The following is a 54,130-nucleotide window of genomic DNA, read 5'->3' as shown; positions in this document are numbered from 1 at the left end:
GTGGTGCTGGTCGGTGGCGACCCCGGCATCGGCAAGTCGACCCTGCTGCTGCAGGCGGTGGCGAAGATGGCGGCCGAGCTGCCGGTGCTGTACGTCACCGGCGAGGAGTCGCTGGCGCAGGTGGCTGGCCGCGCGCATCGCCTGGAGCTGCCGCTGGATGGCGTCAATGCGCTGGCCGAGACCGGCGTCGAGTCGATCCTGCAGCATGCGTCCAAGGCCGGCCCGCGGCTGATTGTGGCCGACTCCGTGCAGACCCTGTGGACCGAGAGCCTGACCGCCGCGCCGGGCTCGGTCAGCCAGGTACGCGAGAGTGCTGCGCGGCTGGTGCGCTTCGCCAAGGAAACCGGCACCGCCGTGTTCCTGGTCGGTCACGTGACCAAGGAGGGCGGCATCGCCGGCCCGCGCGTGCTCGAACACATGGTCGATGCGGTGCTGTATTTCGAAGGCGAGAGCGGCAGCCGCTTCCGCCTGCTGCGCGCTTTCAAGAACCGCTTCGGTGCAGTCAACGAGCTGGGCGTGTTCGCGATGGGCGACAAGGGCCTGAAGGAGGTCTCCAACCCATCGGCGATCTTCCTGTCCGGTGGCAGCACCCATCAACCGGGCAGTTGCGTGATGGTCACCCGCGAGGGCACCCGGCCGCTGCTGGTGGAGGTGCAGGCGCTGGTTGATGCGTCGCCGCTGTCGAACCCGCGCCGTGTCGCGGTTGGCCTGGAGCAGAACCGGCTGGCCATGCTGCTGGCGGTGCTGCATCGCCACGGCGGTGTGCTGGTCGGCGATCAGGATGTGTTCGTCAATGTGGTCGGTGGCATTCGCGTGCAGGAGACCGCGGCCGACCTGCCGGTGCTGCTGGCGGTGCTGTCCTCGCTGCAGGATCGGCCGCTGGCGGAGAAGACCATTGCCTTCGGCGAAGTCGGTCTGTCCGGCGAGATCCGGCCGGTGCCCAATGGCGAAGACCGCCTGCGCGAGGCGGCCACCCATGGCTTCAAGCGCGCCATCGTGCCCAAGGCCAATGCGCCGAAGGGCGGTTCGGTGAAAGGCATGGAAGTGATCGCGGTGGAGCGCCTGTCCGAGGCCATCGACGCGGCGTGATGCCAGCACTGTAGAGCCGAGCCCACGCTCGGCTGCTTTCTGTAGCGTCGAGCCATGGTCGACGGGTGGTCGAACAGCAGCCGAGCATGGCTCGACGCTACAAAGAGCGAACAGCAGCCGAGCATCGGCTCGGCTCTACACATGTCCAATGCAGCAACGGTCAGCTTCCCTGTGCTAGTTTTTCCCGCTCGACGAAGACGCCCTCTGGCGTCTTTCCGTGCCCAGGAGTAAACGATTACATGCAGGACACCGCGCTCACCGCCCCCAACGCCGAAATCCGTCGCGCCGGGGTCGATCTCAATGGACTGATGACGGTGCTGGGCAAGCACCTGTATTCCACCCCGGTGGTGGCGCTGCGTGAGCTGGTGCAGAACGCGCACGATTCGATCATCCGTCGCCGCATCGAACAGCCCGGCATCGAAGTGCCTTCGCGCATTTCGGTGCAGGTCGATGCCGCCGCTGGCGTACTGCGCATCACCGATACCGGCGCTGGCCTGACCCGCCAGGAGATCCACGATTACCTGGCTACCGTCGGCGTCGGCTACACCCGTGGCCTGCGCCAGGGCGGCGAGGACGATGAAGGCCTGATCGGCATGTTCGGCCTCGGTTTCCTCTCGGCCTTCGTGCTGGCGCGCCGGGTCAGCGTGCGTACCACCTCGTACCAGACGCCGGAACTGGGCCATCTGTATGTGTCCAGCAACGCCGAGCAATACACCGTCAGTGAGGTGCCGGCACGCGCGATCGGTACCGAGGTGGAACTGGAGTTGCATCCGGACTTCCTGCCGCTGGCCAACGAGGCGCGCCTGCACGAGGTGCTGGGCCGTTACTGCGCGCTGCTGTCCGAACCGATCTTCATCGGCGCTGCGGGCGAGGCGCTCAATCCCGAACCGCCGCCGTGGCGTGGGCAGGGGGATGTTGCTCTGCATCCGGTGCAGGCGCGCCGCCAGGCGCTGCAGTTCGCTGCGCGCTTCGAGCACGATTTCGAGCCGATCGTCACCGTGCCGTTGCGTGCCGATGGCAACAGCGATGCCACCGGCCTGCTGTGGGTGCAGGACGGCGCTACCTACGGCACCAGCGACAACCGCAACCTGTCGGTGTTCGTGCGCGGCATGCTGTTGGATGACGATGCGCGCGACCTGCTGCCGCCCTGGGCTGGGTTCATTGGCGGGGTGATCGAATCCTCGCGGCTGACGCCTACCGCCAGCCGCGAAGATCTGCAGCGCGACGACCAGTACCGCGCCGTGCAGCATGCGCTGCTGGAAGCGCTGATTGATGGCCTGGCCGACGTCGCGCGGCAGCAGCCGGAGGCTTGGCGACGCGTTCTCACGCGCCACAATGAGGCCTTGCTGGGCGCAGCGCTGTGCGATGATCGCCTGTTCGACCTGTTGCTGGAACACGTGCGCGTGCCGACCTCGCAGGGCGACCTGCCGGCCAGTGCGCTGCCCGCACGTGGCGCCGTGCACGTGATCCTCGACAACGGCGGCGGCTTCGAGGAAATGCTGTTCCGCGCGATGGGCGTGCCGGTCGCGCACGGCCATCGCTATGCGGTGGTGCCGTTCCTGCGCCGTTGGGCCCAGGCCAAGGGCCTGCGCTTGGTTGAATTGGGGACCGAACAGGGCAACCGTGCACTGTTCCGCAGCGATGACAGCCTCGACGAGGCGCAGCTGGCATGGCTGCGCGAGCAGCTCGGTGACGGCGAACAGCTGCTGCCGGCACGCTTCAGCCCCGAGTCGCTGCCGGTGGTGGTGGTGCCCGACCGCGAAGCCGAGCTGAAGCAGCGCCTGGAAGACGACGAGAACGACAAGCGCGTTTCGATGGCCGCGCTGCGCCTGGCCCGGCAGTTCACCGCGCGCATCGAATCGCGCGCACCGTCGCGGCTGTACCTCAACCTCGACAACCCGGCCGTGCAGGCGCTGTTGCGCGCCCAGCGCGAGGGGCATCCACAGGCCGAAGCCGCAGCCCGCCTGCTGCGCTCACTGAAGATCATCGTCGCCGCGCAGGGCCGCCCGCTGGCACGCGCGAACACTACGCCCGGCCCGGATCTCAACGGCGCCTTTACCGATATCGCCGGTGCCCTGCAGCAGATGCTGCGCTGAGCACCGTACCTTCTCATCCAGCCTTCGCTAGACAGGAGCACTTACCCCATGGACATCTGGAACTGGGTCGAAAAACTGCAGGGTGACCTGCGCCAGGCGGGCCAGGCGCAGAACGCGCACCTGCTGAACCGTCTCGCCGACGAGGTGAGCGAACTGCGTGTCGACCGCGTCGACGCGCTGCTGCCTGAAGCGCGTGCGCTGGGCAAGGCGCTGGACAACCCGTGGGTCGACGTCTACGTCGGCCACTGGGCGCTGCGCAATCGCGTCGGCAACCGCGTCGAAGGCGAAAGTGCGCTGGGCGAAGCCGTGGCGCTGTTCGAGCGTGCGCATCGTGAGGACACGATGGAGTGCCCGCAGTCGATCTGCGTGACCCAGGATCTGGCTGCCTGCTACGGCAACATCGATGGCCCGGGCTGGGTTCCCGAACGTGTCGAGGTGTGCGATGAAACGCTTGCACGCATCGATCCAAGCTGGGCCTGCTTCCAGTGCCTGAGCTGCGAAAAGGCCGATGCGCTGCTGGATGATGGCCGCGGCCAGGATGCGCTGGATTACCTGCAGGTGCAGTCGGATGCGATCGAGGCCTGCGGCAAGGAAGTGTTCGACAGCTTCCCGGAAATGCAGATCAAGATCCTGCTGGGCATGGGTCGCGCCGAAGAAGCGCTGTTGCTGATCGAGAAGCGAGAGGCCGAAGTGGCCGCGTCGGGCGAGTACGAGCCGGCCAACTGCACGGTGCCGCGCCGCCTGTCCAAGGCATGGGCGCTGGCCCAGCTGGGCCGCGACGAAGAGGCCGTGCAGCAGCTGGTGCCGTGGAGCGAACTGACGCCTACCTACTGGCGACTGTGGGCGAACACGGCCGCAGCGCTGTGCCGGCGCGATCCTGCACGCAATACCTGGGATCTGGGCACGCGCTTCAACACCATCATCGAACACTTTGCCGAGGTTGGCTCGCACCGCCTGCTGATCGAAGTCGCTGCGCTGAGCCTTGAACTGGCGCTGCAGCGAGGTGCACGCTGGGTGGCGCTGCGCCAGCTGGAACTGGCGCGTACCCATCTGGCGCAGCTGCGCCAGGACCGTGGTGCGGCAGCATTGGTGGCCGACCTGGCCGCGCGTATCGATGCATTGCCTGACGTTGCGCCGCTGCCGGTGCCGGCCAGCGAACTGCTGGCCTGGCTGAACGAGCAGGGGGAGCAGAACCAGTCGCGCGATCCGGAGCGCGAGGCCCAGTGGCTGCTGCAGGCACAGGCGCAGCTGCCCGATGACGAGGCGCTGGCTGAGATGGCTGCCTCGGCATTGAGCGCCTGTGGTGCGCAGGCGGAAGCGCGCGCATTGCTGTGGCGATTCGTGCGCGCACACGATCAGGATGATGGCCCGGCCGCCTACACGCTGATGCGCTGGCTGACCGAGCAGGGCGACGACGAGGGCCTGCGTCAGCTGGCCGGGATCTACCGTGGCAGCGTGCCGGTGTTCGCGCACTGGTGCGAGGTGCAGCGTGCACGTCGCGTGTCCGATTGGCCGGCGCTGGAGCAGGCCGCGCAGGCGCTGCTGGCCGCCTCGCCGGGTTCGCACGGCGCGCGGGGCACGCTGGCGCGCATGTACATGGAAACCGGCCGTTTCCGTGAAGCACAGGCCTGCTATGCGCAGCTGGTGGAGCTGCTGGAGGAACCCAACGCCGCGCACTGGGACCACATGAGTGCGGCCAGCGCGGCACGCGACTGGGATGCGGTGCGCCGCTCGGCGGCGGCGATCGGCATGGAGTTGTCCAGCCAGGATGGCGTGGTCGAGGAGCCGTGGGGCTGGGTGATCATCCGCAGTGAAGAGAATGGCGAGCCGATGGAGTACTACGCCCGTCGCAATGGCCCGGTGACCGCACGCATCGTCGAGAACGCACCGGCCAACCGTGCCCAGCAGGTCGGCGACTGGGTGGTGTTTGATGCCGCGCTGGTGCACCCGGCACCGGAGGAAGAAGAGGCCCGCGAGCACTTCATTCCGACCTATGCGCAGGTCCATGTGCTGGAACGCGGTGGTTTTGCCCGCAGCTGGCTGGTCGATGGCGCGCACCCGGGCGAAGAAGCCTGGAACGCCTTCGTCGAGGCGGCCGAAGCACAGGGTTGGAAGGTGTGGTCGCACAGCCGCGCGGACTACACCGTGACCGACCCCGACATGGAGGGAGGCACCCTGCCGGGCGTGCTGTTCACCGTTGCGCAGCCGCAGGACCACGCACCGCTGGCGCTGCACCGCTTCCTGCAGCAGGAGACCGCGAAGTGGCCGCACCCACACTGCTGGCTGCGGCTGGCCGAAGCCTGCGACCAGGACCGCCAGCCGCATCTGGATGTGATCGAGCGTTACGGGTTGTAAGTAGAGCCGAGCCTGCGCTCGGCTTATGCTGGAACGCAGCCGAGCATGGGCTCGGCTCTACAACAGATCGCCATCACGACCAAAGGGATTGGACATGCGAAAGACAGGGATGTTGATGATTGCCGGCCTGCTGCTGGCGCCAGCAGCACAGGCCGCGCCCGCCTGCCAGGAACCGGCAGCTGTGGCCCGCGCGTTCTACGAAGCGACGACGGGCGATGGCGACCTGCTGGAACCGCCGCCCGCGCTGGTCAGCCCCGGCTTCGGCAAGGCCCTGCGCGGCGAGCGCGCCTGCCAGCAGCGCGAAGAGGGCATCTGCACGATCGATTCCGATCCGTGGCTGGATGCGCAGGACGGCGACATCGAAACCCCTGTGCGTTACAGCTGGAAAGAGGCGTCGGCCACCGCCGGCGAGGTCGAGATGCGCTATTCGGTTTGGAAGAAGGCCTACGTGACCCGTCTATCGATGGTGCGCCAGGGGCAGGGCTGCTGGCAGGTCGATGACATCCTCACCAACAGCGGCCGTTCGGTGCGGAAGATCCTGGCCCAGCCTTGACGTTAGCGCCGGTGGCTGCCGACCGTTGGTCGGCACACCGCCTATCGCGAATGCCCGAACACCAGCTCGATCACGAACTGGCTGCCGAAGAACGCCAGCAGCAGCAACAGCATCGCCGCCAGCGTCCAGTGCACCGCCTTCATGCCGCGCCAGCCGTAGCGGCGGCGGCCGATCAGCAGCACGCCGAACACGATCCACGACAGCACGCTCAGCACGGTCTTGTGTACCAGCTTCTGTGCCAGCAGGTCGTCGACGAACAGCACGCCGGTGACCAGGGTCAGGGTCAGCAGCGCGAAGCCGACGGTGATCACCCGGAACAGCAGCGATTCCAGGTCGGCCAGCGGCGGCAGCGCCCGCAGCCACGGGCGGAACTCGCGGCGGCGCAGTGCGCGCTCCTGCAGCCACAGCATGATCGCCAGCAGCGCGGCGATGCTCAGCGTGGCGTAGGCCAGCAGCGCCAGCCAGGCGTGGCTGGCCAGGCGCCAGCCCAGCACCTTGCTCGGTTCGTGGCCGTAGCCGTGGTAGGCCAGCAGCAGCACTGCGGCCAACGGGAACACCACCACGCCCAGTGCCGACATCCGCCCACGCGCGCCGACCAGCGAGGTCAGCCACGCCATGCCCAGGCCGACCAGCGACAGCGCGGCGAAGAAATGCATGTCCGGCCCGCCGTTGGTACGCATCGCCACCATCACGTGGTAGCCGCCATGCAGCAGCATCGCCGGCAGGGCGGGCCACAGCCAGGTGGGGGAACCGGTGCTTTCATCGCGGCCGAGCGCGCGCACCAGCAGGGCACTGGCAGCCAGGTAGAGCAGGACGGCGATGAGAACGATTGTCATCGTTGCAGTTTCGCATACCCCTGCGATAGTGGCGACGGCCCCGTGGTCGCAGTCCGGCGAGGGGAGCGGACCCGTTATACTGTCTGCCTTATTGTCCCCCGCTTTCAGACAGGTTGCGTCGCATGTTCGAGTCCCTGACCCAGCGCCTTTCCGGCACCATCGAGCGCCTGCGTGGCCGCGGCCGCCTGACCGAGGAGAACATCCGCGAGGCGACCCGCGAAGTGCGCATCGCGCTGCTTGAAGCCGACGTTGCGCTGCCGGTGGTGCAGGCGCTGATCGAGCGCATCAAGGTGCGCGCGGTCGGCCAGGAAGTGCTGAAGTCGCTGACCCCGGGCCAGGCGCTGATCAAGGTCGTGCGCGACGAGCTGACCGCAGTGATGGGTGCTGAAGCCAGCGACCTGAACCTGAATGTCCCGGCCCCGGCCATCATTCTGATGGCAGGCCTGCAGGGTGCCGGCAAGACCACCACGGTGGGCAAGCTGGCCAAGCACCTGAAGGAAAAGCGCAAGAAGAAGGTGATGGTGGTGTCGGCCGACGTTTATCGTCCGGCCGCGATCGAGCAGCTGAAGACCCTGGCCGAGCAGGTCGGCGTGCTGTTCTTCCCGTCCAGCGCCGACCAGAAGCCGGAAGCCATCGTGCGCGCCGCCATCGACGATGCACGCAAGTCGTTCGTCGACGTACTGCTGGTCGATACCGCCGGCCGCCTGGCCATCGACGAAGCGATGATGGCCGAGATCAAGGCCCTGCACGCGGCGGTGAACCCGGCCGAAACCCTGTTCGTGGTCGACGCGATGACCGGCCAGGACGCAGCCAACACCGCGAAGGCCTTCGGCGATGCGCTGCCGCTGACCGGCGTGGTGCTGACCAAGACCGACGGCGACGCCCGCGGCGGTGCCGCGCTGAGCGTGCGCTACATCACCGGCAAGCCGATCAAGTTCGTCGGTGTCAGCGAAAAGCCGGAAGGCCTGGACGTGTTCCACCCGGACCGCATCGCCAGCCGCATCCTCGACATGGGCGATGTGCTGTCGCTGGTCGAGCAGGTCGAACAGCAGGTCGACAAGGACAAGGCCGCCAAGCTGGCCGAGAAGGTCGCCAAGGGCAAGAAGTTCGACCTGAACGACATGCGTGACCAGCTCGAGCAGATGCAGAACATGGGCGGCATCGGCGGCCTGATGGACAAGCTGCCGGGCCTGGGCAACATCCCCGACCATCTGAAGCAGCAGGTCAGCCAGGGCAAGGAAGTGCCGCGCATGATCGCCATCATCAACTCGATGACCAAGAAGGAACGGCGCAATCCGAACCTGCTCAACGGCTCGCGCCGCGCGCGCATCGCCAAGGGCTCGGGCGTGACCCCGGCCGACGTCAACAAGCTGATGAAGCAGTACATGCAGATGGAAAAGATGATGAGCAAGATGGCTGGCGGCGGCATGAAGGGCATGTTGCGCAGCATGAAGGGCATGATGGGCGCCATGGGCGGCCGCGGCATGCCGTTCCGTTGATGACGGCCCGGTCGCAGTCTGATGTAGCGCCCGAGCCTGTGCTCGGGCGGCGGCGCGCAGGCGATGCAACAAGCCGCCGGGCAGGCTCGACTCTACCCCCGCGCTGCGCGCACCATGGGGGCCTGTCCGAAACGATGGGCCGTCATGCAGAGTTCCGCTGTATCTTCCCGCGTCGAGGCGTTCTGCCGGCGCTTTGACGTTTCCGTTCCGATCCTGCTGGCACCGATGGCCGGCGCCTGTCCGGTGCCGTTGTCGGCCGCGTTGGCCAATGCCGGCAGCATGGGTGCGATGGGCGCGGTGCTGTCGTCATCTGCCGATATCGGTCGCTGGATGGAGGACTTCCGCGCGACCTCCACCGGCCCGGCACAGGTGAACCTGTGGGTGCCTGACCCCGTGCCGACCCGTGACGTTGCCGCCGAGGCCGCCAGCCGCGCCTTCCTCGCGCAGTGGGGCCCGGACGTGCCGGCCAGCGCCGCCGATGCCACGCCCGCCGACTTCGAAGAACAGTTCGCCGCGCTGCTGGCGGCGCGTCCTGCGGTGGCCTCGACCATCATGGGTGTGCTGCTGCCGCGCCACGTGCAGCAGCTGAAGGACGCCGGCGTCGCCTGGATCGCGTGCGCGACCACGTTGTCTGAAGCACGCGCTGCCCAGGATGCCGGTGCCGATGCCGTGGTGGCGCAGGGCGTGGAAGCGGGTGGGCATCGTGGTTCATTCGATCCGGCGATGGCCGAGCGCCAGCTGGTCGGCCTGTTCGCGCTGCTGCCGCGGCTGGCCGATCACCTGCACATCCCGGTGATTGCCGCCGGCGGCATCGCCGATGGCCGTGGTATCGCCGCCGCACTCACCTTGGGCGCCAGCGCCGTGCAGATCGGCACCGCGTTCCTGCGCACGCCGGAAGCGGCGATCGCCTCGGCGTGGGCCGATGGGCTGGCTGCCAGCGAACCGGAAGACACCTGGCCGACCCGTGCCTTCAGCGGTCGTCTGGGCCGTGGTCTGGCGACACCCTACGTGCGCGCCGCCGCCGCAGAAGGCGCCCCGGCGCCGCGTCCGTACCCGGTGCAGCGCGGCCTGACCGCGCCGATGCGCAAGCAGGCCGTGCAGGAAAACCGCCTGGCCGCGATGCAGGCCTGGGCCGGGCAGTCGGCATGGATGGCGCCGGCACAGCCGGCCGCAGACGTGCTGCGCGGCATGTGGAGCCAGGCGCAGGCACTGCTGCGATGACGCTGACCTGCAACGGTCAGCCGGCGCAGGTGGAGGATCTGCTGCCGGCGCTCGTCAACTACGGCCACTTCACCTCGCTGCAGGTGCGCGACCACGCGGTGCAGGGACTGGACCTGCATCTGGCGCGGCTGTCGCATGCCACGCGCGAGCTGTTCGGTAGCGAGCTGGATATGGCGCAGGTGCGGGCTTGGATGGTGCAGGCACTGCGGCAAGCGGGGCAGGGCGATGCCTCGTTGCGGGTGACGGTGTATTCGCGCCACTTCGATTTCCGCAATCCGCTGGCGGCGGTGCCCGTGGACGTGCTGGTGGCGGCGTCCGCGCCGGTGACGCTGACCGCCTCCAAGCGTGTGCGCAGCGTGGCCTGGCAGCGTGAACTGCCGCAGATCAAACATGTGGGCACCTTCGGCCTGTTCGCCGAGCGCCGCGCGGCGATGGCGGAAGGATTCGACGATGTGCTGTTCGTGACCGTCGATGGCGAAATGAGTGAAGGCAGCACCTGGAACCTGGCCGTGCACGATGGTGAACGGCTGCTCTGGCCGCAGGCGCCGGCCCTGCGCGGGACCGCCGAGGCGCTGCTGAAGCAGCATTGGCCGGGGGCGCAGGCCACGCAGCCATTGCGGCTGGCGGATATGGCCGGCGTGAAAGCCGCTTTTGCCTGCAACGCCAGCGGTCTGTGGGCGCTGGAGGCCATCGACGGGCATGTCCTGCCCGGCTCGCAGGCACTGGCTGAACAGGGCAGAGCGGTGCTTGCGGCGGTGGCTTGGGACGGTTTGGGGTGAAAAGCCCGCCGGGCATGGCCCAGCACTACCGTGAAGGCTGGTCACCCATGGGGTTGGCTCGGCCGGGCTCTGCCGCTATAATCGCCCGCTTACCTCGCCATCCTGGCGACTGGGCAATAGGAAAAACACCATGGTCAAGATTCGACTGACCCGCGGCGGCGCCAAGAAGCGTCCGTTCTACCACATCATCGTCACCGACGTGCGCAGCGCGCGCGACGGCCGCAACATCGAGCGCGTTGGCTTCTACAACCCGGTCGCCCAGGGCGCCGAGAAGCGCATCGAGCTGGACCTGGCCCGCGTTGACCATTGGGTCAAGAACGGCGCCCAGCCGACCGACAAGGTCCGCAACCTGATCAAGGAAGCGACCAAGTCCCAGGCCGCTGCGGCCTGATCCTGACGGGCCACGCTTCGGCGTGGCCCTCTTGGTTGAAGCAGATGAAAGATATCGAGCGCCGCATCCTGCTGGGCAGGGTTGTCGGCGCTTTTGGTGTGCGCGGCGAGATCAAGCTCGAGTCCTGGACCGAGCCACGTTCCGCCATTTTCCGTTACCAGCCGTGGATCGTGCGCAGCCCGTCCGGCGTGGAAACCACGATTGAAGGTGTACGCGGCCGCGACAGCGGCAAGCACCTGGTCGCCCGTTTCCCCGGCGTCGAGGACCGCGATACCGTCGAAGCGATGCACGGCACCGAGATCTACGTGGCCCGCAGTGCATTGCCGCCGCCGAAGCCGGACGAGTACTACTGGGTGGACCTGGAAGGCCTGGATGTGAAGACCACCGAGGGCGTTGCCCTGGGCCAGGTCTCGCATCTGTTCAGCACCGGCGCCAACGACGTGGTGGTGGTCCGGGGTGACCGCGAGCGGATGATTCCGTTCGTGCAGCCGGACTTCGTCAAATCGGTCGACTTCGAGGCCAACCTGGTCGTGGTCGACTGGGATCCCGAGTTCTGAGTGTGAGCATGCGTTTCGACGTCATCACCCTGTTCCCCGAGTTCCTCGCCCAGTCCGCTGGACTGGGCGTGGTCGGGCGCGCGCAGGAGAAGGGGTTGTTCAGCCTGCATGGCTGGAACCCCCGTGATTACGCCGAAGGCAACTACCGCCGGGTGGACGACCGTCCGTTCGGCGGCGGCCCGGGCATGGTGATGCTGATCGAGCCGTTGCAGGCCTGCCTGCAGGCGATCCGCGATGCTGATCCGACCCCGGCGCGGGTGATCTACCTCAGCCCGCAGGGGGCGCCGTTGACCCAGGCCAAGGTGCGGGAACTGGCGGCGCTGCCGCGCATGGTCCTGCTCTGCGGCCGCTATGAGGGCATTGATGAGCGTTTCCTGGAGGCCAATGTCGACGAGGAGATTTCCCTCGGCGACTACGTGCTGTCCGGTGGCGAGCTGGGCGCGGCGGTGATCATCGACGCCGTGGCCCGGCTGCAGGACGGGGCCCTGAACGACGCTGAATCGGCGGCCCAGGACAGCTTCGAAGGTGACCTGGGCCTGCTCGACTGCCCGCACTACAGCCAGCCGGCCCAGCACCCGCTGGGGGATGTGCCGGACGTGCTGCGTTCGGGCAACCACGCGGCCATCGCCGCCTGGCGCCGCCAGCAGTCGCTGGTCCGTACCGCCCAGCGACGCCCGGACCTGCTGGATGAACAGGCGCTGGGCAAGGCCGACCGCAAGCTGCTGGACCAGGCCCGCCAAGCCCGGAAACACAAGGCCAGCCCCTAGCGCAGGGCTGGCCTTATCGGCTATCATGGCCAATTCCCGTCGACCCTGGTCGGCGCGCGCAGTACCCAAAACAAACGTGCAGCACAGTCCGGTGACTGCATGAGCCTACGTTGTCGATACGACACGCCCACCCGAACAAGAATCGGTGTAACCCATGAGCAAGCTGAACAAGTCCATCGTCGCGGAATTCGAATCCGCCCAGATCACCCGTGAACTGCCGAAGTTCAGCCAGGGCGACACCGTTGTCGTCAACGTGAAGGTGAAGGAAGGCAGCCGCGAGCGCGTGCAGGCCTACGAAGGCGTCGTCATCGCCACCAAGAATGCTGGCCTGAACTCCTCGTTCACCGTCCGCAAGATCTCGCACGGCTACGGCGTCGAGCGCGTGTTCCAGACCCACAGCGCCATCATCGACTCGGTCGAAGTGAAGCGTCGTGGTAAGGTCCGCGCCGGCAAGCTGTACTACCTGCGTGGCCTGGAAGGCAAGGCTGCCCGCATCAAGGAAGACCTGGCTGCCGCTGCTGCCGCCAAGGCTGCCCGTCTGGCCGACAAGGCCTGATAAACAACTTCGGTTGTTGCCGCAACGGCCACCTTCGGGTGGCCGTTTGCGTTTCCGGCATCGCATCGGTCACGATCGGGTGATGAATGACATCAGCCGGCACTATCCGCCCGTGATCCAGTCGGCGTTGCGCTTCCTCGACGGCAAGGGGCTGGCACGCGTGCAATCGGCGCCGTTGCTGCATCGCCTGCTGTGGCGCGTGGGCATCGCACTGCCACCGCCGATTCTGGCCGGCTTCGGCACCAACGCGCTGGTGCAGGGCCTGTTGTTTGGGCTGTTCTGGACCGCGCTGATGTGGCTGATGCTGTGGCAGGGCAGCGAGCGCCCGCTGGCGCTGTTGCTGGTGGCCGGGCTGTTGGCCGGTGCGCTGTTCGGCGTGGTGATGGCGGCCCTGATGCGCTCGCTGCGCCGCCACCGCAAGCTGCCGGACTGGCGGCAGTTCCGCGCGCGGCAGGCGGACTGAGCCGATGGCGCACTGCGCCGTGACCGCCAGGTAAGGGTCGCGCTAGGCTGCGGTTCCATCCCGATGGACGTGCCGTGCGATGCCTGCCAAGCGAACCGCACCTTCCGCCGCGCCCACGCTGTTGTCCGGCGGCAATCCGCAGATCGCCAAGGGCGAGGGCAATGCCCCGGTGCAGGCGTATATCGCGGCGATGCCGGACTGGAAGCGTCTGATCGGCGAACAGCTGGATGCGCTGATTGAACAAGCCGTACCCGGGGTGCACAAGGCGGTGAAGTGGAACTCGCCGATGTATGCGGTGGCCGCGGGCGAAGGCTGGTTTCTCAGCTTCCATTGCTTCACCCGCTACATCAAGGTGGCGTTCTTCCGCGGCGCTGCACTGACGCCCGTGCCGCCGGAGCCGTCCAAGAGTGCCGATACGCGCTACCTGCACATCCCGCAGGATGGCGCGCCGGATGAAGCGCAGTTCCTCGACTGGGTGCGCCAGGCCGCCGCGCTGCCCGGTGAGCGCATGTAACCCCGACGTTCTGGTTTCCTCCCCGACGAGAGCTGCTGATGGCCACGCATGCACCGAACCCTGCCGATGCCGGAACCCCGGCAACTGAACTGATCGATGCGCGCATCGCCGAACTGGGCGACTGGCGTGGCAAAGTGCTGGCACGCGTGCGTGCGTTGATCCATGAAGCGCTGCCGGACGTGCAGGAAACCTGGAAGTGGCGCGGTACACCGGTGTGGGAGCACAACGGCATCCTGTGCACCGGCGAGACCTACAAGCAGGCGGTGAAGCTGACCTTCGCCAACGGGGCGGCGCTGGCCGATCCGAAAGGCCTGTTCAACGCCAGCCTGGAGGGCAACACGCGGCGCGCGATCGACATCCATGAAGGTGCGATGCCGAATGCCGCTGCGTTGAAGGCGTTGCTGCGCGCGGCGGCGGCGTTCAACGCGGCGAAGAAGAAACGCTGACCGCCTCCTGTAGCGCCGAGCCCATGCCCGGCTTGGAGGGCCGCGCCTGTGCGGACCAACGGTCCGCACCCACCTCAGCGCGGCGGAGTGGCATCCAGCGCGGCATCCGGGTCGGCCACCGGCGACGGTGGGCAGGCCGGAATTTCCGACGGCGTGGCCAGTTCTTCGGCGTGCGAAGGCTTGCCCATCATCTTCGCCTTGCGCCAGCCACCCCAGCGGTAATACGCCAGCGACAGCAGCATCGACACCAGCGAACTGACCGGGAAGCTCCACCAGATCGCATCGGCGCCCCAGTACGGCTGCAGCAGCTCGGCGAACGGCACGCGCACGCCCCACAGCGAACCGGCCAGGATCAGCAGCGGCGGAATCACCGCGCCGGTGGAGCGCACCACGCCGGAGATCACGAAGCTGACGCCGAAGAACAGGAACGAGCCGATCACCACGTGGTTGAGGTGGCGGGCGATGTCCAGCGCCTGGCTGGCCGGCGGCAGGAACAGGGCCAGCAGCTGGCGATCGAACACCACCAGCGGCAGGATCAGCGCGCCGGTCAGCAGGAAATTGAACAGCACGCCCTGGCGCGCGGTGCCGCGCACGCGGTCCCAGCGCTGCGCACCGACGTTCTGCGCGGCCATCGACGAGCACGCGGCGCCGATCGCCATCGCCGGCATCTGCAGGTAGTTCCACAGCTGCAGCGCGGCGCCGTAGCCCGCGCCGGTGTCGGTACCGTACTGGTTGACCATGGTCATCAGCAGGATCACCGACAGCGAGATCAGCACCATCTGCAGGCCCATCGGTACGCCCTTGACCACCAGCGCCTTGAGGATGGCCAGGTCGAGCTTGAACAGGCGCATGTCGGCACGGCCCAGCCACAGCGTGTGGCGCTTGTGCCGCATGTACAGCAGCAGGCCGGCCAGCGACAGCGTCTGCGCGACCAGCGTGGCCCAGGCCGAGCCGGCAATGCCCAGCGCCGGGAACGGGCCCATGCCGAAGATCAGTACCGGGTTCAGCACGATGTCCAGTGCCACCGAGACCATCAGGAAACGGAACGGCGTGCGCGAGTCACCGGCACCGCGCAGCGCGGCGGTGAGGAAGGCGAACGCATACAGCGTCGGCATCGCCAGGAAGATGATCTGCAGGTAGACCTCGGCCAGCGGCAGCGAGGCGGCCGGCGTGCCCATCGCCGCCAGCAGCGGATGGGCCATGAACCAGCCGGCGATGGCGATGATCACCGACAGGCCGATGAAGAAGGTGGCGCTGGTGCCAACCACGCGCCGCGCCTGCGCGATGTCGCGCGCGCCGATGGCCTGGCCGATCAGGATGGTCGAGGCCATGCCGAAGCCGAACACCGAGCCGATCAGGAAGAACATGATGTTGTTGGCGTTCGCGGTGGCGGTCAGTGCCGCCTCGCCGAGGAAGCGCCCGACCCAGACCGCATTCACCGAACCGTTCAGCGACTGCGCGATGTTGCCTGCCAGGATCGGCAGGGAAAACAGCAGGAGATTGCGGCCGATCGGGCCGGAGGTCAGGTCAATCGGCGCTTTGGCCATGGAGTGGTGATCGAATCCCGGGAGGCGCACACTAGCACCAAGCCGGTTTGCAGGATGTGGCAATGCATCAACGACTGCAGATGAAGCGGAGCGTGGCGCTGGCCTTGATCGGCGCCGCACTGGCCGCATGTTCGACAGGTGACCGGCTGGGCGATACCCAGGTGCGGCCAACCGACCGCCCTGAGTGCCTGGTCGGCAGCCAGCGCCAGGATCTTTCCGCCGGCGTACCTACCCTGATCGGGGGCAGCGGCTGCCGCACCGATCCCGACAACCCGCGTCCCCTGAACAAGCGAACGGAGTAGTCCCTGCCGATGACCGAGCTTTCCCCGCTGTCGCCCAGTGTCCGCCTGGACATCTGGTTGTGGGCGGCCCGCTTCTTCAAGACCCGCAGCCTGGCCAAGCAGGCCATCGAAACCGGCAAGGTCAGCGTCGCGGGCCAGCGTCCGAAATCCTCGCGCGCGGTGCGTGTGGGTGAGCAGCTGCAGGTGGATCGCGGCGAAGAGCATTTCGAGATCCGGGTGCTCGGCCTGAGCGACCAGCGCGGGCCCGCACCGGCGGCGCAGCAGCTGTATGCCGAGAGCGAGGCCTCCAAGGCCCGTCGTGCCGAACAGCGTGCGCTGCGCATCGCCGCACGCGATGGGTTCCAACCGCCAGAGCACAAACCGGACAAGCGCGCGCGGCGGTTGATCCGCGCGCTGGGCGATATCGACGCGCTCTGACCGAACGGCGATTCCGGTGCATGGTTCCTATCGCGGCGCGAGAGGAGGCGTGAGTCACGGTGCATTCGGAAAGGGCGGGGCAGGCTGGAAGTCCACTTTCTGGAAGCCTGCCCATGCATCGCATGCTGTTATGCCTGTCCCTGCTTGCCGCCGCGCCATTGCACGCGGCCGACATCACGTTCTGGGACACTCCGCAGCGCGGGGGCAACAGCATGAACATGTCGCCTCCGGACCGGAGCTACTTCGAGGCCCTGCGCGCGACCGGTGCGACCTGGGTACGGCTGGTAACGGACAAGTGGAAGGGGCAGGGCGGGCGTGACTTCCTGATTGGCAACGCCGACGACTACCGTAGCCTGGTTCCGGCCGACCTGGCCACGCTGCGGCGGGTGCTGGATGATGCCGACGCGGCTGGGCTGAAAGTGGTGCTGACTCCTTTGTCGTTGCCGTTGCTGCGCTGGAAGCAGCACAACGGCGACAAGGTCGATCCGCGCCTGTGGCAGTCCTTCGACAATCACGCGCCGGCCCGGCGCTTCTGGAGCGACCTTGCCACGGCATTGAAGGGCCATCCCGCACTGGCCGCCTACAACCTGATCAACGAGCCGGTTCCCGAGTATGGTGCTGGCCTGGCCGAGCATGCCTCGGCCGCGGCCATGCAGCAGTGGTACGCCGGTGTGGAAGACGGTCCACGCGATCTGCGCCGCTTCTATTCGGAACTGATCGCCAGCATCCGTGCGGTCGATGCGGACATGCCGTTGATGCTGGATGCCGGCTGGTACGCCGCTGCCGACGGTTTCAACTACTGGCCGGCGCCGCTGGCAGATTCGAAACTGCTGTACAGCGTGCACATGTATGAGCCGTATGCCGCAACCAGCGCGCCTAACCAGAAGCGCACCACGCCGTATCGCTACCCAGGCATGGTGCCGTTTGGCGAACACATCGAACGCTGGGATGCCGCGCGGGTCCGCAGTTACCTGCAGCAGCCGATGGACTGGGCGAAGACGCACGGCGTGAGGGCCAACCGCATGGTGGTCGGCGAATTCGGCTGCATGCGGCGCTGGCCCGACTGCGGCCGCTACCTGCAGGACGTGCTGCAGGTGCTGGAGCAGGACAAGGTGCACTGGGCCTTCTACGCGTTCCGCGAGGATGGCTGGGATGGCATGGACTACGAGCTGGGCGACAGTCCGCTGCCGTGGTCGTACTGGCAGGCGCAGGAGAAGGGGAAGACCGTGGCGCCGCCGCGTTCGATGAAGGCACCGGTGTTTGCGCCGATCCTGGAGCGGTTGAAGGCGGGCAACCGGTAAGACGCCGGGCATTGCCCGGCGCGTCCCATGGAGATGCCGATCACGCCGGGCCACGCCCGGCGGCGGCATCGTTCAGCGCTTGCCACCCAGCAGGCTGCCGCCGATCTTGAGCAGATCGCCCACGCCGAGCTGGCCGTCACCGTCCTGGTCCAGCAGGCTGCCGAGCAGGCCACCGGCAAGACCGCCCTGTTGCTGCACCTGCTGCTTTTCCTGGCCCAGGGCCTGGCTGAGCGAGCCGGCATCGGCCTGGCCGCCACCGAGGCGCTGGGCAAGGAAGGCCATCACGATCGGCGCGAGGATCTGCAGCAGCTGGCTGGTGCGGCCGCTGTCGAGCTGGGTGGCCTGGGCCAGGCCGGTTTCCACCTTCTGCTGGCTGCCGCCGAAGATGTGGCCGAGGATGCCGGCGCCATCGCTGGCGGCACCGCCGCCGCCGCCACCCAGCACCGAGCCGAGCACGCTGCCCAGGTCCAGGCCACTGTGGTTGTTCTGCAAGGCGCCGAGCAGTGCCTGCGCGCCCTGCGGCTGCGAGGCGTTGTTGCCCAGCGCGCCCATCAGCACCGGCAGCGCGGCACTGATCGCGCCGGAAGCCTGGGTATCGCTGATGCCGAGCTGCTGCGACACCTGCTGCAGCGGGGCGCCCTGCAACTTGGCGAGAAGTTCATCGGTCAGGCTCATCTGCGGGATCCTTGATTGGGGTTGGGCGTGCAGAAGGTACGACGCGGACCGTTAAAACGGCGACGCCGCCTCGCAGGGAGGCGGCGTGCCGTTCACGGGGGAGGGCGATCAGAGCTCGATGTCTTCGGCGCCCGGGGTGGCGGTGGGGAACTCCGCTTCCGGCTGGGCCGGCTTGAACGGATCCGACGGCTGGCTGGCCAGCGCCTTCAGCGCCGCGGCCACACCGGCACCGTAGGCCGGGTCGGCCTTGCTGCAGTTGTCGATGTGGCGCTGCTTGATGAAGTCCGGCGCATCGCCCAGGGCACGGGCGGTGTTGGCGAACAGGCGGTCCTTCTGTGCCTGGTTGTAGCTGCGGAACAGCGCACCGGGCTGGCTGAAGTAGTCGGCGTCGTCCTCACGGAAGTTCCAGAAGTCGGCGTCGCCGCGGATCTTCATCGGCGGCTCGCGGTACTCCGGCTGCTCCTGCCACTGGCCGTAGCTGTTCGGCTCGTAGTGCGGCAGGCCGCCGTAGTTGCCGTCCACGCGCATCGCACCGTCGCGGTGGTTGCTGTGCACCGGGCAGCGCGCTGCGTTCACCGGAATCTGGTGGTGGTTCACGCCCAGGCGGTAGCGCTGCGCATCGGAGTAGGCGAACAGGCGCGCCTGCAGCATCTTGTCCGGCGACGGGCCGATGCCCGGCACCAGGTTGCTCGGTGCGAACGCTGACTGCTCCACGTCCTGGTACCAGTTGACCGGGTTGCGGTTCAGTTCGAACTGGCCCACTTCGATCAGCGGGTAGTCGCTCTTCGGCCACACCTTGGTCAGGTCGAACGGGTGCACGCGGTAGGTTTCCGCATCCAGTTCCGGCATGACCTGGATGAACAGCTTCCACTTCGGGAAGTCACCCTTCTCGATCGCGGCGAACAGGTCGCGGCCGTGGCTTTCGCGGTCATGGCCGACCAGGATCTGCGCCTGCGCGTCGGTCAGCGATTCGATGCCCTGCTGGCTGACGAAGTGGAACTTGACCCAGAAGCGCTCACTGTCGGCGTTGGTGAAGCTGTAGGTGTGCGAGCCGAAGCCGTGCATGTGGCGGAAGCTGCGCGGGATGCCGCGATCGCTCATCACCACGGTCACCTGCAGCAGGGCTTCGGGCAGCAGCGTCCAGAAATCCCAGTTGTTGCGCGCGCTGCGCAGGTTGGTGTGCGGGTCGCGCTTCACGGCCTTGTTGAGGTCGGCGAACTTGCGCGGGTCGCGCAGGAAGAACACCGGCGTGTTGTTGCCGACCAGGTCCCAGTTGCCTTCTTCGGTGTAGAACTTCAGCGCGAAGCCGCGGATGTCACGCTCGGCATCGGCGGCGCCACGCTCGCCGGCCACCGTGGTGAAGCGGGCGAACATCTCGGTCTGCTTGCCGACCTTCTCGAACAGCTTGGCGCGGGTGTACTTGCTGATGTCGTGGGTGACGGTGAAGGTACCGAACGCGCCCGAGCCCTTGGCGTGCATGCGACGCTCGGGAATGATCTCGCGGTTGAGGTTGGCCAGCTTTTCCAGCAGCCAGACGTCTTCCATCAGCAGCGGGCCGCGTGGGCCGGCGGTCTTGCTGTTCTGGTTGTCCACCACCGGCGCGCCGAAGGCCGTGGTCATCGGGGTCACCGGATCATCGCCCTGCTTCTGTTTCGGCGTGGTGCTCAGCTCGCGCTGCTGCTGGGCGCCTTCCGCAGGCGACGGCGCGGCGTGATACGGGCATTTGGGGCTGTTGTTATCGGACTGGCTCATGGCTGGCTCCTGCGGGTGAAGACGGGGTGGAACATCTTCACTCGACTTTAGCTAGCGCCAGATGAAATGAATAATCGAATGATTCGTTCAGGTTGATAGATTCTGTCAATTGAAACTCAGAATCAGATCTGCGAAATCTTTCGATGGGCCTCCTGCGAGGCAGGAGGCCAAGCGCTTGCGCTGCGGCTACAGCAGCGCTTTCAAGCGATACAACGCTTCCAGCGCCTGCTTCGGCGTCAGTTCGTCCGGATCGATGGCGGCCAGTGCTTCCTGTGCCTTGTTCGATGGCGCCGCGAACAGGCCGAACTGCTGCGGTGCATCCAATGCCTGTGGTGCCAGCTCGGCGGCATGGCTTTCACCACCGCGCTGTTCCAGCTCGGCCAGGCGACGGCGCGCCTGCGCTACGGTGGCGCGCGGCAGGCCTGCCAGGGCCGCCACCTGCAGGCCGAAGCTGCGGTTGGCCGGGCCGTCCTTCACCGCGTGCATGAACACCAGCGCCTCACCATGCTCGACCGCGTCCAGGTGCACATTGGCAATACCGCTGCGGCCGCCTTCGTGCTGCTCATCGGCCAGCGCGGTCAGCTCGAAGTAGTGGGTGGCGAACAGCGTGTAGCAGCGGTTCTGGTAGGCCAGGTGGCGGGCCACCGCGTCGGCCAGCGCCAGGCCATCGTAGGTGGACGTGCCGCGGCCGATCTCATCCATCAGCACCAGCGAATGCGCGGTGGCGTGGTGCAGGATGTAGCTGGTCTCGGCCATTTCGACCATGAAGGTGGACTGCCCGCGGGCCAGGTCATCGCCGGCGCCGATGCGGGTCAGGATGCGGTCGATCGGGCCGATCAATGCGCGGCTGGCCGGCACGAAGCTGCCGATGTGGGCCAGCAGCACGATCAGCGCGTTCTGCCGCATGTAGGTCGATTTACCGCCCATGTTCGGGCCGGTGATGACCAGCATGCGACGGTCCGGATGGAGGTCCAGATCATTGGGTTCGAACGGCTGCTCGCGTACCGCCTCGACCACCGGGTGGCGGCCGCGTTCGATCTTCAGGCACGGCTCGGCCTGCAGTTCCGGCCGGGCCCAGTCCAGCGCCTGCGCGCGTTCGGCGAAGGCGGCCAGCACGTCCAGTTCGCTGAGTGCGGCGGCGCACTGCTTCAGCGGCTCCAGCTGCCCGCCGAGGGTATCCAGCAGCTGCTCGTACAGGTACTTCTCGCGCGACAGCGAGCGGTCGCGCGCGGACAGCACCTTGTCCTCGAACGCCTTCAGTTCTTCGGTGATGTAGCGCTCGGCATTGGTCAGCGTCTGGCGGCGGGTGTAGTGCACCGGCGCGCGGTCGGACTGGCCCTTGCTGATTTCGATGTAGTAGCCATGCACACGGTTGTAGCCCACCTTCAGGGTGGCAATGCCGCTGCTTTCGCGCTCGCGCTGTTCCAGATCGACCAGGAACTGGTCGGCGTGGGTGGAGAGGCGGCGCAGTTCGTCCAGCTCTTCATCGAAGCCATCGGCCAGCACGCCGCCGTCGCTCAACTTCAGCGGCGGCATCTCGGCGATGGCGCTGGCCAGCAGCTGCGCGCACTCGTCGTGCTCGCCCAGCGCCGCATGCAGGGCCTGCAGGCGTGGTGAGTCCAGCGGGGCCAGCACGTCGCGCACCGCCGGCAGCAGGCCCAGGCCGTCGCGCAGGGTGGAGAAATCGCGCGGGCGCGCCGAGCGCAGCGCCACGCGGGTGAGGATGCGTTCCAGGTCGCCAAGGCGGCGGAACTGCTCGCGGATGTCAGCGTCGCTGCCGCGATCGATCAGGGTTTCCACCGCATGGTGGCGCTGTACCAGCACCTCGCGCAGGCGCAGCGGACGATGCAGCCAGCGCCGCAGCAGGCGTCCGCCCATCGGCGTCACCGTGCTGTCGAGCACGCCCAGCAGCGTATTGCGGGTGTCGCCATCAACACGCGTATCCAGTTCCAGATGGCGGCGGGTGGCGGCGTTCATCGCGATCGCCTCGCCGGCAGTCTCCATCGCGATGGAGGTCAGGTGCGGCAGGCGCTGCTTCTGGGTTTCCTCGACATAGCCGAGCAGGGCGCCGGCGGCAGCGGTCGCGCGCGGCTTGTCATCGATGCCGAAGCCGCTCAGGTCATGCAGTTTGAAGAAGTTCAGCAGCTGGCGGCGGCCACTGTCGGCATCGAACAGCCACGGCGCGCGGCGACGCACGCCGGTGCGCTGGCGCAGGAACTCCGGCCAGTTTTCTTCGTCGGGCACCAGCAGCTCGGCCGGCTCCAGCCGTGCCAGCTCGGCTTCCAAGGCGTCGTCGGTTTCCACTTCGTTGACCAGGAAGCGGCCGCCAGCCAGGTCGGCCCACGCCAGGCCGTAGCCCTGCTTGCTTCGCGACAGGGCCATCAGCAGGGTGTCGCGGCGTTCATCCAGCAGCGCCTCGTCGGTGACCGTGCCGGGAGTGACGATGCGCACTACCTTGCGCTCGACCAGGCCCTTGGCCAGCGCCGGGTCGCCGATCTGTTCGCAGATCGCCACCGACTCGCCCAGTGCCACCAGCCGCGCCAGGTAGCCTTCATAGGCATGTACCGGCACGCCGGCCATCGGGATCGGTGCGCCCCCGGAGCTGCCGCGCTGGGTCAGGGTGATGTCGAGCAGGCGCGCCGCCTTGCGGGCGTCGTCATAGAACAGTTCGTAGAAGTCACCCATGCGGAAGAACAGCAGCAGGTCCGGGTAATCGGACTTGGCCGCGAAGAACTGCTTCATGAGGGGCGTGTGCTCTGCACTGGCCTTCGATGTAGACGGTTTCGCTTTTGAATCAGTAGTTTGCAAGAGAACTTCCTACGGTTTGTAGCGGTCGATCCCGGCAGCTGACGGCAAGTAACGGGGTTCTTCGTTGCGCCGCAGTTGCGGTGATCACTCAAAGAGGATCAAATCGATGTTGCGACGGACAGACGGCGGATCGACCATGGATACGGTTGTTGCGACGCAGGCAGAGGCCCCGCGTCGCCGAGGCACCAAGTTTAAGCTGACCTACCGCCAAATCTGCGAACTGAGCGTGGCCAAAGGCCCGGTCGAAGGCAAGCAGGGAAGGGTGGTCATCGCCCCTCGACTGCCCGGAGACGCCGGAAAGCCTTACCGCGTCCTGGACGGCAATCAGGGCGCGCCAACGGGCTTTGGCTTCTACGTGGGCACGACCCGCACCACTTACGAAGTCGTGGTCCGAGGCCCGGCCGGGGTTCGTCGGTTCTCCTTGGGCAGCGTCACCGACATTGACCCCGAGCAAGCCTACGAGCTCGCTCGGCGGAAGTTGGCCGTGGTCCGAGAAACGGGCGAGCATCCTTCGAAGGAAGAGGCCCGAGCCGAGCAGCTGGTGGAGCTAAAGGGGCTCACGCTGGCGGACTGCTTTGCGGCCTACGTTGAGGACCTGCAGAAGCGCGTCCGCAACAAGAAAGCCAAGCCCGCCAGCATCCGGGCCATCCAGGACAGCTTGGCGCGGTTTGCCCGGCCGGAAGTTGGGCTGGCGGACAAGCCCATTCTTCAGCTTTTGGACAAGGACATCCACCGTGCGTTCGACGGCCTGCGGCGGTCGTCTATGGTGCGCTCCAACCGGATCCCCACCCCCATGCGCCAAGCGCTGGCTGGTCAGCCGGATTGGGCCGAGCTTTCCACGCAACAGCTCGAAGCGTTGGGCGTGACCGGGAAGTACATCCAACGAGTCAAAGCGGCTGGTCTGGCGTCGACCGAACACGCGTTCACGGACGCGAAGAGGGCGGTCGACCTGGTGCTGAAGCGGGAACGAAAAGCGGCGGCTCAGCAGCAGCGGGAGCCGGTGCTGCGTTACAACCCGTTCCAAGTCATCCACGACGACGACATGTTGCGGGACTCGCAAACGCTGCGCCGCCACTACGAGCGTGCCGAGGTGCGCAACCCGTTGGGGGACGAGACGCTTCCCACGGTCCTCAAGGTGATCTTGGCCAGGCGGGACGAGCAAGGCGGCTTGAACGCCACCGGCGCGGACTACTTGCTGCTGACCCTGCTCTGGGGCACCCGCCGCGGCGAGGCCGCTCCCCTGCGCTGGTTTGACCGGTGCTCCCCGGGCGAGCTGCGCCAGTCGGAAGTGTCCTGGGTCTGGTTGGCCGGGCCGGATGAGGTCAACCCTTACACGAGGCGGGCAGGGTCTCAGGTCTACCTGTTTGACACCAAGAATGGCGAGGAGCGCTACCTACCGGTGGCCTACTTTGCTGAAAAGATTTTGCAGCGGCGTTTCGACGAGCGCGCGGACGAAACCAGGCTCAAGCAAGACTTGGCGGACGCGGAAGAAGTGTTGGCCGCCGCCCGAGCCAGGCGTGCTCGCCGGGATCTTCTGGACCAGCTGGAGAGAGAGGCGGAGAGGGCACGCCGCGCGCTGGCCAAAACCATGTTCGTTTTCCCCGCCCGATCGGACCGAAGCACCACGGGGCACTACTCGGACAGCAAGAGCATCGTGGCAAACGTGCGCCGGGACGCGGGGTTGCTCGATCTGCGGGCAGAGGTCGACATTGGTCTGACCCTCCACGACCTGCGCCGGACGCTCGGCCGTTACGCCGCCCTCCTGTTCGGCGAAAGCCGAATCGTGTCCCAACTGCTCCACCACAGAACGTTGGGGCGAGGCGAGGATCGAATGGCCGCTGTATCGGAACGCTACACCGAGCAGGAGTGGTCCAAGCTCCGCGAGGCCATGGGCCGGGTTGAAGAGCACATGGTGGCCACGAGTCCCCGTGTTTGGAACCGCTTGAAAGGCACGGACAAGCCCCGCCTGGACGAGTCCGGCGATGCCCCAGTCTCGATTTTCTCAGCAAGAAACCGGCGCGACGCCCAGTAAGGAGCGACTCAATGGAATGCCAGCGTAAAGAAGAGGACTACCTCGAGCAGCGCTCTGCGGCACTGGATGCTGAACTGAACAAGGCCGCCGCAGGCTTGCCGCCTCCGACGATCAGCACCAAGGCAGCGGCGCGTTACCTGGGGGTCCACTTCGACACGCTGGGGGAGTGGCGCCGTCGAACGCCTCCGGCAGGGCCGCCTTTCGTCAAAGGTGCCGGCCGCGCTGCGGGAGGGGCCAACGAGCACGTCCGTTACCCTTACACCGAACTCGTTGCTTGGCAGGCCTCGCGCGTAGGGCGCAGTGTCAAAGAGCGTCGCCTGATCGACGAACTGGACGCAGCCCAGCAACGGGTCCGCGAGCTCGAAATCGAGTTGGCCCTGCGGCAGGCGCGGGACGACGCAAGCCGGCTGCAGAAGAAGTTGGGCCGCATCGCATCGCTGGCCACGCTCGATGACATTGCCGTGGTTCCCCATGAGTGGGCATTGGTGGATGGCCAGGTGGCGGGGCATGTCTTGGTGGTGGACGACCAAGTGCTCAGCGGTGCGCTAGAACGTGGCGACGTGTGGGATGCCACAGTCGAGATGGCCCTGCAGGCGCCTTGGGTCGACGGGGAGACGCGTGAGCCCTACCACGCCGCTTACGAAAGGGTATTGCAGGTGGCAATGCATGAACTCTGCGAAGCGCAAGCCGCTCAGCGAGCCAGCGATCTGGAGGCGCGTTGGGCGCTAGGGGACGCAGCGGGTCGGTCGGTGCGGCCTTTCGCCCGGGACAAAGAAAAGTCGTGACGCGGCAGACGGGCCCGGGGGGGGCGACTACGGGCATGTTTTACAGACAACGCGCAGTTGGTTCTAGCGGATGTCGCAGCGTGTAGCACCTGCTTGGATAGGTGATGGTCCTACAAACTCAGGGGGAAAAGATATGAACAAAAGCATTGCAGCGGCCATGGGCTTCGACGACCTCTACGGGGGCAGTGAGGCCTTCCGTGAGCGCTTCGATGAGATGCTGGACGCGGTGAAGGCGCTCCCAGAAGGCCTGCAGGAGCGTGGGCGGTCACTGATGTATCCCCAACTGCACAACGCCTGCGCGATGGGGGATGTCGAACTGGTGACGGCGCTCTTAGCTACCGGCCTGGACCCCGATGCGTACACCTACACAGACGACGATGAGGATCAGCCGCCCTTGGTCTGGCTGGCCCGTGACTTGGAGCTCGATTTCGAGGTTAAGTGCCAGGTCGCCGAGGCACTGATTGGTGCAGGGGCGAGCGTGGAAGAGGGGGAGCCGAAAGAAGAGGCCAAAGACTTGGGGGACGAGGCGTTTGTCGACTTCCTTAATTCCAAGGGGCAGTCTGACAGGGGGTACTGATACATGATCACCTTCGTTTCCGCTTATGTTCGGTTCTCGCGGTCTTTGAATCGAAATGGAGCGAAGATGGCGGATCCGCCCGCGTCTGAGCCCATGATCATCCCGAGGAGCGCGACCCAAAGGGGTGTCCTGTTTGTATCTAGCCACCGTCGCGGTTAGGCCTCCTTCGCAGCTAGCCTGTCGCGCGTGGCCGGTAGGGATAGCGCTCGCACACGTGACAATTGTGGAGCTTCAGGATTGACAATGCGCCCATGTTTGCTAGATCAGCTCTTTAGCCGAGAGACCAAACATGAAAATTGAGGATTTCTGGAATGCCGCTTTCCTTGCCGCGCTACACCGACTGCCCGTCGCGCAGGCAAAAAAAGAGGCGGACCTAGCGACCGACGTTTGCATCGATCATTGGCATGCAAACTGGGAGAACCGTTCAGTTGCTAACGCGCCGAAGGTTCAAGACATCGACATTGGCAGCGTCTACAAGCCTGTGGACGGCTTGGGTAACGCGATCCGAGATCTCCCACGGCTCTGGTCCGCCGATGAAAAACAGGGGAGTTAGCCCTCCCGATACCCGTGTTCTTCTAGCCAGAGGATCGCCTGTTCTTCCGAATCGTAACTGCCTATGTGTCGTCCGCCTGGGATTTCATAGGCCGCCCACTTCGAAGCAAGCTGCAGGCTGACATGCTCTGGCGGACAAGTCGTCCCTTTCGGAGGGACCAAGTAATATCTTCTTACGGGCCTCTTGCCACTTGCACGCGGGGGACTTGTGATTGTGCTGGGCTTGTCGACATCACCAGAACTTGCCAGTTGCACATCGCCGGCCACTAGCCCCTCGTCGGAGAGAGCGGGAATTGGTTCTGGAAGTTGATTCTTCGCCGGAATCGGCTCGCCTTTGTCTCCTACTTCAGGGGCGGGACTGCTGGGTACTTTTCCATACGAATTCGACTTGATTCTCATAACCCTTCCTAACTATTGGATGGCGGTCTCTGCGATTAAAACAGCTTTGAGGAATGATGGCGCTCTATCCCCGCTGAAGTGGAGCGATAACCAGTCCCCACAGCAACTCCGCTGCTCCCTCCTGGGTGAGCTTCTGCTCACGCTCGCGTCCGAACGATGACATGCCCATGCTGGTCAGGAAGAGCATTTGGTCGTCAGCCTGGACTGACAGAGACTCGTTGGACGAGTTGCTGCTGTCAGTTTCGCCTTGAAGGTAGTTGATCCCGCCCAGCATGCCACCCATATAGACGGTCGCTCGTGCAACGTCCTTGCCATCCTTGTAGATCGTGGCAAAGAAGCGGTTAGCATCCACCCGCCGGAACACGCCTTCAAATCCTGGGTTCCTTGCCTGCAGTTCAGCAAGAGAGTTCTCGAAGTAACGGGCAATGTATTCGAACGTCTCGGCCTTGAAATGGTCCTTGTCCCGTTGGGTGAAGGTCTTGGACAACCGCAAGTTGCTCGAGCGTGGGCTGGTTATTGATTGGCTGGCATCACTTTGTCTGACGGTTGCCTTCGGCGAGGGATTTTTCACGGTGGCCGGAGCTTGGCTCCCTGAAATGCGTCCGGCGGCGTCCCGAACCGATCTGGCCACCTGGAGAAACGCTTCATCTCGGTCCGGCCATTGGGTGACAGGCTTGCCGTCTTTGGGTGTGCCGAGTAGCTTTCCGAAGGGCGCGTGGTGCCAGTCGCAAGCACGCAAAATGACGGGGATGACGATGGCTTCGCCTGCTTCGTGGCGTTCCATGGCCCGTTTCATCTCGATGTCGTAGCAGTAATCGGAGGCGATGAAGTCCGGACTGACCAATAGCAAAATGATGTCATCGCTGTTGATGTGATCATCGATCACCTGACCGAGCTCTTGCCCCGCGCCAATGCGGCGATCATGCCAAGTCTCAATCACACCTTGCCGCTTGAGCATGGCCAACTGCTTCTCAAGCTGGTCCCGAAGGTCCTCGTCGGCGTGGGAGTAGGAAAAGAACACGGTGGGCACAACGTTCTCCTGAGTAGGTGAAGTTATTGCGATTGCATGGGCGAACTAGCCTGGTCAGACGCCTTTGCAGTCGATAGGTGAGTTCTTATTTCAATGCCATCGTTTTTGAGAATTCGCACCGTCTTCAGCTCGCTGTCGTAGATTGCGATCCAGCTGTCGCTCGCCTCAATAACGCGGCCTTCGGCAAGGCGCTCTGAATCCTTCCAGAGTTCTGAGCCCTTTGCCGAGGCTTCCGCAAGAAGCAGCTTCTTTGTTTCGTCGGCTTTGCTTTTGCCAAATTTCTCCCCTACAAGGCCCGGCACGATAGCCAATAGCAGGACAAAGCAACCGACGCTCGCTGCGGCAGAGAGGAACACCGCTGATCCCAGGAGCGCAACGATAGGTTGTCTGATCCAATAGGATCGCCGCTCAAGCCACCCTCGCATCGCTGTGTTCTCCTTGACGGGCGCACGGGCGATGACAATGGACAGCGTGGACATTCCGATCATGGTAAACACGATGCCCCAAGGAATGTCGCTGATCAGCCGAATGCCTTGGATGATGACCACGTAGTAGCCATGGATGATTTTTGCATCGGTGGCCTGGGGGAAGAGGCCCGCAGGAACACCCATCTCCGTCAAGTAGGTCGAATGCGCGACATCACCGGCCAAATGAAGGAAGAACCCGATCAGGGTGGCCACGGCCAAGATGCCGCCCGCCATCGTTGTTAGCGCAGAAGCGATGTGCGAAGGCGACTTCGCGCCCGGGTTGCTTGCCTCCTTCTTCGTCTGCTCCCCGTCCGCTCCAGTGTCCGCCATTCCCTTTCCTCGCTGATATACGTCCTAAAATCCTTGTGCCAGATTTAATGGACGGACGCAACGCAAAGGCCCCGCCGAAGCGGGGCCTCTTGATGGGAACATCAGGAAGCGCCTACCTGGATGAGGTCCGGCGCATCATGCTGTAGACAATTGCCACCAGACCGGGCACCACCACGTGCGCCGGCACGAGCGCTAGGACGAGCAAGCTGAAGATCGCCCGGACTTGCTCAGGATGCGGCAGCAGGTCAGCGAAGCCCAGGCCCAGAAAAGAAGTCAGATGGGCAGCCACCACGATCGTCCAGGTCACGAAGAAGCCCTTCGCCTCCGCCGTGGCTTTTGTTGATTTCGTCACCGAAACCTACCGTGCTCGGCAGCTAAAAGCGAAGCCTGACCCTAGCGGGCGGTGATCAATGCCTTTGAGCCAACGCTGGTTCGGAGACTGCCTGGAGTAGATGTGCCGGGAACACCGTCGGCTGCATGTCGTGCTCCAGCAGCTCGGGTGTGACGTTGGCGGGAAGATGCTTGAATTCAATCACCTGACTGCCCTTGGTTCTGACGAGGACTCGGGTGGGTTGTGTGGCGTCGCTCAGGAGCGCTTCTCCATGAGCAATGATAGAGCGCTCTGCCCGAATGTCTTGATCAAGTGCGGACAGGGTCGAGCGCAGCTCTTTTGTCAGCTCAGTTCGGTGGTTAGCAAGCGTTGACTTGAGAACCATCTTGGAATCAACGCGCAGGATCAGATCGGTGACGTTCTGTTCGAACACCGAGCGCAGTCCATCCGGAGAAAAGATCTGATCGAAATCGTGTTGGATGGTCCGATAGCGCTGCTTTTTCAGCAGTGGCTCTCCTTGCAAAACGGTAAGAAGGGACCACGCTTGGAATCGCACTCGTGAGCAGAGCAAAGTCTCCTGGAACAAGGTTTCGATCTTGCCAATTTCCTCTCGGATCTTGTCTGGAAATCCCGAGGCACCAAACGTTTGGGTGTCCTGAAGGTCGGATAGGGCATCGATGCGGTCTCTGAGAAGCTGATGGATCTCGTGCTTTTTATCCATCATCTTCTGATACTGATCTTCGAGCGTCTGCCGATTGTGAGTGGTGTGCTCGCCTTGAAGAATGGGCACGGAAACCTCTTTAAGCGTGTCCATTGCCCCCATTAAGGCGCCGCGACGCTGAGCGTCCAGTTTCCCCTCCACGCGATTGATCGTGGTCACGATCCCATCCAGCTTCTCGCTGATGTCAGCCAGGTGCTTTTGGGCAACCACAACTGAGGCAACCTGCCAGACCGCGGCTGCGTTCATGGCGTTGCTCAGGTTCTCGGGCTTGGTCAGCAGCCCGTGCTCCTTGATGCCACCGCTTCCGCCGTTTGTCATCGCCCGATAGGTTCCTTCGATGACATTGCCCGCTGCGTCTTTGGCGTTCAGCAGGGGACCGTTGATCGCCACTTCGAACACGTTCTCGGGCACGCCTTGGGCTGCCAATGCGGCAGTGGGGGCTGCTTGGAGCAACGCGTTCAGCCGACCCACGGCCTTGGGCGGTTTGCGGCCCTTTCCCGACACCTTTTCGAACAAGTCCGTCGGAACCTCCGTCACCGCAAGGGCGTTCTCGCCGGCGAGGTTCTGAACGATCAAGGAGGATGCCATTGGCGCTGGCAACGGCAGCCCAGTCGCTCCAGTGGGGCGGGTTGATTCGGACGTGCCTGCCTCAGGATTGACGACTGCCGATGCGGTGGTGGGCGGGCGGCGCCTGCTGCTGATTACCCATGCAACGGCGGCGCCGGCGGCGGCTGCCGCGAGCATGCTGAAAATCGTCTGTGCGTCCATCCTTCCCCCTGTTTCAATCCTAGGAAATCTACCTTATCGGCACGGCTCAACGCACCTTGATCAGCTGATCTCACCGGTCGTATAAGCCGGCGACAAGTTTTTCTGGTTCAACGCCCACACCGGCTTGGCCAGCGCCGGTCCCTTTGGTCGCCAGGCCGAGGACGCCATGCCCATGGTGCCTCGGCCGAACTTAGCGTTGGCTTGGTCCATCACCTTCATGAGCGCTTGCGATCGGGGATCTATGCCGGCGCACAGATCGCCTTGGTGGACGTCGTCGTGGGTGAGGTCGAGCAACCCCACCCCGGCTTTCTTGTAGCGGTAGCCGGTCTTCCACATGGCCTTGTCGGGATCGGCACGGGCCAGGTCTGCCGCGGTGAAGATGCCTTCAGCGCCCAGCTTGGCCGTGAGCTTGCGCCCCACGCCCCACACGTCCTCGACCGGATAGGTTTCCAGCTCGGGCGAACCGGGCAGAGCCGTGACCACCCCGTGTGGTGTCTTCTTGGCCAGCTTGTTGGCCAGCTTGGCCAAGGTCTTCGTGGGACCGATGCCCACCCAACACGGAATGCCCACCAACTGGAGGATTTGGGCACGGGCCTGGCGGGCCATCGCCTCGCATTGCTCCGCCGGCACGCCGTCGAAGGTCACGAACGATTCGTCAATGGAGTAGACCTCCACGCGCGGGAACCACTCCCGCAGCACCGACACGCCTCGGCTTGACAGGTCCCCGTAGAGGCCGAAGTTCGCCGAGAAGATTCGAAGCTGTCGGCGGATGTGAGACGGCACTTCGTGGATGGGCTGGCCAATCTTCACGCCCAGGTTCTTGCACTCCTTGCTGCGGGCGATCGCGCATCCGTCGTTGTTAGACAACATGCACACCGGCTGGCCGCGCAGCGACGGGTTGAAAACCCGCTCGCAACTGGCGTAGAAATTGTTTCCGTCAACGAGGCCAAATATGGGAGTAGGTGGTATGGCGAACTTGGACATGGAGTCATGCGAGTGGCTGATCGAGCACCAAAACGACCCGTGGGTAAAAAATCATCGCGCAGAACGATTGAAAAACTGCCTTGAGCAACAAAAAGCGAAACAGGAAGCCGAGGAGCAACGGAACATGCGTCGCAAGGCAAGGAGGGAGCGGAAAGCGCTGCAAAGGGAAGTGGCTGACGAGTTGAAGGCCGCGCCTACCCGTGGGCGGCCCCTCATGTAACTGCTGGCTGGACAGCCGCCCAACCCCTTGCCCCATTATGGGAGGCGTGGGCCGTGAAACCGATGGGGCGCTGGTCGGGGCGGTTCCACGCGCAAACGTTTAGGGATCGGGTGGCCCGAACGCTCCTCGGTCCACGAGCGTGAGCAGCGTCCGTGCGACGTCGAGTGCGGCGTCGCCCCACTCATCGTCGTCGCCGTCGAAAGGTTGCTCGCCCGGATCTTCTTTGCCGCCGTGGAATAGGTTGTTGCGCACGCGCTTGGCCGCTTCCACTAAGGCGCGAGCGTCGGATCGAGCTTCATTCGGTGGCTGCAGTGGGCGTGGTTCGAAGGTTGCCTTCCGCCGGCCCCCCGCATTGACGACCACTTGAACTCTTGGTCGCTCACGTGCCCTCTCGAGCACCTTCTGTCGGGTGAAGGCGTCGAGCTGCAAGACGAAGTCAGCGGCTGGAAAACCGTCCACTGCTGCCTTCACTTCGGACCAGTCCACCATTGCATTGCCATGCCGATCCGCCCTCAGAAATGCCTGGCGGCGCTTGAGCTGGTATTCGAGCAGGGCAAATGCTCGAAACAGAGGGATGGCGAGGTGGTCGGAGACGGGCATGGCCACATCGTAGACCAGCCTCTGCTACCCCGCAGCCTTCCACGGACGCCCCTGTAGGGCAGCTATGTCCGCCGCGTCCTCGACCCCCTTTCATCCACCAGTGGGTGTCGTCCTCGGTAGCCGGCGCGCCGCGCTCATCCCACAGGCGGTCCACTGCTTTGCACACGGCGAACTCGGCGTCACGCTCTCGGCTGCCCGGTGGCTGCGCGTGCGCCCGACCGTGGCGATATGCAACCAGAGTCTTGGCGCCCATGTTCCGGGCTTGGGCCAGCTTCGTGGTCACCAACGGATCAGCACCGTTGTCCAGCAACGCGCGAACGGTCGGTGTGTCGGCGGTGAGCAGGGCGACGTGGACCGGCGTGTAGCCACGGGCGTCGTGCGCCAATGGCTCACCGCCTACCTGGCGCATCCCCAGCTGTTGCACTCTCCAGTCGCCGGCCCTAGGGACGACCGCTTGCCGCCCATCCGGGCTTCCCGAGACCTGCACGACCGCGTCCGCCGCGAGGCGCAGCGCCAGAGCGTGAGCGTAGCGGAGCTCATCCGGCGGGTGGTGGCGTTCCAGGTGCTTTGACACGTAGTCTGGCCACCACCGGCGGGTGCCACTTGCCCTTAGCTAGACGTTTCTGCACGAAGGCGCGGTAAGCCTCGGGGGTGGGCGGCGATTTGCGTTTGTGCCGGCGTGTGTTGCAAAGCCAGCAGGCGGCAGCGATGTTGCCGGCCACGTCCTTGCCGCCCTCTTGCTGGGCCAGCAGGTGTTCGGCGGTGCAACGGAGCGGCGTGGCCGTTTTAGCGCGCAGGCCGAACGGCTTTAGTTCATCGGGAGAGACGTTCCACATTGGCAAGCTGCAATAGCAGCAGCGGCCCTTCTGGGTGTGGAAAGCGGCGGTTCTCAAGCGTTGGAGTTTGGCCATGCTTAGATCTCAAAAGACAGGAAAAACCATCCCGTCGTCGCTTGTGCGATCGGTTCGGGAACCTGTTGCCTTGAGCTAAGTAGGCAATACGCCGGGGGTATTTCCCCTCGCGGCAACGGAGTTATCGCTCTCCAAGGCGGTGGGTGTCAAGATGTGTCATAAGTGCCCTTGGACTGCCCTTGACCAATTGATGGCCAGCTCTACTCCTTGGAAGCCTGGTTTCAAGAGCTGCTAACTTCGTTTTCTTACGGACGGATAATTTTGGATGGCGTTGGTCGGAGACGCCGATGTGACTGAAAACGAGGCGGGTGACCACATCGATTCCGTGAACCGTTGGATCAACATTATGTTGCGCCGGCACGGGTGCAACTTGGTGGCATTGAGGAGGGGCAGTGAGTCTTTCTAAGCGAATGATGGGGTTGGACGACGAATTGCCGGAGGTTGATTCGGAGGCTTTCAGCGACCTGGACACCTGCGAGATCGATGACGACTGGTTGCGCGCAGCCGATCCCGAGCAGCAATCGGTCGCGATGCGGCACTGGCTGATGGCCCGTTACTGCGATCCGGCTAACGAAACCCCCTATAACTCCGAAGTGGGCTACATCTACACCCGCGGTGGTCCCTGGCATCCCCGCGACGTGCTCATGGAGCGCTTTGAAGGGGTTGCCGACTTCGACACGATCGAGCAGCTGGTGGCCGACATCTTCACCGAGATAGGTGATGAGTTGGCACCGACAGCGCTCACCGCCGAGGAAGACTGGGATGTTGAGGTCGAAACCGCCGACAGCCCCATCCAAGATCTCCGGAAACGGTCGGGCGATCTGATGTTGGTGCTGCAGATGGAAGGGCCCGAGCCCGGCAAGTTTCAGGCAAGGAACTTGGTTTACGCCGCTCTGATCACCGCACTGGAAACTTTCCTGTGGGAAACGGCTGTGTGGTGGCTGGCCAACGAGGCTGGCAGCGTCGACCGTCTGGTGGCCGCACGGGCATCCTTCTCGAGTGATCGCCGGTTGAAAGACATGGTGGGCGGAGAACAGATGGAAATGGAAGGGCGACGACAGCGGATCCACAACGGCATGAAAGACATGGTCTGGCATCGCTGGCGCAGCAACTGGCCGTTCCTCGCGGCTCTGTTGGACGTAGAGATGCCTAGCCATGACACGTATGGCTTCACTGCAGCCGCGTCGAAACGACATGACATCGTTCATCGGTTCGGGCAGAACAAGGATCGCACCGAGGCCGTCTATGCGACCACCGCCGAGGTGGAGGCCCTGGCGGACGCCGTGCTGGCCTTCGCAGATGACCTGAGCGCCCGTATTGCGGCGAGAGGGCTTTGACATGTGCCACTCTGACGAAGACGAAGCGAGGGCTTTTCACGATAGGCGCGCGCCGTATTACGAGCTCGTCAAGGCCACAGCCTGATGCGTTTCAGCGAGCGCGAGATCGGCGCGTTGGTGTTGGCCCTCGCAGTGGGCGGTCTGCTGTTCGCATTGCTTGACGAACCCAACTTACCGTCGCGGTGTGCCGACGGTTGGCACTCGCCCTCTATCGGGGAAACCGGTGCGTGTTCACACCACGGTGGCGTTTTGCCTGGGCGCGACCCCACCCCATGGTGGAAACGCGCGCTTCCCATCGCGGCTGGCTTGGCGATTTTTCTGGTGCCGGCTTGGCGCAACGGGGCGTTTCGGCGCCAGAGGCATGACCCCATGGCCGCGTTCATCGATCCGGTGTCGATGGAGATTCGCCAAGTGATGGAGGAAGGCAGCGATGTTCGATTCCTCTACACGAAGGAAGGGCAGGTGCCGCAGTGGCGCACCGTGACGTCCTTGGAGTTGACGCACCTGCACCGCGCCAGCCATGCGTCCCGGTGCGTATTGGCCTACTGCCATCTGAGGCAAGCCAAGCGTCACTTCGTCCTGTCCCGTATCGAGCAGATGAGTCGCGTGGCGGCTATGCGCCCGTAATCTAACTTCCGGCCACTATTTGGCCTCTACCCAGCCTATGAGCTATAACCCATGGCTCCCTTGAACGGAGGTGCCCCTTGGCCCTAACCACCCTGAAATCCCTCAACGCCGAAATCAAACAGCTCGAAGCCCAGAAGAAGCTGGTCGAGAAGCGCGACGGTGAGGTGCCCAAAGCCCTGGCGGTCCTCCAGAAGTATGCGAAGGTCCTCAGTCCGGCCCAGCGGCGGCAGGTGGCCAAGCTCATCGGGGAAACGATCGACGCCAAGCCGGCGCGTCCCGCCAAGGCTGCCGCGGGTCCCCTCAAGGGCCGCAAGCTGGGCAAGGTGGCGCCGAAGTATCGCCTCCCAAGCGGTGAGACGTGGGCTGGTCGGGGGTTGGCCCCCAAGGCCTTCACCGCGTGGGCCAAGTCCGCCGAGGGCAAGGCGTGGGCTCAGGCCAACCCCGGAGCGAAGTTCCCCCCGGCCGGAGGTACGGTGAACAAGGCGCGCGCTAAGGTTGCCAAGAAGGCGGGCAAGCCGGTGAAGAAGGCCGCCCAGAAGGCCGTCAAGAAACTTGCGAAGAAAGCCGTCGCCAAGAAGGCCAGCAAGAAGGTCTGATCATGCGCGGCCTGTTCCCCAAGAAGAAGAGCCGGCTCTCGCCCCAAGGCAAGGCCATTGCAGCGGCCCACGCACTCCTGGACACCATGGAGGGCCGCCTTGACGAGAAGGCGGCTGGGCGCTGGTTGCGAGAAGAAGTCGGGCTTCAGTGGTCCATGCTGACCTGCCTTCAATACCTCTCTGGAAAGGAAGCCCTGGGCGCGCTAAAGGCGCTGCCGAACGATTGGTCGGAGCGCGGTCGCACCAAGCAGCACCTCCAAGCCGCTTCCATCCTGGCCGCCCATGCCGTCGCAAACATAAGGCAAGACGAGAGAATGCTGTGCGCCAGTGACTTTGCTCACGAGCTCAAAGGCAAAACCGTTGAGCAGTGGCTGGCTGAGAAATCCGACGCGGTCCGGGAAGAAGTCTGACATCCGACACTCATGGCCACCGATGGCGGTCCGTAAGGCTTTCGTAACCATGGGGTGCCGTCTAGGCTATCTCAGCCGGAAACGGGAGACGGGGGCGAGGATCCCCACTCAAGCGCCGACCCCCGGAGCCCCCACAAGGGGCTTTGTTTCATCGGTGTGTCGGCCGGTTCGTTTGGGAGGTACTGCAGTGCCCAGGTTGGGTCGGCGTCTTCGGATCATGCTTCGCTGAGCCCTGGACCTATTGCAGCGAGTGGCGGGTCTTGCATGCCGTCGCGTGCTCGGCCAGGTGAGCCGGGTTGGGGTGATCTCCTTTGGACACCGGCAGACGAAGCTGCAGGCCTTGAAGAGAAGCGTAGTCGGTGGCCAGGAGAGCCGGAGCGAGAGCCACCGTGTTCTCGGCCGTGATCCAAAGCAGTTGGCAATCGAACAGGGTGTGGAGATCGGCACGAAGGAGTAGGCCGTTGTCCATGCGGTTGGTGTGTTCGCCCCTGTAGGGCAGCACGTGCGCCGCTTCCAGCACCTCCAAGGCAGAGCACCCCGTGATGGCGCACTGGCGATCGTAGGCGTCAAGCAGGCGGGCGCGAAACAAGGGTTGGCCGCGGCGTTGCGCAACGCCGCGCATGGACCACACCCGGGCGTCGTGCTCATTATCGATCGGAGGTGCATGCTCGAACGCGTCGGCCTGGCCTTGCGCTTCCGCACGCGTTTGCTCGTCCTGGAGCAAGGGCACGGCCACCCATTTCCCATCGTCGCCTTTCCGGAGATCCAGATGGCCGTGGACGGCTGGGTTGAACTGCACATAGCGGGCCCGCTCGGGAGGACCGGCGTCCACGATCTTGAACAACCGGTCGTGGGGGTGGCCCGAGTCGGTGCGCCAGTCGGATCGGTCGCGGTTGTAGTGGGGGCGGCTCGGGGAGTTGACCGTCAGGTGCTCCAGATTGGCCCGCAAGTCGGCGAGGGGGTCCGAGGGGAAGTGAGTCTCAATCCATTCGCCCACCTCAGCCAGCGTTCCGCCCCCCATCGCTTCCACCGCTTCGGCAACCCGCCAATACTTCGCTCCTGCGGGGGGAGTGGCCGTCTCGTCGACGTGGTCGAACGCTAGCACGAAATGGTCACCGTCCAGCAGCTCCACATGGCCCACCCACTCGGGGCGCGCCTTGAACGTGTTGCGCGGGGCCTTGTCTGGATTCCGTTCGCGCTCGGCGCGGTTGTGTTGGGTCGCGACCACGGCCCGCAAGCGCAACCCTTCGCGGTAGGCCACGCCCAGGTGCTCCTTGAGCAAGTTCTTGCCCGCGCCATTCCACCGCGCGAGCGAATCATCGTAGAACCACCGTCCGTCGCGCGTGGCGATTTTGTGTTGCCAGAGGCTCACCACCACCTCCCGTGGATCAGCGGTCACCGCGGAAACCGCCCACGCACGATTGACCAGCTGGGCGCCGTAGCTCTGAAACTCCCGTTCGATACCCATGTGCTCCCCCTTATGTGACGCAAGTATCGCAATGTGCCGTAGCGTCTTCCAGCGGCGACGCCGGGCTTACCGATGCATTACCGCTTGCGTGCCCAAATCCTGGCCGGTTCGGCGTTGGCGTGGGTGCTCACCCTGGCGAGGCTGTCCACGTGAGCCGGCCACCTTACGTGCAGATGGAGGTTCGCGTGCCTCGGGCGCTGAAAGACCGGCTGGAACAGGCGGCAGCCCGGGAGGGGCTGCATGCCAGCGAGTTTGTGCGGCTGTTGCTGCGAGAAGGTCTGGACCAGCCACGGGCGACCTCTGCTGGCAGCCGGTAGGGAAAGCGGGCACCATTCTCGGGTGTCTGACAAAGGCGGGGTGGGCATGGTCCGTCGTTATCCCTATGAACGCCTGGGAGATCAGGTCTTTTCCGACGGCATGATCGGTTGCCGGTTTCAGCGTGTGGACCTCAATGCACGTTTTGGGATCAGCGACGAGCTGAGGCAGTTTTTTACCCAACATGGGCGATGCGCACGCTGCAACGGAACGCTGGAGGATTGGAGCATTCACGAGGCGTGCAAGGCAGGTGCTCGCCGTTTCTTCCAGTCCTCCGATCTGGAGGTGCTCTTGCCCTTGGATACCTTTCATGTACATTGGAAAGTCCGCGTCCGAGAGACACGTCGACGAACGTCGTTTCACCGGGCCCTGAAGTCGAAGGCGGCGCCGGGCTCGCGCACCGCTGAGCAGATTAGGACGCTGCTGGCACTCCAGGAGCGTCGCTGCTACTACTGCTACAGATCCCTCGAGGGACCGGGTGGTGCTGTAAACGGCCCAGGCGAGCCCACCAGTTGCCACGAGGATCACTACGTGTCCCTGCATCACGGGGGGAGCCACTTCATATCCAACATCGTGTTGGCATGTGTGAGTTGCAACTCGCGCAAATCGGATCTGCATGGGGACGATTTCGTTCGGGAGGCGCTCGAGCAAGCAACGCTGGCGAGACGCCGTCAATTGCTGCGTATCCACCGGAACCGAGCAGCGCATGCCTGTCGCTTGGTGGTTGAGGTAGTGGTGGATGCTGGCGACGATTGACCATTGGTTGCGGTCCTCTTGCCGGCGTTGAATCGAGGTGGTCAAGCTGAGGTGGGGGGGCATGCACCGTCGGCTTTGATGATCTCGGTTCTTGGCGAAACGGTTGATACTGCCTTCGTATGTGTGACTATTCGAAAGACGGCCGCCTGCTTGGTGGCTGCTGGGGGATGTTCTGGCTGTTATCGGATAAATATACCAGGGGGGTATGTCATGCGATTGCCAATGCTTGTTGTGCTGGTTTTTGCTTTGATGGTTTGTTCCGGATGTGGCAGCTCTAAAAGTAACATTGTCTATCTCAAGGGCGAACGCAAGGCGGTTTTGACCGCTCCGGCCTTCTTCATGGATCGCCAAGGGGACCTCTACCCACCCTTTGATATCAAAGTCGATGTCGATCGCAATGAGTTTATTAGCAGCAGCGATGGGGTGAGAGGGCGTAGTTCGACAAAGGCCACGCTTCGGGCCTACTACCAACGGCACTTCGAAAAAGGGGATGAATCCTGGACGGCGTTACTCGACGCAACAGGAGTCGATCCCAGTGGCGTCTTTGATCAGGACTGGGATCGCATCCAGGTCGCCCTAAGGAAGCGTGTTATTGATTGCTTCAAGGTTCCCGTCGGCCAGGAGGTGGTGCTCGTTATCCACGGGTTCAACAATGATCACGGAACAGCAAACACCTGGATGAGTGGGTTCGATTCCGAGGTGAAGAGGCGCCGGCCAGGTGCGCAAGTGGTGCGCATGTATTGGGATGGACTTCGTGGGAATGCAATGGGCATAGGCATTTGGGGCGAGGCTCAGTTCAATTCGCCGCGGGTGGGACAGAGTCTTCGCCGCATCCTCAATCAGGTGGATTCAGGAACGAAACTGCGCATCTTTACGCACAGTCTGGGTGGCTCCGTGGTCGCCAATGCATTGGGCAACGGGGGCGGGGCCTACAACGGATTCAGTCAGAGCTGGAATGCGGTTGTTAAAGAAAGAGCTGGAGCGATGGATGGGGAATGGCGCATCCCCCGGAACCTGACGGACCTGAGGGTGGCCATGTTGGTTCCGGCTCAGCCTCCGACTGCATTCAATGACTTTTCATTGGTTACGGAGGGGATGCAGCAGGGCGTGATCCCTTCCCGTATCGTAGTTGGAACCAGTGAGGGGGATATCGCCACGTCAAAATTTATTCTGCACTGTGGCACTTGGCGGACCGGCAATACGTGTATGCCGCTTCGCCAGCAAAAGACATGTCGGGAGCTTCGAAAAGTGTTTGATCAGCCGGGCGAAGCTTCGCGCGTGCGCTTGGTGAATTTCCCCAGGCCCATCAAGTGGTATCACGATCACGGCGTGCCAAGCTATGTGGAAGACAGAACGGAGTGGAATGAGCTTCTGGAGCAACTGTTCGAGGACGATCCCCCGATCCCCAAGAGCACCGTTCGATTCTGTCCTTCCGTGGCGAGCTGACAAGCAGCTGCTGGGGTGTCAGTGTGTCTCTTTCCTGCTCTCCAGCCGCCTTTCTAGCCGACCATGTCTCGCTAGTGAGCGAGCAGGTGCTCGGGGGCGTTAGAACGTGGCGACGTGTGTGATGCCAGGGGCGAATTGGCACTACAGGCGATTTGGGTTGACGGGGAGGCCGGTAAGCCCCACTACAACGCTTCTGGAAACGTGTGAAGGATGATCGCCAGTTCGCGGCCTATTTGGCTTCAAAGGCGGCGTTGTAGGTCTTTTTATCAGGAAGAATGGCAGATGCGCTGGAGTGGCCATCTACCAGCGGAGTGGGCCAGCAGTGCACATGGGAATCGATCAGTTGGGTGCCCGATTGGCCCAGTTCACTATTGCAGTTGAATACGGTTACAGGGGATCAAGAAATGCTGGCATGGCTAAGGAAGTGGTGGGGTCCAAACAATGATGGTTCCGCCGGATCGAAGACCAAAGCCGAGGAGCCGTTTCATTCAGAACTGGACACCGGTTCGGACACGGAGGAAGAGGGAGCACCTTCCGGTGATCAGTTCCTGGACGATCAGCCCATCACCGGTCGATTGTCTGATCGATTCAATCGGGCGCCGTTCGCGTCCCGGTTGGCTCATACGCTAGCCCAGCGCGCCGATCCGTCCAGCATCGTCGTTGGCCTATATGGCCCTTGGGGAGATGGGAAAACATCTGTCCTTGAAATGATGGGGGAGGCATTGAAGGAGTATCCGCGGGTCATTCTTGTGCGCTTCAATCCGTGGCATTTCCAAAGCCAAGACGCCCTGCTGCGAGGGTTCTTCGCGACACTTGCTGAGGCAATGGACGAATCCTTGCCCAATAAAATGGAGAGGGTGGGTGAGCTTCTGAAGCAGTACGGAGGGCTCTTGTCTCTTGCGAGCGTGACCTTCGCAGGTGCGGTTCAGATTTCCCCTGGGGAGGCCGCAAAGAGTGTGGGCGAGTCGTTGTCCACTGTGAGTCTGGAAGAGTTGCGTTCGCGAATAGATCGAATGCTGGGCCAATCGAATCGCCGTTTGGTGGTTCTCGTTGACGACATCGATAGGCTGGATCGCGAGGAAACCCACGCCATCTTTAAGCTGGTCAAGCTGTCCGCTAGCTTCAAGCACACGTCGTACGTTCTGGCCTTCGACGATGACGTGGTTGCGGCGGCGTTGGGTGAACGCTACGGAGAGGGCGGGGCCAAGGGAGGCCGGGCGTTTCTTGAGAAGATCGTCCAAGTGCCGCTCAACCTTCCCCCGGCAGATACCAACAGCTTGCGATTGATCGCTTTGGAGGGGGTTCAGAGGGCGGTTGATCAAACAGGGATTGTGCTCACCCAGAGTCAGGTGGACGCGTTCATTCGGCACTTTGATGACGTTATTGCACCGGCACTCGGCACGCCGCGAAAAGCAAAGCTTCTATCAAACGCTCTCCTGTTTGCCCTCCCGATTCTTAAGGGTGAGGTGAACACCATCGATCTGATGCTCATCGAGGGGGTTCGGGTGATTTATCCAGGCCTGTACGCTGCAATCCGATCCAACCGCGACCTTTTTCTTAAGGGCGGGCGCGCAGGCGGGCGCGACGATAATCAGAAGAAAGAAGATGAAATCTCCGCTTTGCTGGAGAAATCGCTTCCTCACATCTCGGTCGAAGAGCGCGGCTGGATCCGTCGTCGGCTGCTGGAGCCGCTGTTCCCCAGGCTGGGAAATTCGATGTATGGCGGGGAGTGGGATTCGACTTGGGCTGCGGAGCAAAAGATCTGCGCGGGGGAGTACTTCCAGCGATACTTTGCCTACGGAGTGCCATTGGGCGACGTGCCTGATCGCCTGATTGCAGAGTTCATAGAAAGCGCGCAGGCGCTGTCACCCCCCGAAGCAAGGGAAGCGCTGGAACGGTTTGCAGAGAGGCAGGGCATGCCTCGCTTGGTTACAAGGCTTCGCCAGAGAAAAGAGGCTATCAACGCTACGGAAGCTAGGGCGATAGCACTCGCCTTTGCAAGGAACGGAGATCTCCTGCCGCGGGAGCGGGGCATGCTAATGCCACTGGATACGCGCGGTTCGGCGGCCATTCTCATCGCGGACCTGCTAAGAAGGCTGCCCGCGGGCAGCGAAAGGCAAGGAGTGGCTGAACAGGTCATTCGGGAGGCGTCGTCGGTTGGGTTTGTCTCCGATTGCTTGCGTTGGATCCATCGTTACGACGACAAGCCCGAAGACCGCCGAGTGCTTTCCGACGAGGGTGATAAGGCTCTCGCAAAGTTGGCCGTAGAACGAATCGAGGCTGAAAGCGCCGAAGCGCCATTCTTCCTTACCGAACCCAAGGACGCCCCCACGCTCTATTGGCTATGGTGCCAGGAGACATCGGATGCACATGTGCAACACGCGCTCCGTGCCCAGTTGGATACGTCGACGGACCGAGTGGATGCATTTTTGGCGTGTTTCGTGGGAGAGTCTTGGGGAGTTGAGAGTGGGATCCCCAGGCCGGGGGACTTTGATAGGCGCCAATACGACTCTGTTTCCAAGCTTGTTGGCGCGGACTACATTGCTGCCAAGCTCAAGGAGCGGTATGGGGCTGAATTGGACAGTCCTGAGGAATACCCTGCTGAGGGAATGGATCAACCCCGCCGAGTCGCGCATCAGTTCATGAACGTACATATCTTCGTTACTCAGGAAAAAGGCTCGTCGAGCGGCAGCGACGCAACTCATACAAGCGAAGAATCCATGAAGTAGTTTGTTCGAGTCATGGCAGGGGCACATGGCCATGGACGGCAGCCCCGCAGCATTCGATCCAGGTTAAAAGATTGATTTGCCCATGGTGCTGAGATTGCTCACGGATTCCATCGCGCTCATTCGGGTGCGATGGCACACAAGCGTCGAACGTACGTGGGATAGGTGCCAGAAGTGGCGCCGACTATGACTACATTGTCGTTGATGCGATGCGTTCTTTCGTCAGGTTTTGTGGTGCAGGCGGCGTCATCGTGGAGGTCCAAGAAGAGTGCTGACTTCCGGGCCAGAGCTTGCATCCAAGAAGGCACGATCGCGGGGCCGCTCGTATTCGAGATGATGAGTGCGATCGAAAGACCTGCAAGGACTCGTGCCACGAGGAGCAAGACGTCTTTGTCCTCCAGCGGGCCCCAAGTCAGGAATATTCTCGCTCCAGCCCAGAGCATTAGTCCTGCGGTGGAAAGTGTGCTGACGACAATCGCCACCACTGACACGACCCGAAGCACGGACAGCGGTAGCAGCAGCGCAATTGTGGTCGGAAAGTGCGTCGGCTCTTGGCCGGTCGCCTCGTTCACTGCCATTTTGCTGATGCCCGTTGCAGCTGCCAGTGCCATCACGCTCGCGCCGGTCACCAACAGCTTCACGAGAGGAAGCTGGAGCTTGGGTGTGACCCACAGGTATGTCTCGCGCAGAAAACCAAAAGCGAGAAGGCCGCTAGAGGCGTAGGCCAGGCAGCTGGTTGGCAGTCCGCGCGGGGAGGCGTGAAAGGAGGCGATGGCCATCAGCAGAAGCGCTAAACCTACCAAGTAGACTTTGATTGCTAGCGATTGGTTCTCCCACCAAGCAGAAAAACGCTGATAACAATTAAGGCGTTCCGCAGCATCGGACATCCACATTCCCCGCCCTCTCGAATGAAGGGAGATGGTCTCGTGCTGCCGTCGCAGTGGATGAGACTACTGATGCATCAAGGCGGCGGTCAGGCCTTTTCAGAGTCCGCCAAGAGGCGGTCAATGGCTTGCTTTCGCTTTCCTGGGGGAAGTGCGGTCAGCTCTTCTAGGGCTTGAGACAGCTTGACCTGCTGGGCCTCGCTTTGAACGCCCAACGCCAAAATCGCGTCGGCCATCGCCGGCGTCGTCGCCAGCAGGTAGGCCGGCGGCACGTCCAGCGCCTGCGCCAGCTCGAACAGTGCTTCCAGGCTCACCGTCATCGATTCGCTTTCATAGCGGCTGATGCGAGCCGATGCGGTGTCTTTGTCCAGGCCCATCCTGACCCCCACTTCGCGCTGGCTAAAGCCTCGAAGGATCCTGGCTTGGCGCAGTCGCGCCGCCACGATCGCTCGCGGAGTTGTCGGCGTAGTCACAGGCTGAACGGATGCAGTGCAGGCATGCACCGATGATGACCCAAGCCCTACGTCACGGGTAGACTCTACGTGTCACGTAAGTCCGTGGCAAGTCCATCCAAAGGAACGAGGGGCTGTATGAAGAACGGGGCAGTTCTGGCTGGCACGCTCGCGCTGGCCGTATCGACGGGCGCCAGCGCCCAAACCACGACCGCATCGGGCCTGCTTCGGCAGATCGGTGGGGTCCTTTCTGGAAAGTCTGGATCACAGGCCAAGGTGTCCCACCCTTTGTACGCCGAGCCGGCCGGCATCTATTGGGACTTAGACGACGACACTCTTGAGGGTGCTCAGCACCTGCGCGAAGGGCTGTCCTCCACCGGGGCGCAAGGAATCGACATGTGCGACATGGGCTTGTTGGCAATGGCCCATTCGGCCTACCAGTTGAGGCCTGACAAACGGCAGTGGTGCTTGCGGCAGGCTTGGGTGGCTGCAAAGAGGACGACGGGTAGCAAAGAGGCGGAGCCCTCTGCGGCGGCGATCGAGCAGCGCTTCGGGCCTGCTTTCGACGCCCGGCTGGAACGGTTCAAGAGCGTTCGCCGGTATGCCGTTCGCCCGAACTTCAAAGCGCTCGGTGGGGTCAGCTACAACGCGGATCGGGGCGTCATGGAAGTGTTCGTGCCGATGCCGCAGATCTCGGTTGCTGGCTTGAGTGTCACGGGAAAGAACTTCGTCCCCTGGATCCGCAAGACGCCCACCGGCGTGTCCAGCCCGCCGAACGCCGGGCGCTACCGGCTGCTGATCCGGATGGACCCCGCTGAAGCGGCCAGCCTCGCGCGGCAAGGCCGCTCGTTCCAGGACGACCGTGTGGTCTTCTCGGTCAATCGGGTTTGGATCGACGGCACGGAACCCAAGATGGACGTGACCGTCGAGAAAGTGAGCTTGGGCTATCGGAACGAAACGATCGAAGTGGACGTCACCAAGAACCAAGGAGAAGGTGCATGAAGCGTGGAATGGTGGCCGCTGCAGTAGCCATTGTCGGCTTGGCCGCATGCAGCAAGGCGGACCAGGGGCCGTCGATGGAGCAGGTGGCGAAGGGTTACGAGCAGTATTTGAACGCGAACCTGTTGGCCGAACTGGGTCAGCGCGTGGAAGTGCGTGGCTGGGAGGACTTGAACGCCGACTGCAATCCGAGCGGGCCCGAACGAACGACGTGCGTCACGGGCGGCACCCTCGATGTGATCGGTTTTCAAGGCGGTCGCCAACTGAAGGAGGCTCCTGCACCTGTGCCTGCCCGGGCAGACCTGGTGTTTGAAAAGCGGGCAGGGCAGTGGGTGCTCATCGACGCACAGAAGAAGCCCTGATCGGTCCTTGCAACCCGCCCTCGTTTTCGCTCATTTGGAGGTTCCATGAATGCGCATGTCCGCGCTCACTCGACCGCATCCCATATGCAGTGGGGCCTGCTCGCACCCGCAGCGGTCCTCCTGGGCGGTGCTGGCCTGCTCGCCTTCGCAGGCGGTGCAGAAATTTCTGGAGAGCTGGGGCTTGTTTGGCAGGCTGTGGCGGCGTTCTCGGCTGGCGTTGGCGTGCTGGCGCTCCTCCTGCTGCTTTACGTGCTGAACTGGCGGGCGGCGCGCGTTAGGGCAGCCAGGGCGGCCAACCCCTTCCTGGAACCGAAGCGCGGGGGCTTTTGGAAGGGGGCATTGATGGGCACGTTGGTTGTGGTGGCCGTGCAGATCGGAAGCATCGGGGTGGGGATCTTCTACCCTGGTCTGATTGAATCGGAACGCAATTTCTTCGTTTCCGTCCCGCCGCTGGCGTTGGCCGGCCTCTACACCGTCTTCCCGATTGCGCCACTGGTGGGCGGGTTGATCGGGCGCGTGTGGCGCGCCACCAGCCTGTAGGGCGGGCCGGGAGCTGCTGACAACCATCAAAGGGGGCAAGTTCCCCTTTCAGCGGTTCGCGAAAGATGCCGGCGACGATGGCCGCCTACGTCCTACGATGCTCGATCAAAGCCGTCCGGTAGTTCTCGCAAGCGTCCCGGAGGCCCGTTTTGGCCGCAGCGATCAACGCATCGGTGCTCATGATGGAAGCTTGGTTCCGTTCGACGATCAAAATCGGAAGGGCATCGATGGCCTGTTGCCAGTCGTGCTCCGAGCCTCTGTGCTGCTTGTTGTTGTAATTGTGGTCCATGGTCTCTGCTCCCCTTAAAGATGGAAGCATCTAACCATGTGCGCAAAGCTGCGCAAGTTCTACATAGGAGCGGATCTACAGATGTGTCGAGCCGTTCGCGATTCGGTCCTTAAATGCCACGGGTGTCTCACTCTTCTGGAGGCCGGTCGCTTTTTGGCCTCCCGCAGCCGCGGGATTAAAGGTGTTGAGGGCTAGATCCGCACGCCAAGCGCGTCCAGGGTGGGAGTCGTCATCGTTCCGGTCGCCCGGATGCCGTGGGCCAATTGGAACATTCGCAGCGCCGATTGGGTCTCAGGAGTGAGGACCCCGTCGATGGCACCTGGATCGTAGCCCTTGGAATAGAGCGCTGCCTGGACACGCATGATCAGCAGCTTGAGCGCATCGGCGTCCCGTCCCTCCGTGACCGGCTTGTCGTAGGTGCCGGGCTCCAAGGTCAGGTTGTCTGCAGACCGGGAGTTTGCCCGGGCGGCCGGCTCCAAATTATGGGTAGGGTAGCTATTCAAATGGCTGGCGCCACTCCCGGTGGTTCTCGGGGCTGCGGGTACCGCCGGTGCCGCTGGCGCGGTGTATCGCGTGGGCGGTGGCGTGTAGGTCGCCGGTGGCGGGGTATACGAGCGATACGAGCTTCCCGACCCCGACGAATGGGAGCGATGGGAACTGTGTGATCGATGGGAGCTGTGGCTGCGGTGCCCGGCATACAGGTTGTGCCGGCCTGCATTCAACGAGGTGCTCAGGACGGTCGCGTATTTCCCGTCCATCTCGGAGAGCCTGGAGAGGTCGGACTGGCCCTTGGGCGGCTCCGTGCCCAAGGATCCTAGGGTGGCTGCGCCGACGATCATCAGTGCGTTGGACATGATCAGGTTTCCAGGACGGGAGAGATGGACCGGCTGGTCCAAGCCGGTGTGACCCACGAGAAGAAGCCGCCGCACCGCTGCCGAACCGAGCAGCCGTCGCAGGCGGGCAGGTAGTCGTTCTTCCAAGGCGAAATGCTCTGCGCGGCGTAGGGCCAAAGCGATCTGTCCAACGCGCACAAGGGCAAGTTGTAGAGCGAGACCGGGATTCCGCCCTCGGCCAGCAGCCCTACCGCTTCGGACAGGACGTCACCGTAGTCCGCTGGATCGGCCCAAAGCTCACGCTGATGGGCTTTGGCAAAGCCGATGGGCTCGATGCCCATCAGTGCGACGTGTTCGACGAAGGGCAGGTTGCGCCAGATGTAGCGGGCCAGCTGTATCAGCCGCTCGACCGTGGGCTTGACCAGCACGACTCGGATCTCCACCCGCTGCTGGGCGGCTTCCAATGCGTAAAGCCCACGAAGGGTCTGAGCGAACGCACCCTCGCTTTGCACCACGTAGTCGTGCAGAGCATAGCGGTCCCCGTAGAGCGGAATGCCCCAGCTCAGGTTGGGATGGAGGCCCGCAAATTTCGCGTGCAGGCCGGGCTCACGCAGTCGGCCGTTGGACAGGATGTGCAGGTGGGTGTTGGGCAGCACGTGCGCGCATTTGGCCACCACGTCGACCAACCCGTCATCCAGCAGGGTCGGTTCCCCGCCGCTGATCGCCAGCGAAGGTTCCTCCGGATCGATGAGGTCGATCAGGTCCAGGAGGTGCCTCACCCGCCAATCGTCTTGAACGTCTCGGGGCGGTTGAGAGCACATCAGGCAGTAGCTGTTGCAGCGCTCGGTGGCGAACAACACATTGCCGGTGTCTCCGCGCCGATATCGGATCGCCACCTTCTTCCGCAGGGGATTGAGCTCCACCACATCCCCAGGCTTGCAAACACCCGGCGGACCTTCCAATTGAACGAGAGGAGCCTCACCGGCGGAGCGCAACCCGCTCGAGGGCAAGACCGCACCCCAAGGCAGGTTTAGCAGGTCTCTGCTGAAGCGGTCCGCTGGGACGTCCCTCAGATCCAGGGCCAAGCGCTCCAAGGGAAGCGTTGATTGGGCAAACTCTGCCAGAGACACGACCTTGAGCAGACTGGCCTTCGCCGACGGCGCCAGCTCGGCTCGGGCTTCAAGCGGCAGCATGGATGGGGTCCTCCGCCAATGGCTTCGGATTGGCCCAGGAACGCATCAACCCTTGGATGTTCCGGTCAGCCTTCTCGTAGCGCTCCAGCAGGAAGTCAAAGAGCCCCATGTTCCGCCGGCAGAAATCGCTGCTGGGCCGATGGCCGATGGGATCCCCTTGGCGGGCGTAGTGCTCGATCGGATCGGCCCCGCACATCGGCACAAACGCGCAGTCGGAGCACGTGGGTAGGGCCTCGGCGACTCCGGCGTCCAGCAAGCGGCCCATGGCGGGCGAGGACAGCCATTGGCTGACCGGTTGGCTGACGTGGCCCAACGCAAAGGCATCGTCCCCCATGGCGGCCAGCATGCGTGCCTCATCCGACGGATAGACCCGCCCATCATGGTCATAAATGACGGCGCCCAGTCCGGCTCCGGAGGGCGATCGGAGATCGACGTAGCCGTGCCCGAAGGACGTGAAGAGCTGGGAGAGGAGGAGAGAAGCGTACGACTCTTCCATGGCGTAGCCGGCCAGGTTCACCGACAGCAAGTGATCGAAGGCGCGTCGGTAGAAGGCCAGGAAGTCTTCCGTGGGGTAGCCGGTGCGGCGGGCCGTCTTGGTGGCGAACCCGTAGGGGCTTAATGGACGCAAGGAGATGCTGTGGAAACCCAGCTTCCGGTATTCGTCGATGATGGCCTCAGGAACCTCGAGGCTCTGGCGGGTCAGCGTCGTCAGCGCCGAGACGCCATCGTCTCCCAGCCAACGGCGTCCGCGTTCAATCCCCTCCACAGTCCGACGGTAGCTGTCCCGGCCCGGCCGGGGGCGATTGGCGTTGTGAAGCCATTCGGGACCGTCCAGCGAGGTGGAGAGCTTGAAGCGATGTTCGGTCAGAAACGCCAGCTGGTCGTCGGTGAGGTCATGCAGGGTGGATGCCAGCACGAAGCGCAGGGTGCGTCGGGCGCTCCGATTACGCTCGACGATCCGCCGGGTGATGGCCTTCACTTGCTCAAAATTGAGCAGGGGCTCACCCCCTTGGAATTCGATCGTCAGTTCTTGGCTCGGCCATTCGAACAGCCGTTCCACTGCGTGTTCGGCGTGCGCACTTTCCATGTCGAACGCAGTGGCGCTCGTCTCCTGCCGCGACACCTGGCAATAGTTGCAGGTGTGGTGGCAACGCAGCGACACCACGAAGATGTGGAGAGCAGGTCCTCCCATCAGGTAGGACTTTCGGCTGCGGATTTGACTAAGCAGAGGCGCCAAGCTGCTTCGGTCGGTCCCGGCGACGGCCAGGTGTCGGGCTTCCAAATCCGCAAAGAGCGCGGACTCGGTCGGCAACTGGTGGGTCACCAGGCGCTGAACGTCCTCCATCTTCATCAGGAGCCAGTCGCCTGCCATCGAGGAGACGAAGGCCCGATCGTGATCCCACGGCAGGCGCCGGAACCGCAGAGGCAACAGTTGGTAGTCCGATGGGGCGGCGAAAGCCTCAGCGGACCTAAACCTCGACATGGGGCATCACCGGCTGTGCCTGGTTCAGCGCTGCGCGAAGCAGCTCCTGCTGCAGCCCGCTCGTCTCCGCTCGGACGGCCGCCCGCAGGCGCTCGTCCAGTAAGTCTCGGGAAAACCGGGTCCAGAGATCCTCTGGCAGGTCGGAGCCATCCAGAGACCAAAAGCTAACGGTGAGGTTGGCGCCTTGGCTGCGCACCTCCACACCAAGCTCGCCGGTATGGCGATGCACGGCCCGAGCCACGACGTCGTCTGAATACAGTGCGCGATCGATAATGAATTGCGAGCGTTCCATTGCTCATCCCCCCTGGATGAGTGAACTTTGCTCCTGAGTAGGCTTTGTTGCAAGTGACCTGAAGCCGAAGCTCTCCTTCGACTCAATTCCTTCCTCGAATGGAGCCCTGCAGATTGCGCAGCACGCGATGGCGCCAGCTGTCAGTCACAGTTTGAAATGCACGTATCTAAGCGCCGGGCCCAACATGAGGCCGCTTTGGCAGCTGCTATTCCACGTCGACCCTTTTTCCATTTTTCATCCTCATCTCGGCGCGACCGCATCCGCCCTCGCCTCAGCAGTCAAGGCGCAGAGGGCCTGCTGGATGGCACTGGTGAACACATATCCGTCTCTTCCTGCGTGGGCGTCCGACGCTCCGGCCAGCGTCATCCCCCATGCCTGTGAAAACACCTGGGGGTTCGGATGGCTGGCGATGACCGCGCGCAGCCCGTACTCCAGTGCCTTGATGTAGCCGCGGTGGGCTTCTAAGTCGACCTCGCATGCCTCAAGGCGCGCGGCCAACTGTTCTAGGGAAAGTTCCATAGGAGGGCTCGACAGGTGTGGGGGGAAGGTTGGATAGTGGCGGACAGGCCACCAGAACCTACCCATGAGTATCCTCAACGTTTTGCTGAGCACTGACCAGCTGGTCGTGACGGTGGATACTTGGGCGGAGGACGCCCTAAGCGGTCAAGCCTCGGCAGGGGCGAAGGTGCTGCTCATTCCTCAGCACCAGATCTTGCTGGCGACCCGAGGGTCGGCCCAGTTCTTCCTGCGCATCTACCAGCTCTCGTTGGAAGCCAGTTTTCGAGCGGACTTCACCCTGGAGCAGCTGACGGCGGAGTTGGGGCGGGTCATTGACCAGCTTTGGCCGAACTACGCTAAAGCCGTGGCTGAAGCGGGCTTGCCGGCAGAATACTGCACCACGGAGCTGGTGCTGGGCGGATGGTCCCCCAAAAGCGGACGCATGATGGCCACCGCCTATGCCAAACACGACGCGGAGGTGCCTGCGGTGGTCCAGCCGATCACGGGGCAGCTCTCGTCGCCTGGTGAGCCCTTGCAGGATTGGCCGCCCTCAATGGCAACGCCGGCCCTGTTCGAGGCGGGCCGGCGGCAGGCGCAGTGGCTCAACGAAAGGGCGGGCAGGCGAGTGGCCGGAGGACGGTTGTTACTGGGGTTCCTTCAGCCGGGCCAAGCTGTCGTGAAAGACCTCGGCGCTCTTTAAAACTGGATCATCGTTTCTTGGCTGGAAAAGCCAAGGATTCGTGGGTCGGCCGGACCAGGCCGCTGGAGGACACGGCGGTACCTAATGGGCGGGGATTTCGTGTCCGGGCAGGTTTGAGCGGCGTGGTCAGCTCTGATCGATTTCTGAGTACAGTCGATCGACCTCTGCGCGTTCTTCGTCAGTGTAAGAGTGGCCTAGATAGAGTCCTGAATAGTCCATGGCAAGTGCGATGAATCGGTGTGCAACTTGCGCGGCGGCCGGTTTAGACAAGTCAAGGAAGGCACAAAACGCATGTCCGGTTTGGGCCGCTAGCTTGCCTAGCTCTTCCAAAAGTGCGCGCAGCGCAGTCGGGTCGAGAAATGGGCCGTTGTGCGCGTCCATCCCCATTGGCCGAAGCATCGCAAACCCTTCGACCGAGGGGTGTCCAGCTAGGCTGGAAAACGTGGCATAGATCTGTTCCCGCCGACTGCGTGCGACTCCCATGTCCGCGTCCAAGCGCTTCCTAACCGCTGCGGGAGCGAAGAGTGCCTTCTTCGTCTTGCGGTCAGCCGTACGCCACATGGCAATGTGGGTAGGGTCGATGTGGAAGGCGTTGATCAAGTAGGTGGTTTCAACAACGTCTCGGAGAAGGAGCGCAGCCGCTTGGTAGTAGCCCGAGGCCGTCAACTTCCATGACCCAGCAAAGTGATTGAAACAGCGTATCGCGAGGTGGCTCACGGCACGCTCGTCATCATTGGCTTGGTGGTGCTGGCGGAGCACGTCCAGAACGTCCATGGCCCGCTCTACCAAGGCCAAGTGATCTGAAAGATCTCGATGGGATGCGATCAGAGCAACGGAGCGCTCGTGAAGTTCCTCTTCGCCTTGATGAAGCAGTTTCATGTTGCGCGGGATGTCGAACATCCTGGTTCCTTCAGCAAGCAGAGAGTGATTCGTTTCGCCGAGCCATTCTTTTCATTCTGAGCACAACAAGCCGGTTCTCGATTGCTAGAGTCGACACAACTCTATGGAAGAGGCCGTCGTCCTTCCGATCCAGTCCTCCTGCGCAGGCAGCAAGTGGGGCGGCACTCTCGAGGTGGCCCTTTCGTTGTGGATCATTGCGGACAAATGAACAGCGGGAAAGCGCGGCGCGGTGCTGGAGAGCAGTGCTGCCTCTTGAAGGTCAAGCGCCCAAACTGCTGAAACGGGATCATATGCAGGATTGAGAAAGCTGTCCGCAGGCACGCCCACCGTCCCGCCGGCTTGGCCGGCTTTGCTCAGCGAAGGTCGGTGGGCATGGTCTGAATGGACTACCTGTCCGGTGGACTGGCTTAGATGTAACTGCTGCGGTCCAATCGCATAGACCACTTCACCAGCCACAGGTGCTTGGCTGATCCCGTTGAGCGAACGAAAGGCGCCCTGCAGGAGATGCTGGTTAATTGCGACAACGTAGCTCTCGCCCGGCAACACGACACCTCTGGCCAAATAGCCGGCGCTCTTCCCTGGATCTCCCACAAGTTTCTGGTGCTTTTCCTTCAGCGCGCTGGTGTAGCGCAGTGCGATCGCTTCGTGGGGATAGGTCCACACGCCTTCTTGGTGGGACACGTTCAGCCAGTGAGGGTCGATCCCCTTGGGCTCGGGAGTAACCAGCTCGATCCACACCGAATGACCGTTCTTCGCTGCGTTGAAGTCCGGTCCAGCAGGGGCGCTGGTCAACGAGAAGCCATCATCCCAAAGGTACTTTGCCAAGAGCATCTCCGCGAGCCTTTGGTGGTGTTCCGCGTGAGAACCCCGAGCCAGAAGTCTGGAGAAATGAGGGTCGGCCAACCCCATCTGGTGAAACTGGTCAAACAGTGTTGACAACGTCTGAAGCACCTCCAAGCGTCGCCGCAGCGGAGGCTTGGTCCATCGTTGGCCCACCCTATCGAGGAACTCTACCTTGAGCACGCCTGCGAGTGGGCGCATGTCCTGTCCTGAAATGTTGGGTGGAACCGATCGGTGCATTCGCTCGAGCGTATCCGCCGTTCATGGCAGCCGGTCTCAGACCTTCCCATGCGCCCGCGTGCGTGCCGACAAAGGTCCTGGGCGTTGATTCGCCTTCGATCTTCGACCTGCACTTTGGACTACTTGATCAAGAACTCGCTGGAATCCTTCCCTTTCTGGACCAGCGCAGCAAGCCATCTTGGTTGGCGGCCACGTCCGGACCACGTTTCGCTGGGGTTGGCCGGATTGCGGTACTTAGGGGCGACCTTGCTGCCGGCGGACTTCGAGGGTTTGCGGCCGGTGCGCTTCTTGGATGACTCGGAAGAGGCCGTTG

General features: G+C 63.6%; 56 protein-coding genes (1 of these 56 running past the window's edge). 32 read left to right on the top strand and 24 right to left on the bottom strand.

What is annotated here, in order from left to right; translation table 11 throughout:
- From radA to ARC63_RS04035, 4 genes are all read left to right on the top strand, one after another.
- Window positions 1-1,089 (top strand): DNA repair protein RadA (gene radA, locus ARC63_RS04050; protein WP_057502591.1); only part of this gene is annotated, 1,089 nt, incomplete at its 5' end.
- 239 nt (window positions 1,090-1,328) lie between these two features.
- A complete protein-coding gene (locus tag ARC63_RS04045; RefSeq protein WP_049411354.1) occupies window positions 1,329-3,185 on the top strand; it encodes an ATP-binding protein in 1,857 nt (618 codons plus the stop codon).
- Between the two features lie 48 nt (window positions 3,186-3,233).
- Window positions 3,234-5,540 carry a tetratricopeptide repeat protein gene (locus ARC63_RS04040; protein ID WP_057502590.1) on the top strand — a complete coding sequence of 769 codons (2,307 nt, stop codon included), beginning with the start codon at window positions 3,234-3,236 and terminating at the stop codon, window positions 5,538-5,540.
- A 94-nt stretch (window positions 5,541-5,634) separates the two neighbouring features.
- A complete protein-coding gene (locus ARC63_RS04035) occupies window positions 5,635-6,093 on the top strand; it encodes a YqhG/Tai3 family protein (protein ID WP_049411349.1) in 459 nt (152 codons plus the stop codon).
- A gap of 41 nt (window positions 6,094-6,134) precedes the next feature.
- On the opposite strand, the gene ARC63_RS04030 is transcribed toward ARC63_RS04035, so the two are convergent.
- Window positions 6,135-6,929 carry a cytochrome C assembly family protein gene (locus ARC63_RS04030; RefSeq protein WP_010483269.1) on the bottom strand — a complete coding sequence of 265 codons (795 nt, stop codon included), beginning with the start codon at window positions 6,927-6,929 and terminating at the stop codon, window positions 6,135-6,137.
- 122 nt (window positions 6,930-7,051) lie between these two features.
- Here ARC63_RS04030 and ffh point away from each other — a divergent pair, with 122 nt between their 5' ends.
- The 10 genes from ffh (at window position 7,052) to ARC63_RS03980 (ending at window position 14,122) form a co-directional block, all read left to right on the top strand.
- On the top strand, window positions 7,052-8,428 hold the full coding sequence (gene ffh / locus ARC63_RS04025) for a signal recognition particle protein (protein WP_010483267.1): 1,377 nt from the start codon (window positions 7,052-7,054) through the stop codon (window positions 8,426-8,428).
- 144 nt (window positions 8,429-8,572) lie between these two features.
- On the top strand, window positions 8,573-9,649 hold the full coding sequence (locus ARC63_RS04020; RefSeq protein ID WP_057502589.1) for an NAD(P)H-dependent flavin oxidoreductase: 1,077 nt from the start codon (window positions 8,573-8,575) through the stop codon (window positions 9,647-9,649).
- Window positions 9,646-10,428, top strand: a complete 783-nt coding sequence (locus tag ARC63_RS04015) for an aminotransferase class IV family protein (protein WP_057502588.1) — start codon at window positions 9,646-9,648, stop codon at window positions 10,426-10,428. Before ARC63_RS04020 ends, ARC63_RS04015 begins: the two co-directional genes overlap by 4 nt.
- Before the next feature lie 130 nt (window positions 10,429-10,558).
- Complete coding sequence (rpsP, locus tag ARC63_RS04010) at window positions 10,559-10,819, top strand: 30S ribosomal protein S16 (protein WP_005415733.1); 261 nt, start codon at window positions 10,559-10,561, stop codon at window positions 10,817-10,819.
- A gap of 44 nt (window positions 10,820-10,863) precedes the next feature.
- Window positions 10,864-11,376 (top strand): ribosome maturation factor RimM, encoded by a 513-nt coding sequence (rimM, locus tag ARC63_RS04005; protein WP_010483256.1) that lies wholly within the window; start codon window positions 10,864-10,866, stop codon window positions 11,374-11,376.
- Window positions 11,377-11,384: 8 nt separating this feature from the next.
- Complete coding sequence (trmD, locus tag ARC63_RS04000; protein WP_057502587.1) at window positions 11,385-12,143, top strand: tRNA (guanosine(37)-N1)-methyltransferase TrmD; 759 nt, start codon at window positions 11,385-11,387, stop codon at window positions 12,141-12,143.
- Window positions 12,144-12,297: 154 nt separating this feature from the next.
- Window positions 12,298-12,699: a 50S ribosomal protein L19 gene (gene rplS / locus ARC63_RS03995; protein ID WP_005415736.1), complete on the top strand. Its 402-nt coding sequence runs from the start codon at window positions 12,298-12,300 to the stop codon at window positions 12,697-12,699.
- Window positions 12,700-12,781: 82 nt separating this feature from the next.
- On the top strand, window positions 12,782-13,162 hold the full coding sequence (locus ARC63_RS03990) for a DUF6404 family protein (protein ID WP_057502586.1): 381 nt from the start codon (window positions 12,782-12,784) through the stop codon (window positions 13,160-13,162).
- Between the two features lie 79 nt (window positions 13,163-13,241).
- Window positions 13,242-13,676, top strand: a complete 435-nt coding sequence (locus ARC63_RS03985) for a DUF1801 domain-containing protein (protein WP_057502585.1) — start codon at window positions 13,242-13,244, stop codon at window positions 13,674-13,676.
- 38 nt (window positions 13,677-13,714) lie between these two features.
- A complete protein-coding gene (locus ARC63_RS03980; RefSeq protein ID WP_057502584.1) occupies window positions 13,715-14,122 on the top strand; it encodes a DUF1801 domain-containing protein in 408 nt (135 codons plus the stop codon).
- Window positions 14,123-14,196: 74 nt separating this feature from the next.
- Here ARC63_RS03980 and ARC63_RS03975 read toward each other — a convergent pair whose 3' ends face one another.
- Window positions 14,197-15,669: an MATE family efflux transporter gene (locus ARC63_RS03975; RefSeq protein ID WP_057502583.1), complete on the bottom strand. Its 1,473-nt coding sequence runs from the start codon at window positions 15,667-15,669 to the stop codon at window positions 14,197-14,199.
- A gap of 62 nt (window positions 15,670-15,731) precedes the next feature.
- Here ARC63_RS03975 and ARC63_RS03970 point away from each other — a divergent pair, with 62 nt between their 5' ends.
- The 3 genes from ARC63_RS03970 (at window position 15,732) to ARC63_RS03960 (ending at window position 17,689) form a co-directional block, all read left to right on the top strand.
- Window positions 15,732-15,971, top strand: coding sequence for a hypothetical protein (locus ARC63_RS03970; RefSeq protein ID WP_010483240.1), 240 nt, complete (start codon window positions 15,732-15,734; stop codon window positions 15,969-15,971).
- A 9-nt stretch (window positions 15,972-15,980) separates the two neighbouring features.
- A complete protein-coding gene (locus ARC63_RS03965) occupies window positions 15,981-16,388 on the top strand; it encodes an RNA-binding S4 domain-containing protein (protein WP_010483238.1) in 408 nt (135 codons plus the stop codon).
- Between the two features lie 113 nt (window positions 16,389-16,501).
- Window positions 16,502-17,689, top strand: coding sequence for a glycoside hydrolase family 5 protein (locus ARC63_RS03960; protein WP_057502582.1), 1,188 nt, complete (start codon window positions 16,502-16,504; stop codon window positions 17,687-17,689).
- A gap of 72 nt (window positions 17,690-17,761) precedes the next feature.
- On the opposite strand, the gene ARC63_RS03955 is transcribed toward ARC63_RS03960, so the two are convergent.
- From ARC63_RS03955 to mutS, 3 genes are all read right to left on the bottom strand, one after another.
- A complete protein-coding gene (locus ARC63_RS03955) occupies window positions 17,762-18,364 on the bottom strand; it encodes a DUF937 domain-containing protein (protein ID WP_010483234.1) in 603 nt (200 codons plus the stop codon).
- 108 nt (window positions 18,365-18,472) lie between these two features.
- Window positions 18,473-20,116 (bottom strand): catalase, encoded by a 1,644-nt coding sequence (locus ARC63_RS03950; RefSeq protein ID WP_057502581.1) that lies wholly within the window; start codon window positions 20,114-20,116, stop codon window positions 18,473-18,475.
- A gap of 186 nt (window positions 20,117-20,302) precedes the next feature.
- On the bottom strand, window positions 20,303-22,924 hold the full coding sequence (gene mutS / locus ARC63_RS03945; RefSeq protein WP_082587807.1) for a DNA mismatch repair protein MutS: 2,622 nt from the start codon (window positions 22,922-22,924) through the stop codon (window positions 20,303-20,305).
- A 136-nt stretch (window positions 22,925-23,060) separates the two neighbouring features.
- Between mutS and ARC63_RS03940 the strand changes: the two genes are divergently transcribed.
- The 4 genes from ARC63_RS03940 (at window position 23,061) to ARC63_RS03925 (ending at window position 26,871) form a co-directional block, all read left to right on the top strand.
- Window positions 23,061-24,956: a site-specific integrase gene (locus tag ARC63_RS03940; protein WP_057502597.1), complete on the top strand. Its 1,896-nt coding sequence runs from the start codon at window positions 23,061-23,063 to the stop codon at window positions 24,954-24,956.
- A gap of 11 nt (window positions 24,957-24,967) precedes the next feature.
- On the top strand, window positions 24,968-25,741 hold the full coding sequence (locus tag ARC63_RS03935) for a hypothetical protein (protein ID WP_057502580.1): 774 nt from the start codon (window positions 24,968-24,970) through the stop codon (window positions 25,739-25,741).
- Window positions 25,742-25,874: 133 nt separating this feature from the next.
- Window positions 25,875-26,318, top strand: coding sequence for a hypothetical protein (locus ARC63_RS03930; protein ID WP_057502579.1), 444 nt, complete (start codon window positions 25,875-25,877; stop codon window positions 26,316-26,318).
- A 289-nt stretch (window positions 26,319-26,607) separates the two neighbouring features.
- On the top strand, window positions 26,608-26,871 hold the full coding sequence (locus ARC63_RS03925) for a hypothetical protein (protein ID WP_057502578.1): 264 nt from the start codon (window positions 26,608-26,610) through the stop codon (window positions 26,869-26,871).
- A gap of 462 nt (window positions 26,872-27,333) precedes the next feature.
- Here ARC63_RS03925 and ARC63_RS03920 read toward each other — a convergent pair whose 3' ends face one another.
- The 7 genes from ARC63_RS03920 to ARC63_RS22645 form a co-directional block, all read right to left on the bottom strand.
- On the bottom strand, window positions 27,334-28,299 hold the full coding sequence (locus tag ARC63_RS03920; RefSeq protein WP_057502577.1) for a TIR domain-containing protein: 966 nt from the start codon (window positions 28,297-28,299) through the stop codon (window positions 27,334-27,336).
- Window positions 28,300-28,322: 23 nt separating this feature from the next.
- Window positions 28,323-29,096, bottom strand: coding sequence for a hypothetical protein (locus tag ARC63_RS03915; RefSeq protein ID WP_057502576.1), 774 nt, complete (start codon window positions 29,094-29,096; stop codon window positions 28,323-28,325).
- Window positions 29,097-29,208: 112 nt separating this feature from the next.
- Window positions 29,209-29,448 carry a hypothetical protein gene (locus ARC63_RS03910; RefSeq protein ID WP_057502575.1) on the bottom strand — a complete coding sequence of 80 codons (240 nt, stop codon included), beginning with the start codon at window positions 29,446-29,448 and terminating at the stop codon, window positions 29,209-29,211.
- Between the two features lie 55 nt (window positions 29,449-29,503).
- Window positions 29,504-30,916, bottom strand: coding sequence for a hypothetical protein (locus tag ARC63_RS03905; RefSeq protein WP_057502574.1), 1,413 nt, complete (start codon window positions 30,914-30,916; stop codon window positions 29,504-29,506).
- 60 nt (window positions 30,917-30,976) lie between these two features.
- A complete protein-coding gene (locus ARC63_RS03900) occupies window positions 30,977-31,900 on the bottom strand; it encodes a Y-family DNA polymerase (RefSeq protein ID WP_057502573.1) in 924 nt (307 codons plus the stop codon).
- 319 nt (window positions 31,901-32,219) lie between these two features.
- Window positions 32,220-32,720 carry a hypothetical protein gene (locus tag ARC63_RS03890; RefSeq protein WP_057502571.1) on the bottom strand — a complete coding sequence of 167 codons (501 nt, stop codon included), beginning with the start codon at window positions 32,718-32,720 and terminating at the stop codon, window positions 32,220-32,222.
- A 536-nt stretch (window positions 32,721-33,256) separates the two neighbouring features.
- Window positions 33,257-33,631 (bottom strand): HNH endonuclease, encoded by a 375-nt coding sequence (locus ARC63_RS22645; RefSeq protein WP_082587805.1) that lies wholly within the window; start codon window positions 33,629-33,631, stop codon window positions 33,257-33,259.
- 392 nt (window positions 33,632-34,023) lie between these two features.
- On the opposite strand from ARC63_RS22645, the gene ARC63_RS03880 reads away from it, so the two are divergent.
- The 4 genes from ARC63_RS03880 (at window position 34,024) to ARC63_RS03865 (ending at window position 36,601) form a co-directional block, all read left to right on the top strand.
- On the top strand, window positions 34,024-34,968 hold the full coding sequence (locus ARC63_RS03880) for a hypothetical protein (protein WP_139042381.1): 945 nt from the start codon (window positions 34,024-34,026) through the stop codon (window positions 34,966-34,968).
- An 84-nt stretch (window positions 34,969-35,052) separates the two neighbouring features.
- Window positions 35,053-35,595, top strand: coding sequence for a WYL domain-containing protein (locus tag ARC63_RS03875; RefSeq protein WP_057502568.1), 543 nt, complete (start codon window positions 35,053-35,055; stop codon window positions 35,593-35,595).
- A 77-nt stretch (window positions 35,596-35,672) separates the two neighbouring features.
- Window positions 35,673-36,191 carry an H-NS family nucleoid-associated regulatory protein gene (locus ARC63_RS23890; protein ID WP_057502567.1) on the top strand — a complete coding sequence of 173 codons (519 nt, stop codon included), beginning with the start codon at window positions 35,673-35,675 and terminating at the stop codon, window positions 36,189-36,191.
- Between the two features lie 2 nt (window positions 36,192-36,193).
- Window positions 36,194-36,601 (top strand): hypothetical protein, encoded by a 408-nt coding sequence (locus ARC63_RS03865; RefSeq protein ID WP_057502566.1) that lies wholly within the window; start codon window positions 36,194-36,196, stop codon window positions 36,599-36,601.
- Window positions 36,602-36,839: 238 nt separating this feature from the next.
- On the opposite strand, the gene ARC63_RS23575 is transcribed toward ARC63_RS03865, so the two are convergent.
- A complete protein-coding gene (locus ARC63_RS23575; RefSeq protein ID WP_231298571.1) occupies window positions 36,840-38,069 on the bottom strand; it encodes an HNH endonuclease in 1,230 nt (409 codons plus the stop codon).
- A 363-nt stretch (window positions 38,070-38,432) separates the two neighbouring features.
- Here ARC63_RS23575 and ARC63_RS03855 point away from each other — a divergent pair, with 363 nt between their 5' ends.
- From ARC63_RS03855 to ARC63_RS03845, 3 genes are all read left to right on the top strand, one after another.
- Window positions 38,433-39,140 (top strand): HNH endonuclease, encoded by a 708-nt coding sequence (locus ARC63_RS03855; RefSeq protein WP_057502565.1) that lies wholly within the window; start codon window positions 38,433-38,435, stop codon window positions 39,138-39,140.
- A gap of 210 nt (window positions 39,141-39,350) precedes the next feature.
- Window positions 39,351-40,586, top strand: coding sequence for a lipase family protein (locus ARC63_RS03850; RefSeq protein WP_139042379.1), 1,236 nt, complete (start codon window positions 39,351-39,353; stop codon window positions 40,584-40,586).
- A 275-nt stretch (window positions 40,587-40,861) separates the two neighbouring features.
- Window positions 40,862-43,315 (top strand): KAP family P-loop NTPase fold protein, encoded by a 2,454-nt coding sequence (locus ARC63_RS03845; RefSeq protein WP_231298570.1) that lies wholly within the window; start codon window positions 40,862-40,864, stop codon window positions 43,313-43,315.
- A 116-nt stretch (window positions 43,316-43,431) separates the two neighbouring features.
- On the opposite strand, the gene ARC63_RS03840 is transcribed toward ARC63_RS03845, so the two are convergent.
- Both ARC63_RS03840 and ARC63_RS03835 read right to left on the bottom strand, forming a co-directional pair.
- Window positions 43,432-44,199 carry a hypothetical protein gene (locus ARC63_RS03840; protein WP_139042378.1) on the bottom strand — a complete coding sequence of 256 codons (768 nt, stop codon included), beginning with the start codon at window positions 44,197-44,199 and terminating at the stop codon, window positions 43,432-43,434.
- An 86-nt stretch (window positions 44,200-44,285) separates the two neighbouring features.
- Window positions 44,286-44,639 carry a helix-turn-helix domain-containing protein gene (locus tag ARC63_RS03835; RefSeq protein ID WP_081113758.1) on the bottom strand — a complete coding sequence of 118 codons (354 nt, stop codon included), beginning with the start codon at window positions 44,637-44,639 and terminating at the stop codon, window positions 44,286-44,288.
- Window positions 44,640-44,786: 147 nt separating this feature from the next.
- On the opposite strand from ARC63_RS03835, the gene ARC63_RS03830 reads away from it, so the two are divergent.
- Genes ARC63_RS03830 through ARC63_RS03820 form a run of 3 tightly spaced genes read left to right on the top strand, consistent with a single transcriptional unit; the run spans window position 44,787 to window position 46,549 of the window.
- Window positions 44,787-45,650: a hypothetical protein gene (locus ARC63_RS03830; RefSeq protein ID WP_057502561.1), complete on the top strand. Its 864-nt coding sequence runs from the start codon at window positions 44,787-44,789 to the stop codon at window positions 45,648-45,650.
- Window positions 45,647-46,009 carry a hypothetical protein gene (locus ARC63_RS03825; protein WP_057502560.1) on the top strand — a complete coding sequence of 121 codons (363 nt, stop codon included), beginning with the start codon at window positions 45,647-45,649 and terminating at the stop codon, window positions 46,007-46,009. Before ARC63_RS03830 ends, ARC63_RS03825 begins: the two co-directional genes overlap by 4 nt.
- 45 nt (window positions 46,010-46,054) lie before the next feature.
- Window positions 46,055-46,549, top strand: a complete 495-nt coding sequence (locus ARC63_RS03820; RefSeq protein ID WP_231298569.1) for an ABC transporter permease — start codon at window positions 46,055-46,057, stop codon at window positions 46,547-46,549.
- Window positions 46,550-46,634: 85 nt separating this feature from the next.
- Here the strand turns inward: ARC63_RS03820 and ARC63_RS03815 are convergent, their stop codons facing one another.
- The 6 genes from ARC63_RS03815 to ARC63_RS03790 all read right to left on the bottom strand — a co-directional run bounded on the left by ARC63_RS03815 (window position 46,635) and on the right by ARC63_RS03790 (window position 51,158).
- A complete protein-coding gene (locus ARC63_RS03815; protein WP_057502558.1) occupies window positions 46,635-46,838 on the bottom strand; it encodes a hypothetical protein in 204 nt (67 codons plus the stop codon).
- Between the two features lie 191 nt (window positions 46,839-47,029).
- Window positions 47,030-47,692, bottom strand: a complete 663-nt coding sequence (gene hxsA / locus ARC63_RS22640; RefSeq protein WP_139042377.1) for a His-Xaa-Ser repeat protein HxsA — start codon at window positions 47,690-47,692, stop codon at window positions 47,030-47,032.
- Window positions 47,693-47,694: 2 nt separating this feature from the next.
- Window positions 47,695-48,864, bottom strand: a complete 1,170-nt coding sequence (gene hxsC, locus ARC63_RS03805; RefSeq protein WP_057502557.1) for a His-Xaa-Ser system radical SAM maturase HxsC — start codon at window positions 48,862-48,864, stop codon at window positions 47,695-47,697.
- Window positions 48,851-50,347 (bottom strand): His-Xaa-Ser system radical SAM maturase HxsB, encoded by a 1,497-nt coding sequence (gene hxsB, locus ARC63_RS03800; protein ID WP_057502556.1) that lies wholly within the window; start codon window positions 50,345-50,347, stop codon window positions 48,851-48,853. Before hxsB ends, hxsC begins: the two co-directional genes overlap by 14 nt.
- Entirely contained in the window at window positions 50,334-50,639 is a 306-nt protein-coding gene (locus ARC63_RS03795; RefSeq protein ID WP_057502555.1) for a hypothetical protein, read from the bottom strand. Before ARC63_RS03795 ends, hxsB begins: the two co-directional genes overlap by 14 nt.
- Before the next feature lie 240 nt (window positions 50,640-50,879).
- Window positions 50,880-51,158: a hypothetical protein gene (locus tag ARC63_RS03790; protein WP_057502554.1), complete on the bottom strand. Its 279-nt coding sequence runs from the start codon at window positions 51,156-51,158 to the stop codon at window positions 50,880-50,882.
- Window positions 51,159-51,222: 64 nt separating this feature from the next.
- On the opposite strand from ARC63_RS03790, the gene ARC63_RS03785 reads away from it, so the two are divergent.
- A complete protein-coding gene (locus ARC63_RS03785; protein ID WP_057502553.1) occupies window positions 51,223-51,837 on the top strand; it encodes a hypothetical protein in 615 nt (204 codons plus the stop codon).
- 126 nt (window positions 51,838-51,963) lie between these two features.
- Here the strand turns inward: ARC63_RS03785 and ARC63_RS03780 are convergent, their stop codons facing one another.
- The 3 genes from ARC63_RS03780 to ARC63_RS03770 all read right to left on the bottom strand — a co-directional run.
- Window positions 51,964-52,737 carry a hypothetical protein gene (locus tag ARC63_RS03780; RefSeq protein ID WP_057502552.1) on the bottom strand — a complete coding sequence of 258 codons (774 nt, stop codon included), beginning with the start codon at window positions 52,735-52,737 and terminating at the stop codon, window positions 51,964-51,966.
- A gap of 84 nt (window positions 52,738-52,821) precedes the next feature.
- On the bottom strand, window positions 52,822-53,778 hold the full coding sequence (locus ARC63_RS03775; protein WP_057502551.1) for a hypothetical protein: 957 nt from the start codon (window positions 53,776-53,778) through the stop codon (window positions 52,822-52,824).
- A gap of 158 nt (window positions 53,779-53,936) precedes the next feature.
- Window positions 53,937-54,130 carry the 3' portion of an H-NS histone family protein gene (locus tag ARC63_RS03770; RefSeq protein WP_057502550.1) on the bottom strand. Its footprint extends 175 nt past the window's final position, so the window shows 194 of its 369 coding nt (coding positions 176-369); its start codon lies beyond the right edge, outside the window — the gene reads right to left on this strand; it ends in the stop codon at window positions 53,937-53,939.

Origin of the sequence: Stenotrophomonas geniculata ATCC 19374 = JCM 13324, assembly GCF_001431625.1 — a bacterium.
In the GTDB taxonomy this organism is placed as follows: Bacteria; Pseudomonadota; Gammaproteobacteria; order Xanthomonadales; family Xanthomonadaceae; genus Stenotrophomonas; species Stenotrophomonas geniculata.
Note: the sequence above shows the minus strand (reverse complement) of the source record. Positions and strands in the feature narration are given on the sequence as shown.

Excerpts from the sequence above, each read along its gene's own strand:
- ARC63_RS04045 (WP_049411354.1), top strand. The coding sequence starts at position 1,329 with ATGCAGGACACCGCGCTCACCGCCCCCAACGCCGAAATCCGTCGCGCC.
- ARC63_RS04040 (WP_057502590.1), top strand. The coding sequence starts at position 3,234 with ATGGACATCTGGAACTGGGTCGAAAAACTGCAGGGTGACCTGCGCCAG.
- ARC63_RS04035 (WP_049411349.1), top strand. The coding sequence starts at position 5,635 with ATGCGAAAGACAGGGATGTTGATGATTGCCGGCCTGCTGCTGGCGCCA.
- ARC63_RS04030 (WP_010483269.1), bottom strand. The coding sequence starts at position 6,929 with ATGACAATCGTTCTCATCGCCGTCCTGCTCTACCTGGCTGCCAGTGCC.
- ffh (WP_010483267.1), top strand. The coding sequence starts at position 7,052 with ATGTTCGAGTCCCTGACCCAGCGCCTTTCCGGCACCATCGAGCGCCTG.
- ARC63_RS04020 (WP_057502589.1), top strand. The coding sequence starts at position 8,573 with ATGCAGAGTTCCGCTGTATCTTCCCGCGTCGAGGCGTTCTGCCGGCGC.
- ARC63_RS04015 (WP_057502588.1), top strand. The coding sequence starts at position 9,646 with ATGACGCTGACCTGCAACGGTCAGCCGGCGCAGGTGGAGGATCTGCTG.
- rpsP (WP_005415733.1), top strand. The coding sequence starts at position 10,559 with ATGGTCAAGATTCGACTGACCCGCGGCGGCGCCAAGAAGCGTCCGTTC.
- rimM (WP_010483256.1), top strand. The coding sequence starts at position 10,864 with ATGAAAGATATCGAGCGCCGCATCCTGCTGGGCAGGGTTGTCGGCGCT.
- trmD (WP_057502587.1), top strand. The coding sequence starts at position 11,385 with ATGCGTTTCGACGTCATCACCCTGTTCCCCGAGTTCCTCGCCCAGTCC.
- rplS (WP_005415736.1), top strand. The coding sequence starts at position 12,298 with ATGAGCAAGCTGAACAAGTCCATCGTCGCGGAATTCGAATCCGCCCAG.
- ARC63_RS03990 (WP_057502586.1), top strand. The coding sequence starts at position 12,782 with ATGAATGACATCAGCCGGCACTATCCGCCCGTGATCCAGTCGGCGTTG.
- ARC63_RS03985 (WP_057502585.1), top strand. The coding sequence starts at position 13,242 with ATGCCTGCCAAGCGAACCGCACCTTCCGCCGCGCCCACGCTGTTGTCC.
- ARC63_RS03980 (WP_057502584.1), top strand. The coding sequence starts at position 13,715 with ATGGCCACGCATGCACCGAACCCTGCCGATGCCGGAACCCCGGCAACT.
- ARC63_RS03975 (WP_057502583.1), bottom strand. The coding sequence starts at position 15,669 with ATGGCCAAAGCGCCGATTGACCTGACCTCCGGCCCGATCGGCCGCAAT.
- ARC63_RS03970 (WP_010483240.1), top strand. The coding sequence starts at position 15,732 with ATGCATCAACGACTGCAGATGAAGCGGAGCGTGGCGCTGGCCTTGATC.
- ARC63_RS03965 (WP_010483238.1), top strand. The coding sequence starts at position 15,981 with ATGACCGAGCTTTCCCCGCTGTCGCCCAGTGTCCGCCTGGACATCTGG.
- ARC63_RS03960 (WP_057502582.1), top strand. The coding sequence starts at position 16,502 with ATGCATCGCATGCTGTTATGCCTGTCCCTGCTTGCCGCCGCGCCATTG.
- ARC63_RS03955 (WP_010483234.1), bottom strand. The coding sequence starts at position 18,364 with ATGAGCCTGACCGATGAACTTCTCGCCAAGTTGCAGGGCGCCCCGCTG.
- ARC63_RS03950 (WP_057502581.1), bottom strand. The coding sequence starts at position 20,116 with ATGAGCCAGTCCGATAACAACAGCCCCAAATGCCCGTATCACGCCGCG.
- ARC63_RS03940 (WP_057502597.1), top strand. The coding sequence starts at position 23,061 with ATGGATACGGTTGTTGCGACGCAGGCAGAGGCCCCGCGTCGCCGAGGC.
- ARC63_RS03935 (WP_057502580.1), top strand. The coding sequence starts at position 24,968 with ATGGAATGCCAGCGTAAAGAAGAGGACTACCTCGAGCAGCGCTCTGCG.
- ARC63_RS03930 (WP_057502579.1), top strand. The coding sequence starts at position 25,875 with ATGAACAAAAGCATTGCAGCGGCCATGGGCTTCGACGACCTCTACGGG.
- ARC63_RS03925 (WP_057502578.1), top strand. The coding sequence starts at position 26,608 with ATGAAAATTGAGGATTTCTGGAATGCCGCTTTCCTTGCCGCGCTACAC.
- ARC63_RS03915 (WP_057502576.1), bottom strand. The coding sequence starts at position 29,096 with ATGGCGGACACTGGAGCGGACGGGGAGCAGACGAAGAAGGAGGCAAGC.
- ARC63_RS03905 (WP_057502574.1), bottom strand. The coding sequence starts at position 30,916 with ATGGACGCACAGACGATTTTCAGCATGCTCGCGGCAGCCGCCGCCGGC.
- ARC63_RS03900 (WP_057502573.1), bottom strand. The coding sequence starts at position 31,900 with ATGTCCAAGTTCGCCATACCACCTACTCCCATATTTGGCCTCGTTGAC.
- ARC63_RS03890 (WP_057502571.1), bottom strand. The coding sequence starts at position 32,720 with ATGCCCGTCTCCGACCACCTCGCCATCCCTCTGTTTCGAGCATTTGCC.
- ARC63_RS22645 (WP_082587805.1), bottom strand. The coding sequence starts at position 33,631 with ATGGCCAAACTCCAACGCTTGAGAACCGCCGCTTTCCACACCCAGAAG.
- ARC63_RS03875 (WP_057502568.1), top strand. The coding sequence starts at position 35,053 with ATGCGTTTCAGCGAGCGCGAGATCGGCGCGTTGGTGTTGGCCCTCGCA.
- ARC63_RS03865 (WP_057502566.1), top strand. The coding sequence starts at position 36,194 with ATGCGCGGCCTGTTCCCCAAGAAGAAGAGCCGGCTCTCGCCCCAAGGC.
- ARC63_RS23575 (WP_231298571.1), bottom strand. The coding sequence starts at position 38,069 with ATGGGTATCGAACGGGAGTTTCAGAGCTACGGCGCCCAGCTGGTCAAT.
- ARC63_RS03855 (WP_057502565.1), top strand. The coding sequence starts at position 38,433 with ATGGTCCGTCGTTATCCCTATGAACGCCTGGGAGATCAGGTCTTTTCC.
- ARC63_RS03850 (WP_139042379.1), top strand. The coding sequence starts at position 39,351 with ATGCGATTGCCAATGCTTGTTGTGCTGGTTTTTGCTTTGATGGTTTGT.
- ARC63_RS03845 (WP_231298570.1), top strand. The coding sequence starts at position 40,862 with ATGGCAGATGCGCTGGAGTGGCCATCTACCAGCGGAGTGGGCCAGCAG.
- ARC63_RS03840 (WP_139042378.1), bottom strand. The coding sequence starts at position 44,199 with ATGTCCGATGCTGCGGAACGCCTTAATTGTTATCAGCGTTTTTCTGCT.
- ARC63_RS03830 (WP_057502561.1), top strand. The coding sequence starts at position 44,787 with ATGAAGAACGGGGCAGTTCTGGCTGGCACGCTCGCGCTGGCCGTATCG.
- ARC63_RS03825 (WP_057502560.1), top strand. The coding sequence starts at position 45,647 with ATGAAGCGTGGAATGGTGGCCGCTGCAGTAGCCATTGTCGGCTTGGCC.
- ARC63_RS03820 (WP_231298569.1), top strand. The coding sequence starts at position 46,055 with ATGAATGCGCATGTCCGCGCTCACTCGACCGCATCCCATATGCAGTGG.
- ARC63_RS03815 (WP_057502558.1), bottom strand. The coding sequence starts at position 46,838 with ATGGACCACAATTACAACAACAAGCAGCACAGAGGCTCGGAGCACGAC.
- hxsA (WP_139042377.1), bottom strand. The coding sequence starts at position 47,692 with ATGTCCAACGCACTGATGATCGTCGGCGCAGCCACCCTAGGATCCTTG.
- hxsC (WP_057502557.1), bottom strand. The coding sequence starts at position 48,864 with ATGCTGCCGCTTGAAGCCCGAGCCGAGCTGGCGCCGTCGGCGAAGGCC.
- hxsB (WP_057502556.1), bottom strand. The coding sequence starts at position 50,347 with ATGTCGAGGTTTAGGTCCGCTGAGGCTTTCGCCGCCCCATCGGACTAC.
- ARC63_RS03795 (WP_057502555.1), bottom strand. The coding sequence starts at position 50,639 with ATGGAACGCTCGCAATTCATTATCGATCGCGCACTGTATTCAGACGAC.
- ARC63_RS03790 (WP_057502554.1), bottom strand. The coding sequence starts at position 51,158 with ATGGAACTTTCCCTAGAACAGTTGGCCGCGCGCCTTGAGGCATGCGAG.
- ARC63_RS03785 (WP_057502553.1), top strand. The coding sequence starts at position 51,223 with ATGAGTATCCTCAACGTTTTGCTGAGCACTGACCAGCTGGTCGTGACG.
- ARC63_RS03780 (WP_057502552.1), bottom strand. The coding sequence starts at position 52,737 with ATGTTCGACATCCCGCGCAACATGAAACTGCTTCATCAAGGCGAAGAG.
- ARC63_RS03775 (WP_057502551.1), bottom strand. The coding sequence starts at position 53,778 with ATGCGCCCACTCGCAGGCGTGCTCAAGGTAGAGTTCCTCGATAGGGTG.